Source organism: Corallococcus terminator, from assembly GCF_049194865.1.
GTDB lineage: Bacteria > Myxococcota > Myxococcia > Myxococcales > Myxococcaceae > Myxococcus > Myxococcus terminator_A.
Genome location: NZ_JBLZWL010000082.1, coordinates 56,216 through 113,886, shown reverse-complemented (window position 1 = coordinate 113,886; position 57,671 = coordinate 56,216). Strand labels below are relative to the sequence as shown.

Genomic DNA, 57,671 nt, shown 5'->3' with positions numbered 1-57,671 from the left:
GCAGAGCCGCTATGACACGCCGGAGCGGACGGTAGCCTTCCATCGGGAGCTGACGGCGCGGCTCGCCGCGCGTCCGGAGGTCGCGGGCGTGGGCGTGGGCGGCAGCCTCCCGGCGGGCGGCTCCATCTCGCGCTCGGGCTACTGGAAGGAGGGCTCCGAGGACCCGCCGGTGCGGCCCGACGCGCTCATCAACGCCATCACGCCGGGCTTCCTGGAGACGCTGCGCGTGCCGCTGCTCGCGGGACGCCTGCTGGCGGAGTCGGACGGAGCGAACGCGCCACGGGTCATGGTGGTGAGCGAGCGCTTCGCGCGCGAGGTCTTCGCTGGCGAGGACGCGGTGGGCCGCCGCGTCTCCTTCGGGGGCGACGACGAGCAGGGCAACCCGCTGTGGACGACGGTGGTGGGCGTGGTGGCGGACGTGGCGTACGGGGGCGTGGAGGCGGGGCACGAGCCCACCGCGTACGTCCCCATGGCGCAGGAGCCGTCGACGGACGGGCAGCTCGCGGTGCGGGCGGCGCCGGGCCTGGACCCGAGGAAGCTGGAGTCAGTGGTGCGCGAGGAGCTGCGCGCGGTGGACACCATGGTGGCGCTCGCGCGCGTGGGCACGCTGGAGGACCGGCTGGCGATGGATTTGGGGCAGCCGCGCTTCCGGGCGGTATTGCTGGGGGCCTTCGGCGCGCTGGCGCTGGTGCTGGCCGCGGTGGGCATCTACGGCGTGATGTCCTATTCGGTGACGCAGCGTGCGCAGGAGATGAGCATCCGGATGGCGCTGGGCGCACGCGCGGCGGATGTGCTGCGACTGGTGGTGGGACAGGCGCTGCGGCGGGTGGGCCTGGGGTTGGTGCTGGGCCTGCTCGGGGCGCTGGCGGCCCACCGCATCATGGAGGGCCTGCTCTACGGGATGGGTGCGTTGGATGTTTCGGTCTTGGCTTCTGTCTCGCTGCTGCTATTGGGCACCGCCTGGCTGGCGAGCTGGCTTCCGGCGCGCAAGGCGGCCAGCGCGGACCCTGCTGCCGTCCTGCGTCGCGGCTGAGCCTCTTTGTTTCTGGCACTCTTTCTTCCTGGATGTTCCCCGTGTCCGAACCTCTCCCTGTCTCTGTCATCACCCCTGCTCCTGTCTCTCCGCCAGTCGCCGCCACGCGTCCCTCGCGCATCCTCATCGCGGATGACCAGGCGGACGTGCTGGAGGCCCTGCGCCTGCTGCTGAAGCGGGACGGCCACACGATTGTCACGGCGCAGTCGCCCGCCGGAGCGCTCGCCACGTTGGACGCCGAGGACGTGGACCTGGTGCTGATGGACCTGAACTACGCGCGGGACACCACGTCCGGGCGGGAGGGCATGGACCTGCTCGGCCGCATCCGCGCGCAGGACGCGTCGCTGCCCGTCGTGGTGATGACGGCGTGGGGCAGCGTGGAGGGCGCGGTGGAGGCGATGCGCGGCGGCGCGCGCGACTACGTGCAGAAGCCGTGGGACAACACGCGCCTGCTCGCCACGCTGCGCACGCAGCTGGAGCTGGGCCGCGCGCTCAAGCGCAGCCGCCGACTGGAAGAAGAGAACCAGCACCTGCGGCGCGGCCAGGGCGGCCTGCCCACCATGGTGTCCGAGTCGCGCGCCATGGTGCCGGTGCGTCGGATGATTGAGCGCGTGGCGCCGTCCGGGGCCAACGTGCTGGTGACGGGCGAGCACGGCACGGGCAAGGAGGTGGTGGCCAGGCTGCTGCACGCGTCCTCCACGCGCGCGGACCGGGCCTTCGTGGCCGTCAACTCCGGTGGACTCTCCGAGGGCGTCTTCGAGAGCGAGCTGTTCGGCCACGTGAAGGGCGCCTTCACCGACGCGAAGGCGGACCGCATCGGCTGCTTCGAGCTGGCGGATGGCGGCACGCTGTTCCTGGATGAGATTGGGAACATGCCGCTGTCGCAGCAGGCGAAGCTGTTGCGCGTGCTCCAGACGGGCGAGCTGCACCCGGTGGGCTCGTCCAAGACGCGGCGGGTGGACGTGCGGGTGGTGAGCGCCACCAACGTGGACCTGTCCAAGGCGGTGACCGAGGGCCGCTTCCGTGAAGACCTGCTGTACCGCCTCAACACGGTGGAGGTGCCGCTGCCGCCGCTGCGCGAGCGTCGCGAGGACATCCCGCTGCTCGCGTCGCACTTCCTGGCCGAGCACGGCAAGCGCTATGGGCGCAATGCGGCGCGCCTGACGCCTGGGGCGCTGGAGGCGCTGCTGGCCTATCCGTGGCCGGGCAACGTGCGCGAGCTGGAGCACGCGGTGGAGCGCTCGCTGTTGATGGCGGTGGGGGATGACGTGTCCGCGGAGGACCTGCTCCTGCGCCGAGCGGGGCGTGAGGGCCTGTCGCGGCTGGAGGAGATGACGCTGGAGGAGGTGGAGCGCTACCTCATCGAGCGCGCGTTGGCGCGGCACGAGGGCAACGTGAGCGAGGCGGCGAAGGGGCTGGGCCTGTCGCGCAGCGCGCTGTACCGTCGGCTCCAGTACTACGGAATCAAGGGAGCCCGGTGAGACGCACGCGTGAGCCCTGGCCACATGACCTGCAGGTGCTCGCGCTGACGTGGCTGGCGGGCCTGCCCGGGGGAGTGGCCTCGCTCGCGCTGGTGTGGACGGGAGACTTCTCGTCGAAGGTCCGCTGGACGTTGACGACGCTGGTGGTGGGCGTCTTCCTGGGGGTGGGGCTCCTCGTGCGCGAGCGGGTGATGCGGCCCCTGCACGCGCTGGCGAATCTGTTGGCGGCGCTGCGCGAGGGGGACTACTCGACGCGCGGGCGTGGCGCGCGGGCGGGTGATGCGTTGGGCGAGGTGCTCCTGGAGGTGAACGCCCTGGGCGACACCTTGCGCGAGCAGCGGCTGGGGGCGCTGGAGGCGGGAGCGCTGCTCGAGCAGGTGATGGAGGAAATCGACGTCGCGGTGCTGGCCTTCGATGTCGCGGGCACGCTGCGGCTGGTGAATCGCGCGGGCGAGAAGCTGCTGGGCCAGTCGCGCTCGCAGTTGGTGGGCAAGGGGGCCGGCTCGCTGGGGCTGGCGGACCTGCTGGACGGCCCGGCGCCTCGGCGGCTCTCGCGCTCCTTCGTGGAGGAGGGCGGGCCGTACGAGCTGCGGCGCGGAGGCTTCCGTCAGGGCGGCCTGCCGCATCACCTGGTGGTGCTGGCGGACCTGCGGCTGGCGTTGCGCGAGCAGGAGCGCGAGGCGTGGCGCCGGCTGGTGCGCGTGCTGAGTCATGAAATCAACAACTCGCTGGCGCCCATCCAGTCCATCGCGGAGGCGCTGCGCGACACGCTGTTGATGGAGCCGCGTCCCTCGGACTGGGAGGACGACGCGAAGAGCGGTCTGGGCATCGTCGCGAGGCGCTCGGAGTCGCTGGCGCGCTTCATGTCCGCATATGCGCGGCTGGCGCGGCTGCCGCCCCCGGTGCTGGCGGGGGTGGAGGTGGACGGCTGGGTGCGGCGGGTGGCGGCGCTGGAGAACCGGCGGCCGGTGTTGGTGCGGGCGGGGCCGGCCTTGGCGGTGCGCGGGGACTCGGACCAGCTGGAGCAATTGCTCATCAACCTGGTGCGCAACGCGGTGGACGCGGTGCTGGGCGAGGCCCCGGGCGCGCAGGTCTGGGTGTCGTGGGCGGTGCTGACGCCGGGCGCGGTGGAGGTCTGGGTGGAGGACGAGGGCCCGGGCCTCTCGGACACGGGCAACCTCTTCGTGCCCTTCTTCACCACGAAGCCGCAGGGCAGCGGCATCGGCCTCGCGCTGTGTCGGCAGATTGCCGAGGCGCACGGTGGCACGCTGCGCCTGGAGAACCGTCCCGAGGGACGTGGCTGCCGGGCGCGGCTGAAGCTACCGCTGGAAGCGCGCGGCGCGAGCGCTGGAGTGCAGCAGGCCGTGGGCTGAGACGTCGTGAACCGGGGCCAGGAGACTTCAGGCCACCTGCGCGCCGGTGTCCGGGGGCGCGTCATAGGTGGGCGTGAGGTCGACCACGTTCACGGTGACGAGGTGGTAGACGATGACGTTGCTGACCCAGAAGAAGATGGCGGCGTAGTGGACGTAGACGAGCGGTGAGCCGGGCCACACTTGCAGCGGGTAGTTGAAGATGTTGGCGGCCATGTAGCCGCCGAACCACTCGCCCATCCAGCAGACCATGGCGCCGACGGCGACGCGGGTCCACACCTTGACGCGGCGCGGGTAGAACCAGAAGTAGTGCAGGGTCCACAGCAGGCCGACGCAGCCAGCCCAGAGCATCATGCTGCCGAAGGAGAACCAGTGGTACGGGGACTCGGGGTAGTACCAGCCCCAGTCCTTGTTCATCCAGCGCCAGGCCACGTTCTGGGACAGCTCCATGAACCAGAAGAGCGGTGCGACGTAGAGCACCTGCGTCATGAGGACTCGGAGGAAGCAGCTGAGCGTCTTCCAGAGACTCGTGGACCCGTCGAGCGAAACCATGTGTTCCCCCCCGCGCTTCGGCCTGGGCGACCGAGGGCTGTTCATGTGACAGAACGCGATGAGTCCCATGTCTTGAAACATCGTGGGCGACAACCGCTTGTGTCCTGACGCCAACGCGGTGGCGCCGTGCTGAACGTGGATTCAGCCGTCGGCGTCGGGCCCGGAGCAGAAACCCGAGGAGACTCCAGGGGTTGAAGCGTCTCGAAGGGGCACGACGCCGAGCGTCAGAGCCAGCGGCGGACGGTGCGTTGATATTCGACGTAGGGGGCTCCGAACTTTCGGAGCAGGGCCTGTTCCTCGACGCGGATGTACCAGAAGTGGGTGAGCAGGCCGAAGGCGAGGGGCACGAAGAAGGGGGAGGCGGACCCCAGGGCGATTCCCAGGCCGACGAGGCTGGTGACGAAGCCCAGGTACATGGGGTTGCGGGTGAAGCGGAACAGGCCCTCGCGCGTGAGGGTGCCCGGGTCCGCGAAGGTGTTGATGTTGGTGCCCAGCTTCTTGAAGAGTCGGGCGTGCCACTGAGCGACCGCAATGCCCGCGAGCACCAGGATGCCTCCGAGCCAGCTCCAGGGGCGTCCCCACAGCTCGTGCAGAGGGGCCGTCCTGTGCAGGAGGAACATGAGGCCCATGGATGCCAAGAGGACCACGGGGGGAAGGAAGAGGGCTCGCATCGTGAAGGTCTCCGTTGAGTCGTCGCGAGGAGTCTTCCGGTGCGGGGGCGCGGCGTCGTTAACCCGGGTTTACGTTGGGAGGTGTTGGTGACGACGGCGAGAGAGGTGCTGCGGGGGCTCGCGGGAAGCGCGCTGCCCGGGTGGGACGCGGTGGCGCCGCTGCTGCGCGCGAGGACGCTGCGCAAGGGCGAGTACCTCTTCCACGTGGGCGAGGCGCGGCCGTGCATCTTCATCGTCACGCGAGGGCTGGTGAAGATGGTCTACGAGACGAGCGAGGGAGGCGCCTGGGTGAAGGCGTTCGCGGGGGAGGGGACGTGCTTCGCGAGCATGGTGGCGCTGGCGCCAGGAGGTGTCACGAGCTTCTCCACACAGGCGGTGGTGGAGTCGCGGGTGGAGCAGCTCGACTACGGCGAGGTGAAACGGCTGGCGGCGCGCCACCTGGAGTGGCAGCGGGCGGTGAGCCGGGCCTTTGAAGTCTACGGGCTGCGCAAGGAGAAGCGGGAGATGGAGCTGCTCACGCTGTCCGCGGAGGAGCGCTACCAGCGGTTCCTGGGCGAGCACCCGGACCTGGCACCGCTGCTGTCGCAGCGGGATATCGCGAGCTACATCCGCGTCACGCCCGTGGCGCTGAGTCGCATCCGGTCACGGTTGCGCAGGCGACGGGCGTCGTGAAGCTCCCATTGCCTGTGCCTGCCAGAAGCTAAATCGGGTGACTAAGGGAGCGAGTTCCCGAACCAAAGAAAGCGGGGTCTCTTTGATGGCGACTGGTAGTGTGTAGAGCCAGTTGCTCAGCTCTGGAATCTCGGTCTCCTTGCCTTCGGTAGGTAGGAGGAGAAGTTCGCGAAGCGTCTGCAATTCTGGGTCTCTACGATACCGATCGAGCAGCGCCAAGAACCTCCTGGCATGCGCAGGTTTTGAGGTTACGAGCGCCAGCAGAAACAGACACACCTGAGAGGGAGAGGCACCCTCATGTCCCTCCCCCATGAACTCGGCCTGTCTATCACTCGGAACGCACGCCTTGATGAGTCGGTAGGTGTTCGCGAGCCGCTTGAGTACGCGAGGCGTGGGACTGAGGAGGGGGCCGAGGCAGTCGATGAACTCCAACTCCTTCTCGCTGATAACGAGGCCTGGAGGATTGAGCTCCTCCTGCTCGGTCTGAGGGACGTTGGTGTCATGTGAGGATGTTGAGGACCTAGGCTTGCCATGACTCATCGCGGCTTGTGGGGCCAGGTTTGCGCCCTGGCTCGTTGGCTTTGCGTGGTCGTCTCGTGCTCGCGGAGACGCGATGGTGGTGCCGTGGTCCGCGGCGATGAACCCTGGCTTCAGCTCCAGCACCTTGGCACCCTGCGACTGCTCCTCGATGGAGTGACTGGCAAGCAGCCCGCGCACCATGTTCGTGCGGCGGTCTTCTCCGATGGGCCGTAGCCAGATGGGAATCTGGAAGATCTTCTCCAGGTAGTCGTAAGCCGTTGCTCCTGGAGTCATCGCATCCAGGGGCATCGCCTTCGCATCCTCCTGCTTCAGCAGGTCCTTGAAAGTGTGGTTCAGGCAGCGCGCCACCCAGCGTGAGTCCACGCCCACCACGACGACGAACAATGGGAAGGCGAGGAGCAGATGCACGGCCTGGAGCACCTTCACCACGGTGTCTTCCGAGCATCGGTCCAGGTCGTCGATGTAGAGGACGATGCGGTTGATGACGGGGACATTCGGGTCTGTCGTCTCCTCGCGGTTGACCGCCTCCATCAGTCGGGACAGCTCTTCGAAGTCCCTGCGGATGAGCGCGACGAGTCCCAGGTGCTTGCGGTAGTCGTCGCTGCCGGTGCGGTTCTCGATGAACTTGTCCAACAGTCGCGCGCTGGAGAGCTCGGCGATGGCCTGCTTCAGTTGGAGGACTTCGTCCTGGGCCTTGGCCATGGACGCGCGCTGCTGTTCCTCCGCCGCGCCGATGGAGCGGACCTCCTCTTTGGCGGCCTGCACGGCCTCGTCGAGTGGCTTGAGCTGACGATTGCGTTCGGTCTCGATGGCTTGCGCGACTTCGCGGAGCTGCTCTTCGCCCTCTTCCCGTCGCTTGCGCAGCCACGCCGTCTGCCGATGGAGCCAGGTGGTAGCGGAGACCATGACGCCCGTCAGCGTCGTGAGCCCGGCCGTGAGGCCCGCGAGGTTCTGCTTGCCCATCCAGTCGAGCACGAACGGAAGTCCCAGGCTCAAGAGGAGTGAGGCCAGCAGGATGATGGCGGGAGTCCGCAGTCGCGTGTTCGCGCCGTCCTTGTCCACGAGGGAGGCGATGAATCCGCCGGAGCGGCGCAGCTCGGCCTGGGCGTTGCCGAGCGCATCCCGCAGCTCGAAGGCAGTGCGCCCCAGGGCGCTGAAGCCTGCTTCCTCCAGCCACGCGGTGGCCCGCTTCTGCACGCCCTCTTCGAGCTTCAGTGTGGCGGGCATCAACTCCAGTAGGGAGCGCTTCTCGGCCAGGGCCTGTTCCAGTTCGGCGCGCTTCGATTCCTTCTGCTGCTCGAGTTCACCGACCTTCTGCTGCGCCTGTGCGACTTCAGCCTCCTTCGCGGTGACCTCGGCCTGCTTTTTGAGCAACTCCGCTTCCCGCTGGGCGAGCCGCGTCAGCAGGTCATCCCTTCGCTTGCCGATGTCCGATTCGGGCTCGTCCTGTCGCTTCCGGAGATTGCGGAAGATGTGCTCGACGAGGCTGGCCCACAGGTTGCCCTCCGCGTAGTGCCAGGCGTTGAACTCGATTTGGATGATGTTCTTGTAGAAGGCCACTTCCCGCTGGGGACGCTGGGACTTCACGGCCCGGCCCGAGAGTTCTTCCACACGCTTGCGCAGGTGGTGCATGAAGAACGACTTGCCTGAGCCCCACTCTCCGAACACGCCGATGGACAGCGGCGGCGTCATGGTGCGCGAGGCAATCAGCGCGCTGAGCGCATCGACGTCGCGGTCGATGTTCAGGAGGTCTTTGTTCTCCCGCCCGTCGGCGTCGTAGCGAGGTGAGTAGAGCGTGCGCTGGGTGTTGTTGTTCAGCCAGCTCAGGGGATGGGTTGGTGTGGGTGTCGGCGATACAGGGTGCACGGGCGCTTGCTTGTGCGCCTTCGACTCTTTGTCGCTGAGAAATGCCTTCCAGCCCTCTGATTCCCCCGGATGTTCTGAGGTTATAAACTCGATGAACGGTTCACGTAGGCGGCGGCGCTCTATGTTCACATTGTTGAAGTCGTCGTCATGGTAATCGGGCAGCCAAAGCATCGCCGCTACGAGATGGCGCACCTCAAGTAGGGTGGGAGCAAAACCTCTGAATCGTGCACAGATGCTCTCGGCTTCGTGAAGTGCTCGACGTGCCGAGGCAGTCCACGTTAGCGGCTCATCAAGCCAATCCAACGGTGGAGGTGCCGACCGGATTCGCGCAAGCTGCGCTGGAATGACTCCTTGGGGCCAAAGACGATGGAGTGCATGCGAACCGGAACGTGTTGCCGCATTTACCATCCAGGCGGATACCTGATCCTCCAGGCAATCAAACGCCGAGATGAGCGATGAGAAAGATATGAGGGGTTGGGAATTGCCTTGCGTTGGGTGGTTCGAATCCCCGTCCATCGCTAGCTGTGCAGCACGGATAAGAAGCGAAGCGAATTCAGTAGAGACGGGGCCCATTTCCGTCACCACGCCCGTATCCATGTCCTGGAATCGGACCATGCGCGGCCCGGAGTCCTCGGCTGCTTCGACGCTCTCGTCCTCTGCCGGTCGCTGCATGTCCCCCCCTGCGCGGATTCACAGCGCCACCAATGTTGGCACCGTCCCGCGCACGAAGGAAAGCCGGACCCCCAAGTCCCTCTGAAGCAGCACCGTGGACCCCATCACCCCAGGTCCACGGTGCACGTCACACAGTCCTACCTGCTCGTCGCGTCATCCGGCCGGGTGCCACGGTCCAGCTCGTCACGGTCCAGCGCCCCATCCAAATCCCGGTCGATGCCGATGCGCACCTCCGAGCCCTTGGGCACCACCGTGTACGTCAGCTCGCTCCCAGCAGCCGCCAGCGTCTGGAGCAGTGACGCGGTGACGGTCTCCAGCGCGCGGTCCGTCTGGAACATCCCTCCGCCCATGTACGTGGCCCCGCGCGCGATGCCTCCCTGGTTCCCCTTCGCCACCAGTCCCACCTTGCCGCTGTCCGCCAGCGCCTGGAACGTGGCCAGCATGCTCGCCTGCGCGGGCGTGGGGCTCGCGGTCGTCAACGTCACCTGCTTGCCCACCGCCGCGTGAGTGTCCTTGCTGTCCGGCCCTGGCGGCTCCAATACCGTCGTCGCCGTGCCCTTCGGCAAGTCCGAGCCCGAGAACGCCAGCATGAACGCCACCATGTCCGCGACCTCCTGGTTGCTCTGGAGCGTGAACACCGGCTCGGTGATGAAGCGCGCAATCGTGTCCACGCTGCCGTCGTGCGAGAACCCGAAGCCCGCCAGGTTCGACGTCTGCGTGAAGTCCATGCCCACCTTCTCGTAGAGATTCCTCAGCTGCGAAATCTTCATCGTCACGTTCGTGAACCCATCCACGGACACGAGGCCCGTGTGACGCTCGCCGCTCGGGCCCGCGTTGACGGGGATGAACTGGCTCCCCGTCCACCGCACGTCCGCGCCCAGGCCCGTGGGCAGCGTGTGACACGTCGAGCAGGCGAACGCCCCCGAGTCCAACATCCGCGGCGGTCGATACATGTTCAGCCCGTTCACCGCGTTTCCATTCGGCAGCTGCAGCCCCGCCGTGCCAAATCGCCCCGTCGTGAAGTGCCCCGGCAGCGGCAGGCTCGTGGGCAGCGTGTTGTCGATGTTCCGGAACGGATTCGGGGCGTACGTCAGCGTGGCCAGGAAGTCCTCGAACTGTTGCATCTCGATGACGGTGAGCTGCGTGTCATCTCCCTGGAGGCTGAGGAACGCGCCGTTGAACTCCTCGATGCCCGCGCGGTCTCCACGCCAATGCAGCGGCTCCTTGCCGATGATGTCCTGGAGCGTCTGCGTCGTCATGGGCCCCTTCATCGAGTGCCACGGCTGGAAGTTCGTGGTCAGCCCGGGGATACCCATGCCCAGGTTCTGGCCCGTCACCGCCTTCATGTCCCCGGCCGGGTCTCCCAAATCCCACGCGAGCCGGTCGAGCCGCCCATCGATGTGGCACGACGCGCACGACACGTGCCCCAGGCCCGAGGTCAGGTGCGTGTTGTACAGGTGCCTGCGTCCGACCTTGATGGCGCCAGGAGACGGGTCGAAGAACGGCACCCGAGCCACCTCCGTATTCGAGACCGTATCCACCACGGACACGCTCGCCGCGAACTTGTTGAGCACGTAGAGCCGCGTCCCGGAAATCACCACGCCCGTGGGGCCCTCGCCCACCGCCACCTGGGTAATCCTGCCGCCCGCGTCGTCCATGACGGCGACGTTGTTGGAGCCCATGCCCGTGATGTAGACGCGGCTCCCGTCCGCATTCCACGCCAGCCCCCGAGGGTCTCCGAGCGCGAGCTGCCGCGTCGCCTGCGGCACCGTGCCCGTGGTGTACGTGAGGTGCGGATTGAGGTCGAAGCGGGAGACGACGGACGGAATCGCCGGGTCGAACGACGCGGCCATGACGCGCAGGAAGGTGCCATTGATGTTGGGCTCGAAGCGGACCTCGTTCCTCGCATCCGTGCCCACCACGACGACATGGCCTCCCGGGTGCACCGCCAGCGCCATGTCCAGGTTCATCAACCCGCTCGCATACGTCACGGCCAGCGTGGACGCGTTGATGATGGCCACGTCCCGGTCCGGCAAGTCCCAACCCGGGCGGCGCCCCGAAGCCGTCGCGTTGCTCCCCGAGACGACGCTCGACCAGTCACGGCTGTTGTCGTCCATCCACTGGCCACTGGCGTTCTTCTTCACGATGAGCGCCACCGGAGGCGGCACCGGGTTGCCACTCTTCCTCAGCGGCTTGAACACGCTGCCAGAATTGGGAGGCGGATTGACGCCCCCATAGGGCCCCACGCCGCTGCTCACCACGTTGGGAGGAAAACCTCCGCCCCCCATCGCGTTGCCACCGCCGAGCACCGTGCTGCGATTGCCAGACTCGAAGAACGCCACATAGACCTGAGTGCCCGCGGCGTTGACGGCGAGCGCGCGAGGCTCCTCGCCCAGCAACGCGAGCCGCGTGGGCGTGGCGAGCGGGTTCGCCGCGTCCACCACCAGCACGCGGTTGACCTGCGAGCAGGAGATGAACGCGCGCTGCGGCGAGCCCGCGAAGATGACGTCCGCGGGCTCGTCATCCGTGGGCACGGTGGTCTTCACGTTGAGCGTGGTGAGGTCGACGATGCTGACGCTGTCGGAGACGTGGTTGACGACCCACGCCTCGGTGTTGCTCCGGGCTCGCACGGAGACGGGGTCCAGGCCCACGGGGATGGAGGCGGTGAGCACGGGCGTGCCGCTCGTCAGGGAGAACACCAGGAGCCGGTTGTCCGCCGTGTTCACCGCGAGCAGGCGCGTGCCATCCGGTGTCAGCTCCAACGGGTGGACATGCGGATGCTCCCAGTTCACGAACGCGCCGGGCGACTGCGCCCCAGCAGGGCTCGCCAGCAGCACCAGACACGGCAACAACGAGAGCAGCAACCCTCGGACACGGGACATGCGACCTCCTGTGCGAACCCTCCGGCTCGCCCTGGATGGAGATTTCCGCTAAATCTGTTAAGTCTGTTTATTCTGACAAAGACGACCCTGTAACACGAGCGGCTGACTCAAGTTGCGGCCAGGCGCGACGGGTCCTCGGGCACCCTTGGGCGGCACCGGTGGGAGGTCCCGGGTTGGCCCGGGGCGGGAAGCACTCCAGAATCCGCCGCATGAAGCGTTTCCCCCACCTGTGTCATGGCCCTGGCCGTGCGACCTCGAGCGTCGTGCGTGCCGTGGCCCTCTTCCTGACCTCCCTGCTGTGTGGCCTGACGTCGGACGCGCGCGCGGAGGTCGCCGTCAAGCGCACCTTCCTGAAGCTGCCGTCGTCGAACGGGCACGGCGCGGTGATGCTGGATTTGGAGCAGAAGAAGGTGTCGCACTTCCGAGAGCACCTCTTCGCGACGGAAGAGCCCGTCATCGACGCGCTGGGCAATGACGTCTTCGTGCGAGGCCAGCCGCAGGTGGTGCACGCGCGTGACGTGTTGTTCGACGCGTTCTTCGGCCTGCGCTCGGGCGGGACGCAGCGCTGGCTGAGCACGCAGGACGCGGACCTGGACGCCAGCGGCTATGCGGCGTGGGGGGCGGGGAAGTCGGGCGGCACGGGCCTGGCGACGATGGTGCAACGGGTGGGGACGCTGGAGGTGACGACGTATGTCTTCGCGCCCCAGTCCGTTCCGCACGCGTCGTTCGTGATGGCGGTGCGCGTGCGCAACACGGGCGCGGCGGCGTCCACGGGCGTGAGCGTGTTCTCGCTCCACAACTTCCATGTCGGCTTTGGCCGGCCCGGAGTGATGGCGGACCTGGATGAAAACGGCGAGACGGTGGAGGTCAGCGGCAACGACTTCGTGGAGAAGGGCTTCGCGGGCGTGGTGGTGGGGCGGCCGTTGGGGACGGTGACTCGGAAGGCGGCGTGGCTGTCGAGTGCGACGGGGGCGGCGAACGCCTTCAACGTGGTGCAGGGCGGCGGGCAGCAGGACCTGCAGGAGTTCACGGCGCAGCCGTCGGCGGGGACGGGGTGGGCCAGCGCGTACCAGTTCAACCTGGGAGACATCGCGGCGGGCGCGGAGAAGTGGGCGGGCGTGGCCTTCGTGCACTTCGGCGACCCGGGGGGCACGGCCACGGCGCGGCAGTGGCTGTCGGACTACGTGGGCGCGCTGGATGCGAAGGCGCTGGTGGAGGCGGAAGTCTCACGCTGGGCGGCCTTCCAGACGGACACGGTGAAGGTGCCGGCGGGGGTGACGCAGAGCGAGGAGTCGCTGGTGCGCCACTCCGCGGTGGTGATGCACATGGCGCAGGTCCGCGAGAGCGAGACGTTCATGCGCGAGTTCCTGACCCGGGATGGCGAGACGCGGCTGACGCGCTTCAAGGCGCCCAATGGTGCGCCGGCGACGCTGCCGGGCATGGTGAAGCACTCGGGCAAGGGCGCGGTGCTGGCGAGCCTCCCGCCGGGTCAGTGGACGTATGCGTGGATTCGAGACGGCGCCTACGCGGCGGCGGGGATGGCCACGCTGGGCATGCGGAGCGACGCGCGCGAGGCGCTGGCGTACTACCTGAACGCGGACAGCGGTCGGTTCCAGAACTGGCGCGAGCTGCAGCCCTACTCGATGCCGCCGTACATCATCACGCTCACGCGCTACCACGGCTTCGGGGTGGAGGAGACGGACTTCAACGAGGCGGGGCCGAACCTCGAGTTCGACGGCTTCGGTCTCTTCCTCTGGGCGCTGCGGCACTACGAGCGCACCACGGGAGACCTCACGCTGGTGGACCAGTATTGGCCGACGGTGTCGACGAAGGTGGGGGACGCGCTGGTGGCCATCATCGACCCGGAGACGGGGCTCATCCGTCCGGACTCGTCCATCTGGGAGACGCACTGGAACGGGCGGCAGCGTGCGTGGGCGTACACGAGCCTGACGGCGGCGCGCGGCCTGTGCGACGCGGCGGTGCTGGCCGAGCGGGTGGGTGACGCCGAGCGTGCGACGCGCTACCGCGCCGCGGGCGAGTCCATCCGCCGGGCGATGGCGGAGAAGCTGACGGACAGCAACTTCGCGCTGGCCTCCAACCTGGAGGAGCTGAAGTCGGGCCGGGGGTACTGGGACTCGGCGGTGTTCGACGCGTTCGCGTTCGAGCTGTTCGACCCGGCGGGGAAGATTGCCCGGGAGACGATTCGCGGGCTGGACCTGCGGCTGTCATCGCCGGCGGGCGCGGGCTGGTCCCGCAACGATGACCGCTATGACCACACGGGCGGCGCGGACATGAGCCCGTGGGGCAGCGAGTACGACAGCGCGGAGTGGGTCATCGTCAGCCTGCGTGGCGCGATGGCGAAGCGGATGGCGGGGGACACGGAGCGCGCGGAGCGGGTGCTGAAGTGGGTGACGGACCAGTCGCTGAAGAACTACCTCGCGGTGTCGGAGACGTATGACGAGCTGAACGGCACGTACAAGTTCAACTCGCCGATGGTCGGCTTTGGCGCGGGGGCGTACGCGCTCGCGCTGGCGCACCGCGCGGACGGCACGGCGGACCCGGCGTGCGGCGCGTACCTGGATGAGAGCACGCTGTCGAAGCCGCCGGATGCCGGGCCGGGCACGCCGGACGCGGGGCCGGGTGAGCCGGATGCGGGCCCGGGCGTGCATGATGCGGGGACCTCGGAGACGCCGCTCGTCAGTGGCGGCGGGTGCAGCGCCTCGGGTCCTGGCGCGATGGCGGTGTGGCTGATGCTGGCGCTCGCGGGGCTCACCGCGCTGACGCGGCGTCGCCAGGCCTGACCCGAGGCGCACGGTGCTTCACCCCGGCCCGTGCGCAAGGCACTCCAACGGGGCCCGACGCGCTCCAGGCTCCCGAATGGAGACCTTCCATTCGGGGTGCCGGGTGCACCGGGATGGCGTTGGAGTCCCCTCGGCGCGTCGGCGTGGGAATGCCCCTCACCGTGAGAGGCCTCTCCTCACCAGACGATATGCGCGAAGTGGGCGAGCATCTCCGCCGCCCCTCCCATGCGGATCACGCTTGCTTCAGCGCCGACTGTCGCTCCGGGCCTGGGTGCGACGGTTGCGCGAGGTGGTGTGAGCATTGCGACGGACGGCGCCAAAGCGCTGCTGCTTGCGCGCACCCCCTTTACGGCGCTGGGCCCTCGTCGCGCGCACGGACGTGGTGGCGGTGCGGCCGGCGGTGCGAGCGCGGCGCACGGGCTTACGCCCTCCGGTGGCTCGCGTGGCCCGACGGACCGTCGTCGCCTTGCGAGTCGTCCTCCGCGCGGTGACGGGCTTGCGCGTGGCACGGGCGCGCTTGGCCTCCATCGCCTCACGGCGCTCCATCATGGCCAGGCGCTTCTCGAAGCGCGTCATGGCCTGACGGAAGTATGTGGCCTTGCGCATCGTGTTGGCATTGCCTTCGGCGCGACGGGAGCGGGTCGGCGTCCGACGGCCCAGGGCCTCACGCCGCTGACGGCGCGCCTGGTCCTCGTACTTGGTCATCAGTCGCCGCGCGCGCTGGATGCGACCGCGCAGCTCCCGGGTGGACAGCTCCGTGACGTTGCGAGGCGCGCTGGACAACACGAGCTGGGCTTCGGTCTCCGACAACAGGGACATCTTCTTCGAGGGAATCGTACGCAAGGGCCTGCTCCTTCAAGGCAGTGTGGCTTTCCTCGCGGAACGTCGGCACGTGTCCCCCACGCGGCAACCTGCTCTCCAGGGTGATTGAGGGCCTGTCGCTCCTCGAAAGTGGACAGCTCGGTGAGGGCGTCCACTGTTCTCGACACCCGGTTGCATGAATGACTGTGTGTCTCAGAGACAGGATACGCGGTCGTCTGTGCGAAAGGTACAAGCGAGGCGTAAGCGCCAGGACGTTGGGTCTGTCCGCTCGTTGGCTCGCGTGTGGTGCTTTACACGAAGAGCGTGTGCGGGCGAGCGGCCCGGGTGGAGGTCCCTGGAGGGCACCACTACGGTTGAGTCAGCAGGGGTATCTGGGGAAGGAGTCACGGGGCCATGCGCACGGTGAAGGACGAGCTGCTCTTCCGAGCGGTGGAACACACCCTGTCGGGTCAGCCCATCGAAGCGGCGCGCGAGCTGGCGTCGCTGGAGACGCTGCTGGACGTGGACTCGGTGCCGGAGGACCTGGACTACCTGCTCTTCGCCACGGCGGTGTCGCATCGTCTGGAAAGCTCGGGAGGGGTGGTGCGCAATCCCTATCTGCATCCGCATCCGGAGCAGGGGGCGCGGCAGATTGATTTGTTCCGGCTGTTGATGACACACATGCCGCTGGCCTCCGCCGCCGATGCGCTGGCGAACGGGGTGTTGATGGAGCTGCTGGGGCAGCGGGACGAGGCCACGCTGGTGGACGTGGGAATCGGCCAGGGGCGGCAGGAGGGGCGGTTGTTGAAGTCGCTGTCGGAGCGTGGGGCGCTGCCGCGCAGGTTGACGTTGGTGGGCGTGGACCCGAGCGGCGCGAGCCTCGCGCAGGCGGAGGAGTCCACGGCGCGAGTGGCGCGCGAGGTGGGCGCGGTGGTGCGCTTCGTGGGGGTGGAGGCGACGGTGGAGAGCCTGTCCGAGTCGACGTGGTCGGTGTTGCGAGGGTTGCCGGGGCCCAGGGTGGTGAACGCGGCCTTCGCGCTGCACCATGTGGCGGAGGAGCCAGGGAGCGTGGGCGCGGTGAGAGATGGCGTGTTGCGGAACCTGCGCGCGCTGGACCCCTCGGGGATGGTGTTGTGCGAGCCGAACACGGACCACTTCCGCGCGCCGCCGCTGGAGCGCTTCCTGAATGCGTGGAAGCACTTCACGCAGGTCTTCCACTTGCTGGACACGCTGGAGGTTCCTCGCGAGGAGCGCGCCGCCATCAAGCGCTTCTTCGGCAGGGAGGTGGAGGACGTGGTGGGGACGGTGGACGAATCGGCGCGGTGCGAGCGACACGAGCTGGCGGCGACGTGGATGGCGAGGCTGAGGCGCGCGGGCTTCGTGCCGCTGGAGGTGCTGGAGCAGGTGAGGGCGGAGGGGGTGCACCCGGTGCTGGAGCTGCGGCGCGAGCCGGGGGTGGTGGGGCTGAGCTGGAGGAATGAGGTGTTGGTGGCGGTGCTGGGTGTGCGGCCGGACGGTGCACGCGCGTGAAGTCCCGACCGTGCGAGGATGTTTGCTGGAGGCGCACGGGTGACGGACGAGGGACGCGAGGACGTGGCGAGTCAGGTGCTGGAGCGCTGCCGGAGCGCCGGGGTTCGGCTGGTGCTGGCGGAGGCGTGCACGGGTGGGCTGCTCTGCGCGCGGCTGACGGATGTACCGGGCGCGTCCGCGGTGGTGGAGCGCGGCTTCGTGCCGTACTCGCATGAGTCGAAGGTGGAGCAGCTGGGGGTGTCCCTGGCGTTGCTCCAGGCGCACGGCTCGGTGAGCGCGGAGGCGGCGGAGGCGCTGGCGCGAGGGGCGATGGAGCACTCGCGCGCGGACTGGGCGGTGGCGGAGACGGGAATCGCCGGGCCGACGGGAGGCACGCCGCAGAAGCCGGTGGGGCTCGTGTTCATCGCGGTGCTGCGCCGGGGTGGAGTGGCCACGGTGGAGCGGCACGTGTTCGCGGGGAACCGGCGTGAAGTGCGAAGCGCGGTGGTGGAGCGCGCGCTGGCGTTGTTGCTCGCGCGGTTGAACGTCGAATCTTGAACTGGACGTTCACCCCGCACTCCCGGGTGCCTGGGCACCCGTCGAGGTGCCCCCTACGCTGTGGAATGTCGGAGCGACGTGCCTCCGTGTGTCCATGTGGCGAAGGAGCGCCCGGTGTTCCGAATCGGGGTGGAGGTCGAGCATTCCATCGTGGAGTTCGTCCTGGAGGGCTACATCCGGGTCGAGGAGATGGAGCTCTTCGTGGCGGAGCTGGCGCGGGCGACGGACTCGCTCGCGGGGCGCGACATCAAAATCAAGGCGGACCTGAGGAGCTTCCGTCCCGCGTCACCGGAGGCGACGAACATGATTCGCCGGGTGCAGGAGTACGGCCTGCGCTCGGGAGTGGTGCGCGTGGCGGAGCTGGTGGAGAGCGAGATTGTCGCGCTCCAGCTCAACCGGGTGGCGGAGAACAGTCACACGGACAAGATTCTGCGCCGCTTCTGGGAAGAAGCATCCGCGCGTCGCTGGCTCATCCACGGTGACGCGGAGGATGGAGCGGCGTAGGGCGTGTAACGGTCACTGGTTGACATGAGGACGCTGGCGCTCGCGGGACCTGCTCGCTCGGCGGGCCACACCCTCGCATTCCGGCAAGTGTGTCGGTAGCCTCTGCCTTGTCGTGGGGGGCATCGCCATGTCCGTGAACACCGGCGTCAACAAGATGTCTGTCGTCACGAAAGACTCCGATGGAGTCACCGTGGCCTTTCCGGACGTATGCAAGACGCCGGGCCCTGGCGCGCCCCTTCCCATTCCCTACCCGAACGTGGCGAAGTCGTCCGACACGGCCAAGGGCAGCAAGAAGGTGACGGTGGCTGGAAACCCCGTGTGTGTGAAGGACTCCAACTTCAGCACGAGCACAGGGGATGAGGCGGGCACGGCGGGTGGTGGCGTGGCCTCCAGCAAGACGAAGGGCAAGGCGGAGTTCGTCAACTACTCCTTCGATGTGCAAATCGAGGGAAAGAATGTCGCCCGAGCCCTGGACCTCATGCTCCACAACGACAAGAACACGCCCCCCACGCCCGTCATGCAGGGCCCTGTCGTCGCCAAGGGAGGCTCTCCTCACGACGATTGCGATGTCTGTCACAAGCAACGCTGAGCGCACACGTCGCCCAGGCATGGCGGGAGGCACTCATGGCCCCTATCGACGCGGATGAGACCCCTTCCGGCGGGGAGCCTTTGCCGGAGGAGCGCATCTCCGAGCCCAGGACGGGTTGGCTCCTGGGCTTCGATGCGGGCCGGGTGCTGGTGGATTTCCCCGGCAATCCGCGAGGACCCTTGCCGGCTCGCCTGGCGGTGGCCCTGGACGCGGAGGTATTGAAAGCCGCCGTCGTGCGGCGCCAGGAGGCGGTCTTGCTGTTCGCGGAGGGCCATCCTGGCAGGCCGATGGTGATGGGATTGCTGCAACCTGAAAGCGCGACACCGCTCACGGATGCGCTGCTCGACAGCACGCTGCCCACCGCGCCGAAGCACGTGGAGGTGGATGGGCGGACCGTCGTGATTGAAGGGCGCGACGAGGTGGTCCTGCGCTGCGGGAGGGCCAGCCTCACCCTGCGGCGCAATGGTCAGGTCGTCCTGCGCGGCGTGAGCATTCGCTCCGAGGCAGAGGAGGTTCATCGCATCAAGGGTGGGAAGGTGCAGATCAACTGAAGGCAGGCACCGCGCGCCCGACATCCGGAGCGCGTCGTCCGTGGGAGGACGCCATGGCCAACGAGCAGCACAGTTGGGACGCGGAGAACATGCCGACGATGCACAAGTGCACGTCGGGGGAGGAGGCCAGCATCGTGGAGGGAGCCGGAGCCTGCCTCAGCCGCCACAGCGCGAACCGGAACAAGCGCACGGGCTTTCTCACGAAGAGCTCCTGCAACTACCGCTGGCAGGCCTTTCGTCGCGCATTGGACAGCGACGACACCACGTACAACTGGCCGGCCTACGAGGACATCCAGCATCTGGTCCAGAAGACCCAGCGGGGCCCGCTGCGAAAGACCATCGACCTCTTGAGTCGTACGCGCAAGGGACGCAAGCGACAGCCAGTCCCCACCGAGAGCACCAAGGCCTGGGATATCTCCGGAGGCGGCGAGAACTTTCAGACGCGCTGCAACCGGCCCTACTGGCATGAGTCGCACCACATCATTCCGAATGGTGAGCTCCAGGAGTCCATCGCGGAGGCGGCGGATGGCGAGCCCCTGGCCCCCGTCCATGTCCGACTCATCCGAGGAGGACTGCTACGGGAGAAATACAACCTCAACCATACGCACAACATGATCATCCTTCCCATGGCCAAGGAGGTGGCGTACGCGCTCGGACTCCCCCGGCACCGGGTCTCCGCGAGCACTCGCTCACATTCGGCTTACAGCAACAAGGTGAAGCAGGACCTCGACAAGATATTCAAGCCCATCCAGCAACAGGCCCAGGAACATCGCAAGCGACCCGACTACGGGGGTTGCAAGAGAGCTCTTGTCGCAATGGAAGGAGTCTATCGCGCGGACATCGTCGCTGGCGGCAAGGCCAAGAAGGCGGCCAGGGACGTGGAGAACAACGCCCTGGAAGACATTTTCGCACCACCTCAAGGCGCAGCAGGCTCACTCTAGCCCCTGAAGCAGGGAGACAAATCACCATCATGCTTCGGTTCTTCAAGTTGAGCGTGGGAGGAAGGTTCGATGACCCGGACCTGTGCATGTTGCACTCGCTCGTCCGGGAAATGGGGATGAAGATTAGCTGGGTTGGGTTGGGCAAAAGCGCCAGCGCCGTCTATCCAGCGGATGCGCGCATCTACATGTCCGAGGACTCACCCGGCATCAAGCTGTCGCCGCTTCTAGGCAACACGCGCAATACCTTGCTCGTCTCCAGCGAGCTGCGGGCCGTCTTCGAGAAGCACTGCAAGAACGAAATCGAATACCTGCCCTTCACCCTCTATGACCACCGCAAGCGGGTCTACAGCAAGGACTACTGCATCGTGAATCCCATCGGGACGTTCGACTGTCTTGACTACAAGGCGAGCACCATCATCTGGAGCGATTCGGACCCCACGCGTGCCATCGCCGTCCAGAAGCTGGTGCTGGACCGCGCCAAGATGGAGACCGCCCCGCAGCTCTTCCGTGTGGCGAAGGACCCCATGTCCTATGTGCTCCGCTACGAGCTGGCCAAGGAGATCAGCGACCGGCGGTTCGCCAACATCTGCTGGAACGAGCTGCCGATGAACGGCGCGGCGGCGTAGGTACGGACATGTCGGAACGCTCCAGGGTGTCCGTGGCACGTGGTTCCCGGCGCATCCTCTGGGATGTCCTGGAGGAGCATCTGGAGGAGGCGGCCTTCCTGTGGCGGCAGCGAGAGCGGTCCTTGTTGGCTCCGGACGAGTCGCTGGAAGAATTGGCGAGCGGCGATGAGGCCCGGCTCCATGCGCACCTGCGAGCGCTGAGCGTGGGAGGCGAACGTGTCGCCGAGAGGCTCCTGCGTCCTGCGCTGCGAGGGGAGGAGCCCACGATTGTTGGCCCCGCTTGTTGGGCCCTGCTCGCGTCGGAAGGCCCCGGGGTGGCGGAGGTGTTCGAGGCGCTTGCCTCGTTGGAGGATGGCTCACGCGCGGGACTGCTGCGCGCACTGGAACTGAGCGGGCATCCGGGGTTGGACGAGGCTCTGCGAGCAATCATTCCGACGCAGGAAGCGAGGGCTCGAGCGGAGGTGCTGACCGTGTTGACTCGACGCCGGGCGGACGTGAGTGGGCTGCTGGCCCGGGACACCTGGGAGGCCGAGCCTGGCTGGCGGAGCGCGGCTCTCTGGGGCGCGCGACTCGTCCCGACCTCGCTGGCGGCTCCTCGTGTTCGACGGGCGCTCGATGACGCCTCGCCCACCCTGCGCGAGGTCGCGATGCTGACGGGCTTGATTCATCACCTGCGCGAGCCCTGGACCCGCTGTCGAAGAGCCCTGGGCCAAAGTGGCGGTGTTCCAGGGCGGGTGGCGCTGCTCGCCCATGCCATCAGCGGGGGAGCGCGGGAGGCGGAGGCCTTGGTGGGTGCGCTGGCGCTTCCAGGGCCGCGCGACGAGGCCCTGTGGGCCCTGGGGTTCTGTGGCCGAAACGTCGCGGCGGAAGCGCTATTGAAGGTCGTCGAGGAGGAAGGCAGTTGGCTCGCCGCGGACTCCTTCGCGACCATCACCGGCTTGCCGCTCGATGAGGACCGCTTCATGGAGCCGTGGGACGACGATGCGCAGGAGGCGGGTGCGGCGGCGGACCTTCTCGAGCAGCAGCTTCCGGGGCCCCCGTCCACGAAGCGCGGGGTGCGTGGGGCACAGGTCGCTGCCTGGTGGCGGGAGGTGCGAGGCCGGTTCGATTCACGGAAGCGCTATCTGCTGGGGGCGCCCTGGACGACGGAGGGGTTGTTCGCGGCGATGGAGCGGGTCTCGCTCCGGCGGCGGAGTGTGCTGGCCTGGGAGGTGGCGGTGCGCAGTCGTGGCGCCTGTCAGGTGGACCCGTGGACCTGGTCCTGGGGGCAGCGCGCCCAGCTCGCGCAGGCCCGGAGTCTGAAGCTGGTGGAGCTTTCGCTGGAGTCCGTCATGACGAGGGAGACATGAACGCGACGCGAGCGGTGCTGTCCGCGACGGGAGCCATCACCTCGGTGGGGAGGACTGCTTCGGCGGCCTGCGCGGCCATCCGCGCGGGGGTTGCACGGCCCCGGAGGCTCTCGGGCTTCCAGTTGGTGGATGAGGAGGCGCAGGAGAGCCTGCTGCTCACGGGGCATCCTCTCCAAGGCTATGCGGATGGCTTTCATCTGGTGGGGCGCTGGCTGCGGCTGGCGCGGGGATGTGTGAATGATTTGCGAGAGCAGTCCTCGGTGCCAGACTCCAGGGAGCGGCGCTTCTGGGAGCGCACGGGATTGCTCGCGGTCCTTCCCTCGGTGGACGCGGAGGTGTTGCTGTCGGAGCCCGAGGACGTGCCCGAGATTCTCCGCGAGGACTACCTGCTGCCACTCCATCGGGCGCTGGGCCTGCCCATCCCCTTGGAGCAGTTGCACTTGTTCGCCTCGGGTCATGTGGGGACCGCCGAGGCCCTGAGTCGGGGGCTTCGCGGACTGGCCGCGGGTGAGGTGGAGCAGTGGTTGGTGGTCGCGGTCGACTCGTTGTTGGACCCGCTGCTACTGGGCCAGTTGCTGGAGGCACGTCGTCTCAAGCACGACGACCAGCCCACGGGGCTGATGCCAGGGGAGGCGGGAGTGTGCCTGCTCGTGGAGCGGGAGTCGGGAGCCCGGGGCCGGGGAGTGGCGGCGCCGTCGCTCATCGCGGCGGTGGCGACGAATCAGGTGGCTGCTCCGGATGCTCATGCACGAGACACCGGACAGGCGCTGGCCACCTGTATCCGGCAGGTGGTGGAGCCCTTGGTTTCGTCCGAAGGGCCATTCGAGGGAGAGCTCTACTCGGACCTGACGGGAGAGGAATGGCGGGCGCGTGAGTGGGGTGGGGCGCTGGTCCGGCTGGGGAATCGGCTGGACACGTCCCGGTTGCGGCTGCCGTGCAACTCGGTGGGCGACGTGGGCGCCGCGTCCGGTGCGCTGGGCATGTGCCTGGTCGCCGAGTCCTTCGCCGCGCGGCAGTCCTGGAAGGGACGCGCGCTGGTGCTCTCCAGCTCCATCCAGGGTGGAGTCGGGGCCATCCATCTCCAGCAGGTGAGTCCATGAGCCTGTCGTCCGAGTTCCTTCCCGTCTACGTGCACAACGCGCTCGGGGATGCCAGCGAACTGCTGCCAGACCTGCGAGGAGGCAAGGCCTCGTGGCGTCAGGCATTGGATTTCTGCGGGAGCTTGCGCCTGGCGGGAATCGGCTCGCTCTTCCTGGACGGTGACTCCGAAGGACTGCTCACCCGGCTGGCGCAGAGCGGTCGTGCGTTCGCATTCGCCCTGTCGAAGCTGGACGACGGCTCCAAGCGGACCAGTCAGTGTCTGCCCTTCTTCGACGCCGTGGCCGCGGGGGATTTCGAGGGCGCCACGCGGGTGGCGCGCCAGGCGCGGCGACACTGGGCGCAAGGAGAAGAGTACGAGGAGGACTTCCTCTTCGTCGAGCTGCTCATGCAGCGCTTCTTCCTGGAGGCGGAGCGGTCCTCCTGCGAGGCGTTGCTGGTGCGTTACGAGCAGGCGCTCCAGGGGACGGAGGATGTCCGGTGGGGGCTCGTCAAGGCGCTGCTGGAGGAGGATGGCGCGGCTTTTGGCGCGGCCCTGTCCCTCTACCTGTCGGAGCGCAGAGACAGGATTCAGCGACAGGTGAAGAAGGAGCGGATGCCGCCCGAACTCGCTGTGACCGAGGGGTACTTCTCGGTCGAGGGACTCGCGCTGGTCCGGCTCGCGGAGCGAGTGGGGTTGGAGACGGACGAGGACTATCTGCACATCCCCTCGACGGCTCGGGAGCCGCTGCCCGCATCCTTCCGCGAGGACTCGTGGCTGAAGTTGGATGAGGGGGACTGACGCGGAGGGCCCGAGGAGCTGGCTAGGCTCCAGAGGGGTCGGGAGGCCGTGTCCACGCGTCGGCGGGAGGCGGAGCAATCCCCGAGGGAAGCCGAGCGAGACGAGGGATGAGCGGGTATTGGGGCAGGGTGGGAAGGCCTCGCAGCTCGGCGAGTCGGAGCACGGCGAGCCCTTCGATGAAGACCTTGCCCTCGGTGGCCACCAGCTCCTTGTTGCTCGTGAAGCTCCGCGCATAGTCGCGCAGGGCGCGCGCTCTCTCTCGCACGAAGGCGTCGAAGGCGCTCGCGAACGCCGGGCCATCGCCGGAGACAAGCTCCCGACAGACATCGCGATAGGCCGAAGCTCCACCCTCCAACACCACGCCCCAGCGCTTCACCAACCCCAGGAGCGCCTCGGTGTCCTGGGGGGCGACGAGGACTCGGTGGAGGAAGTGGTAGAAGAGGAAGTCGTCCTCGTACTCGATGCCCTCGAAGTGCTTCGCGGGCGCGAGCGCGGCGATGTTCCTGGCTGTTCCCAGGTCGCCCGCCGCGACAGACGCCGCGAAGAAGATGTCCTTGCTCGTGCAGATGGTCTTCGGTGGACACGCCAGCCCCTGCTCCCGCTGCCGCAACAACGCCAGCCTCGCCTGCCCGGACTTCGCCAGACATGCGGCGAACCGTCGCGTGTCTGCCTCCTCGAGCAGGTCGCAGAGGCCCAGGATGCGCCAGGCGAAGCCGATGGCGAAGAAGGCCTCGGGAGTGAGCTGCCCCGCGGCGATCTCCCGCTGGGCCTCCGTCAGCGTGTCCTGGTGGTTGATGCGGGCATACTCGAGATAGTTGTGCTCGCTCATCCGACGGTGCCTTCGCGTGAGGGTGTCGCCAGCGGGCTCACGTGTCCCTCAAGCGCATCAGCCAGAGGCGCTTCTCCGGCTGTGTATAGCAATGCTCCGCGAAGTCCCGGAGGCGCTCGTCGTCCTGGAAGTGCAGTCGGAGCTGCCCACGCGTGAGGTCTTCGAGCTCCTTCCGGGAGGTTTCGGAACTGTTGTTGCCGGCTTCTTCAAACGTATGGGCCACCACCTGGAACCGTGATGTCACCGCGATTCCCCGGGCCAACAGCCCCGCGCTGATGGCCTCGGCCGCGTCATGCCAGGCCAGCCGCCACAGGAGTCCCGGGAGCTGGTTCCGCTCCGACAAGGAGAGCGCCTTCTTCAGCGAGGGATGTCGCTTCACCAGCGCCGCTCGCACCGAATCCCGTTCGTCGACGTTCGGCGGAATCGAAGAGCCGTCGCGGGCAGGGTCGAACTCGAGCTGAACCTCGCGGCCCTCCACCACTGCGATGGCCTGCTCCGGCCAAAAGGCCAGGAAGTCGTGTAGCAGTCTCAGGGACTCCACCTGCTCGCCCTCGGCGAGCACGGAGGCCAGACGCTCGATGGCCTCCGTGGCGACGGACTGGGCGAAACCGTCGAAGGAGTAACCCGGGGCCGTTGGTTTTTTCGCTGCCCGGGTGGACCGCGCCGGCTTTGCCGTCTGTGTCGCCGGTGCCTCGGGAGTCGACGCGGGCGAGGACATGGGGGCCGTCGCCACCCTCGCCACCCCCCAGAGCTCGGCGGTGTCACGCAGTTCGAATGGACTCGCGGCGTAGCCACCCGCGAGGAAAACCCGGCCATCCTCCAGCAGTGTCGCGGTGTGCTCGCAGCGACCTGCTTCGAGGTCCGTCCCTGGGAGCCAGCTCTCGTCTTCGGAAGACCACAAGAAGGTCTGCGCGAAGCACGACGTCGGCTCACCCTGTCCCCCCGCGAGCAGCACGCGCCCATCCGGCAGCAACGTGGCGGAGTGGTTTCGTCGTCCCTCCGGAAGAGGGGCGAGGAGTCTCGTGCCCTGAAGCGCCGCGTCCAGCAGCTCCACCTGCGCCAGGAAGCCGTCACACGTCCCGCCCACGAGGAGGATGCGGCCGTCTGGAAGCAGCGTGGCGGTGTGGCCCTCTCGGGCCTGGGCCAGCGACACGACAGGTCGCCACTGCTGCGTGGCGGGCTCCCAGACCTCGCTCGCTGCCAACGTGGTCGCGGAGCGGTTGCTTCCGCCCAGCATCAGCACGCGCCCGTCTGGAAGAAGCGTGAGGGTGTGAAGGCTCCGCGACTCCAGCGGGGCTGGACACAGGTCCCAGCGACCCGTGGTCGGGTCCCAGACTTCCGTGGGAGCGCTCCTCGAGCCACCGCCCACCACCATCACGCGACCATCGAGGAGGAGCGCGGCGGTGTGTTGGTTGCGTTCTTCCGACAGGGCTCCGGTGGCGGTCCACTTCCCTGTTTTCGGGTCCCAGAGCTCCGCGCTCGCCAGCGTTCCTTTCGCGGGATTGCTACCGCCGGTGACCAAGACGCGGCCATCCCCCAGCCGTGTCGCCGTGTGATTCGCGCGAGCCATGCCCAGGGGCTTCACCGGCGTCCAGGTGCCTGTCGTGGGAGACCAGACAGTGGCTTCCTTGAGATGTGACTTCGATGGAGTGGGGGAGGGCGTCTTGCCGCCCAGCAACAGGACCTGGCCGTCGGAAAGAAGCGTGGCCGTGTGGCCGACCCTCGCCGCGCCAAGAGGTTGCAGGGTCTTCTGGAGAGGGGGCACGTGAGGGCCTCGGTGCTTCGAGCGATGAATGAAGGAGCCTATGCTCAGCGCAGGTCGACGGACTCCCCCAGCTCCAGGTACTGCGCTCCGGTGACACCTGCCTGCTCCAGCACCGACCGCAGGTCATCGCGGATGATGAGCGTTGTGGGCTGGCTGGCGATGCGGAACAGCTTTCGCGCCGGGTCGATGCGCTGCGTGTCCAGCTCCAGCTTCGTGATGCGTGCGTACGTGCCAGGTTTCGTGGCCGAGCGCCGGCCTTCGGTCCGCGCTTCATCCACGCAGGGCACCGTGCCCACCACGTTCGCGATGTAGCACTCCTTCGAGGCCACACGTCCCTTGTGGTTGAGGAGCGTGAAGGGGAGGAACTCGATGTCCACGCCAGAGTGCTCTTCCAGCAAGGCCTTCAGCCGTGCCGTCACCATCAAGTAGTTCAGTGCGTTCTGCAGCACGTCCGTCACCTGCATTCCCCGCACATCCGCCGTCATCTGGAATCGGATGCCCGAAGGATAGGCCCCTCCCATGCGGGTGCCCCGCGCCGGCATGTCGATGCGTTCAAACGCATCGAGAAAGTCATGGATGGCGCACTGCTCGGGCTCGGCCGTATCGCTAAGGATGAAGTACGAAGTCATGGGGGGGTTATACCCAAGGACGTCTCAGGTGCCCGACAGCAGATTGCGCATGGAAGCGATAGGAGTATCGTCGATGACGGCAGAGAGCTTGGCCTTCGCTTTCTTGGCACCGAATTTGACGATTTCGTCGTACTCCGCTACCTCCCAGTCTACCAGCCGGGTCTTCAGATTGCCCGCCGTTTCAGTGGTGAGTTTGTGGTCCTGGGCTTGCTCGAGGATGTCCTGCTTGAGCCCGGTGATCTCCTTCTTCACGTCTGTGATGTACTTGGGATGGTTGTCGGGATGGGCCGGGAGCATCAGCGCATCGGCGTGCGTGTCCAGGCAGGGGAGTATGATGAGGTTCTCCCCACTGTTGAGATTGTACGTCGCCTCTTGGAGCAGCTTGAGGTCGTCGTAGCCAAGTTGCTGGAGCGCATCGAACGGCATGATGTGGTGATAGTTGTGATTGAACGGGATGTAGCCGACCTTGTAGTTCCTTCCGATGAACTTCCAGGCATCCTTGTTGGTTCGAGGGTCCTCCGGGGTGCGGTAGTTGCTGATCAGGTTTTCGAAGCCTATCTTGAGCTCGCTGCTTGGGCCCATGCGAAGGCGCGCGGCGTTCTCGGGCAGCGTGAAGTCCAGTTCGTATCGCGCCTGCTTCGCGCCGCCATCGGCGTTGGCTAGATAGCCCTGATATCGGTAGGCGCAGGTGTTCTTCCTGAACTTGCCCTGGTGCTTCGTCACACAGCCCTTCTTGTGGGACTCGTCGGCAGGAAGGTCCTTGATGTGTTTGGCTGCGTCGTCACTCTGGGGCATGGGCTTCCCTCGAGGTCAGGGTTGGTCAGGGGCTCGGATGCTCAGGGCCGCGCGGGTGCCGGTTTCGGCCCAGAGCCAGACAAGAATGGCGGGAGAGGGAGCATAGCCTCGCGCGAAGGCGCGTGCCGCCATGCACAGGCTGAGCACACCCGTCGCCGCCCCGGTCTCTCCAAAGTGGAGCGCGGGATGCCAGTCCGGGGCTCGACGCACCGCGGGGACATCCAGCCGCACCAGCGCTGAACCCCAATCGCGGGCCCGGGCCGCCGCGCCCGTGAGGTGTCCGATGACGAGCCCTACCTCGCCTTGCTCCCCGCCCCGCTGCGCCAACACCTGGGAGAGCGCCCGGGACAGGGCCTCGCCCGTGGCCACCGCCGAGGTGGGCTCCCGCGCCTGGGCCATGGCGTCGATGTGCGCATGGACTTGTGCTCCACGCCGCCGCGCCGCCAGCGTGGTCTCCACCTGGAGGAAGGCCGCGCCCTCGCCGGGGACCAATCCCACGGCCCGGTCCGGCGTCTTCACCATTCGCAGCATCTCCAGTGCCCCCACCGACTCCGGCTCCACCCACGAGTCGATTCCTCCCACCAGACACCGGTCCACCTTGCCTGACAGCAGGGCCTGTCGCGCCCACTGGAGCGCACCGTGCAATCCCGGCGCGTCCTCGAAGAACAACTCCACATGCTGGACTCCACCGGGCACGGGTGTCGCCTCCAGCAGCCGTCGCGCGAGCGAGGTCTCCATCGCGTGCCGGACCCCATCCGCGCGAGTGGGCTGGTCCGCTGGTGGCCTGGCGCCAGAGGCCTGCTCAAGCTCGGCGCGCTCTGCCTCCGCCAGAACCGCTCCGCTCGACAGGACGAGCAGCAGCGCCGTGCGAGGCGCGGGGCCTGGAGTCACGGGTTGCTGGCGCAGCAGGTCCGCGAGCGCCGCCGAGCCCAACACCACCCGGCGCGCCGTCCCTCGAAACCCGCGCGCCAGCCAGTCCACCGCGTGCCCGGACACAGGCAACAGCTCGCACGCGTCTTCGTCCCAGACCGTGACGTCTTCCAGCGAGCAAGGGCGAACCAGGCTCGCACGCGCCGCCGCACAGCCGTCCACGACGCCGTCACCCAGCGTGGACACCATCCCGAGTCCGGTGATGGCCAGCGACTCCGGTGATACGCGACGCGGGTGATACCGGGGAGACACCCAGGGCTCCAACGCGGGCGAGGTCCGCGCGGGACGGGGGATGCCCTCGCCCAGCATCGACTCCAGCGAGCGCGTGGCGTGCTCCTCGTTCATCCCCACGAGCCCCGCCAGCTCGCGGCGCTGACGGAAGGCCCACCCCTCCAGCGTCACCTGCCGCGCGCCCCTCGTGCGGATGGCCAGCTCCAGGCTCAGCGCCGCGCGCCCTCGCGTGGGTCCCTCGGCCAGCGCATACGTCAGCCGCTCCCAGCCGAAGGGACGTCCCCACAGGTAGCGCCCGCGCCGCTCGAAGCCTCCTCGTGCCTCCGCCCACCAACGTGCCACCTGACCCGCGTTGGGAACAGGCAGGCCCGCGTCGGGTGACGTGTCGTCCTCCGCGCCCTCCTCCGGCTCGGGCGGGGTGAGGACGAAGGGCTCGGCCCACATCAGTCCGGTGATGCCGCTGAACGCCTCGCCCGCCAGCGGGGCCAGGGCCTCGTCGGACATCAGTCCGAGCAGCGCGTCGGCCGCGGCCACCCTGCCGGTGATGCCCAGCGCCCGCACCGCGGCGGGCCGAAGTCCCGGCACCTTCAGCGCGGCGAGCAGCGGCTCGAGCTTCTCATCCGTGTCGCACGCCATGGCCCAGAGGCGCGCCGCGGCGGCCCAGCCCGCGTCGGCGGTGGACTTCACCCGCTCGCCACACGCCACCCACGCCCCCCGGAGGTTGCGGACCATCCCCACTTCCAGCGCCGTGTCCCGCACCTCGGCGTTCGAGGACGCGAGCAACACCTCCAGCGCGCTCGGCTCCACGGGCACGGCCAGCCGCCGCGCGGCCTGGAGCGCGGCGAGCACGACAGCGGGCGCCTCGTGGCCGAGAAACGGCTCCAGCCTCACGTCCTTCGACCGGCCTCGGAGGGCCAGCACCCGCAGCAGGCAGCTCGCCACGGGTGGTGCCACGCGGGACAGGCGGGGCGGAAGCAACGCCTCCAGGTCCACGCCCGGGGCCAGGGCCAGCGCGTGCGTCGCCCCCTCGCGAGCGACGGCCTCTTCCGACTCCAGCCAGGACAACACCTGCTCACGCGCGGCCTCGGCGCCGGAGGCGAGCAGCGCGTACGCGGCGCTGAAGACCCGTCCCTCCTCCTCGGCGGCGCTCGCGGGCTCGAGGAGCGCCTGGGCCACCCGAGGGCCTCCGAGCACCAGCGCATCCAGGTGCGCGAGCAGCCGCGCCTCCACGGTGTCCGCCACCCAGGGGAACAGCACCTGGGGCGAGGTCGCCGCCGCGCGACGCTGGTCCCAGAGGAAGGTCGCCTCCTCCAGGTGCGTCTCGAAGAGCTCCATGGGCGTGAAGGGGCCGCTCGGCGTCGAATCACTCATGGAGCCCCCGGTGCGTCGTCAGTTGATCTCCACCGCGCCACCCTTGATGCGATTGATGCCCGAGGCGCGAGTCTCCACGGACTTGCCCTTCACCAGAATCTTTCCATTGTGGCGCAGGGTGATGCTCGCCTCGCCGCACTGGAGGACGATTTCATCCTTCCCCTCGATGATGACGCGCTTGCCGTCGACACGCGCCTCGAACGGCGGACGCTCGGCGGGCGCCTGCTCTTCCAGGACCGCGTCAATCAATGGCGTCAGGGGCATGTCGTGGATGAGGCCCATGATGAAGGGCTTGCCCGGGTCTCCGTTCTCGAAGAGGAGCACCGCCTTCTGCCGCGTGGACACGGCGACCCGCACGGCGTCCGCGTCGAGCGCGACGGCCAGCCGGGCCGCGACGGGCCCCGTGGGGTTGCCCTCGAAGTCCACCAGCAGGGTGCCCGAGCCATCACGGCCCGCGACCCAGCCTGAGCGGCTGCCGAGGATGGGCTCGGTCGTGGAGGGCCCGGTCGTGCTGGGGCGCGGCGCCTTGCCGCGAGCGTGGGAACTCATGAGCGACGTGTCTCCAAGAGGGCTAGAGCTTCTTCCTGCACACCAGGCAGTTGCAGTCCTCCTTCGAGCCACCCATGGCGACGACGGGACCCTGCATGACGGGAAAGGGCGGCGTGTTCTTGTCGTTGTGGAGCATCAGGTCGAAGGCACGCGCCACGTTCTTCCCCTCGAACTTCACGTCGAAGGAGTAGTTGATGAACTCCGCCTTGCCCTTCGTCTTGCTGGAGGCCACACCGCCGCCCGCCGTGCCCGCCTCGTCCCCGCTGCTTGTCTTGAAGTTGGAGTCCTTCACACACACCGGATTGCCGGCGACGGACACCTTCTGTGTGCCTTTGTCGGTGTCGGAGGACTGGGCGATGTTGGGGTAGGGGATGGGGACGGGGCCCGCGGGACTCGGCGTCTTGCAGACGTCCGGAAAGGCCGTGGTGATGCCCCCGCTGTCCTTGGTGACGACAGACATCTTGTTCACACCAGTGTTGACGGGCATGGCGTCCACCTCCCCAGAAGTCGCAGGATACCGCGCGGAGGGCGCCCGGCGCGAGGCCACCCCCAGTCAGGCCTCTCAAGGCGTGACGCGCACCCCCCGCACGTCATGCAGTCCATCCCCCAACAGGACATGCCCGCGCCACAGCAGCGTCACCTGTCCCGCGTCCGCATCCAGGATGACGGTGTCCAGGCGCATGGGTGGGTTCGCGTCCTCCGCGCCCGCCAGCTCCACGGTGACGACGGGCGGGGCCTGTCCTGGCAGCGAGAAGGCCAGCCGCCCCTTCGGCGACGCCCCGGCGATGATGACCGCTTCGTCTCCCTTCAAGTACCCCGGCGCCACGAGCCCTGGCGCCGCCGCGTTGAAGAAGCGCCGGTCGAAGTCCTTGGGCAACAGCGGCTTGCGCGTCTTGCTCCACGACTCGTCATACGTCCCCGCGTACTTCGCCCGAGGCTGCCAGTCCGGTGACGTGAAGCCGAACCCCATCGGCGTCACCCGCTGCCCCAGCTCCCGCAGAGGCTCCGCCGGGTCCTCCAGGTTGGGTAACCTCAACCCCTCCTCGAAGTGCCTCGCGCTGGCGCGAAAGCCCAGGCCCACCGGGTTGCGCGGCTCGAAGGCGGGCTTCGCCGGGTCCGTCTTGTCCCAGCCACCGAAGGCCCGCTCCCACAGCAACGGAATCCGTTCAAAAGGCAGCGGCTTCGTCGCCGACACCCGCCCCAGGCTCCGGAACCACGTGCGCTCTCCCAGCACCCGCACCGCCTTCTTCAGCGGCCCCACCTGGAGCGCCACCAGCACCTCCGTGTCGCCCTTTCGCTGCGCGCACGCATGGCCCAGCAGCACCACGTCCGTCGCTGGCTTGATGAACGCGCCCTCCACCTCGTAGCGGTAGCTGGACTCCCCCGGCTCGCCCCAGGGCTCCCCCTGCCAGCTCACCTTCGGCTGCTCCTTCACCAAGGAGAGCCCCGCCTCGCCCAGCCCGTAGGTCGCCTTCGCCACCAGCAGGAGCAGCGGACGCCCCTCCTCGTCGCAGAGCCCCATCCAATCCATGGCGAACGGCGTCTGGTTCTCGAAGGTGGGATGCCCCATGGCGCGCGCCCCCAGGCACAGGGCAAGCCGCCGCGCGCCGGACAGGTGCGTCACTGTAGCAGGCGCACCCGCTTCGAGAAGGCTCCCCGTCCCGGTGAGGCCTCGCGCGGGCCGTCACAGGGCTTATTCCCGCGACATCAATTCCTCTCAAGTGACGTTTGAATTCCTGACAACTCCCACCGTGTTTCAGGCAGGGTCGACTTCTACCGCCCACTTCTCCCTGTGAGTTTTCACCCCGCATGGAGGTTGGCCATTTCTTGCTCACCAAGGAAAATACACGTAAATATGATTTACAAAATGTGCATTGAAATATATCGAAACACGAATTCGTCATTTTGAATTTGAAATCCTGATTCCAGGTGTGTCACGAATATCCGGTCTTTTCACCGGAGGTAGTGCGTTTGGCTCATCGAGTCCTGAAGACGATTGGCGCGGCTTGGCTGGGAGTAGCGCTCACGGCGTGCGGCACCGTGGAGTCCACGGGAGAAGAGACGAAGGCTCCCGACTCGAAGTCCGAAGGAGACATCCAGGGCTCGCTCGGGAAGCTGCCGAACGCGGGCGTGGTGGACGCGTACGCTGATGGCATCCCCTCCACGGTGGTGGGTGAGCTGGGCAAGGTGGAGCGCACGCTGTCCGCGCTGTCCGTGGGCCACGCGGCCTTCGCGGCGGCTCCCGCCCTGGCGAACATCGCCCCGGTGTTCCGCCTCAGCGCGGACGACATGTTCCTGAGCAGGGCCCGCACCGACGCCCAGGGCAACCAGCACCTGCGCTACAAGCAGACGATGAACGGCCTGGAAGTGGTGAACGGCGAGCTGCTCCTGCACGTCCGCCCCGACGGCCAGGTGTACGCGGCCAACAGCTCCGCGCGCGGCGGCAAGAGCCTGTCCGCGGTTCCCCGCGTGGACGGCGCCCTGGCGGCCCGTGCGGCGGCGAACGCGACGGCCGGCAGCGGCATCACCACCGAGGGCGAGCCCAAGCTCGTCTACGTGCGTGACAACAACGAGCAGCTCTTCCTCGCCTGGCAGGTGCGCGTCGTCGGCACCCAGGTGGAGGGCATCCCCCTGGTGGACGACGTGTTCGTCGACGCCCGCGGCCAGGCCGGCGTGGTCGCGCGTCACCCGCGCATCCACTCGGCGCTCAACCGCCGCGTGTACTCGGCCAACAACGGCAGCACCACGCCGGGCACCCTGAAGCGCAGCGAGGGCCAGGCCGCCATCGGCGACGCCCACGTGGACCAGAACTACGACCAGCTCGGGTACACGTACACCTGCTACCAGGCGCTGTTCGGCCGCGACTCCATCAACAACGCGGGCGCCACGCTCATCAGCACCGTTCACTACGGCAACAACTACGTGAACGCGTACTGGGACGGCACCCAGATGGTGTACGGCGACGGCGACGGCGTGAACTCCATCGAGCTGGGCAAGGACGCGGACGTCACCGTCCACGAGCTGACCCACGCCGTGACGGAGAACGAGTCCAACCTCACGTACTCCGGCCAGTCCGGCGGTCTGAACGAGGCGATGTCGGACACCTTCTCCGCCATCTGCGAGAGCCGGATCTCCGGCACCTGGAGCACCGCGGCCGCCATCTGGATGATTGGCGAGGACGTGTGGACGCCGGGCACGGCGAACGACGCCCTGCGCTACATGGATGACCCGAAGAAGGACGGCGCCTCGCTGGACTTCGCCTCCGACTTCACCTCCAGCACGGACGTGCACTACAGCTCGGGCATCCCCAACCTGGCGTTCGCGCTGCTCTCCAAGGGTGGCCTCCACCCGCGCAACCGCTCCACCATCAACGTGCCGGCCATCGGCGTCGAGAAGGCCGCCCGCATCTGGTACAAGGCCAACACCGACCTCTACACGGCCTCCACCACCTTCGTGCAGGCCAAGGCGTGGACCATCCAGGCCGCCGCTGACCTGGGCTACGACCAGGCCACGCAGGACGCCGTGAAGGCCGCGTGGGAAGCGGTGGGCGTGGGCGTCACGGTTCCGCCCCAGCCGTCCACCCCGCTGACCAACAACACGCCTGTCACGGGCCTGTCCGGCAGCACCGGCAACCAGAAGTTCTACAGCCTGGTCGTCCCGGCCGGCGCCACGAACCTCAAGTTCACCCTCGCCGGTGGCACGGGTGATGCGGACCTGTTCGTCAAGTTCGGCTCGCAGCCGAGCAGCAGCACCTACGACTGCAAGTCGGAGAGCAGCAGCAACGCGGAGACGTGCACCATCACCACCGCCCAGGCGGGCACCTACCACGTGCTCATCAGCGCGTACGCCACCTACTCCGGCGCGACGCTGACGGGCTCGTTCAACACGGGCACGCCTCCCACGGGCAACGTGCTGCAGAACAACGTGCCGGTGACGGGCCTGTCGGGCGCCGCCAGCTCCGCGGCGAACTACACGATGGCGGTGCCGGCCGGCCGCGCGGTGACGTTCTCCACCAGCGGTGGCACGGGCGACGCGGACCTGTACGTCCGGTTCGGCGCGGCCCCCACCACCACCACCTACGACTGCCGTCCGTACCTGTCGGGCAACGCTGAGTCCTGCACCCGGACCAGCACGACGGCGGGCACGTACTACGTGATGGTGCGTGGCTACTCGGCCTACTCCGGCCTCACGCTGAAGGGCGTGTACTAGTCCTTCACGTCACATCGCTGGACTGAAGCAAGCACCCGGGGGCCTCGTGGCGGCCACCCGGGTGCTGTCTTTTTGGGGCCCTGTCTCACGCGGGCGTGTCGGCGGGCCCCGAGGTGAGCAGCTCCACGGTGAAGGTGCTGCCCTCCCCGGGCGTGCTCTCCACGTGGAGGGTGCCCCCGAGCGCGGTGACCACCTCCCGCACCAGGTGGAGCCCCAGCCCCAGTCCGCCATAGGCGCGCACGGAGACGGCCCGCTCGAAGCGCTCGAAGATGTGGGGGAGCCGGTCGGCCGCGATGCCGATGCCCTCGTCCTTGACGCTCACGTGGACGACGTCCGCGGCGGCCCAGGCGCGCAGGGTGATGGGCTTGCCCGGGCCGAACTTCAGGGCGTTGGAGATGAGGTGGACGAGCACCTGCCGCAGTCGCGCCGCGTCCCAGCGGCCGACGAGCGGCCCTGGCTCGATATCGAGCCGCAGCTCGCAGCCGGCGCGCTCCAGGGGTTCTTGAAGGCGACGGGTGACGGCGTCGATGACCTCGCGCAGGTCGACGCGCGACAGGTGCAAATCCAGCCGCCCCGCCTGGAGCCGGGAGATGTCGAGCATCTCCTCCACGAGCGTGGCCAGCTTCAGGCTCTGGCTGTCGAGCGTCCGCAGGCCCCGGATTGCGACGGGCGGCAGCCCCTGGGGCGTGTGCCGCAGCAGCGTCTGCACCATCAGGCGCAGGGAGGTCAGCGGCGTGTTCAGCTCGTGTGAGGCGACGCTGAGGAACTCGTCGCGCAGGCGGATGGCATCCTGGGACTCGCGGTAGAGGCGGGCGTTGTCGATGCAGACGGCGACGCGGCGGGACAGCTCCTGCGCCAATCCCAGGTCCACCTCGTTGTAGCGGCGGCCGGGGGTGTCGGAGATGAACGTCGCGACGCCCAGCGTCTTTCCTCCGGCGATGAGCGGCACGTGCATGGCGGCCCGGGTGCCCAGCTCGCGCATGCGCTCGACATAGCCCGGGCCGCGGCCGTGCTCGTGCAACATGAAGTCGGTGACGTCCGCGCGCAGGAAGGGCTGGCCCGTGCGCAGCGCGTGGATGAGGGCGGGCGGAGACGTCCAGTCGATGGGGTACTGCTCCAGCAGCTCGCGCAGGAGGGCCTCCTTCGCCGGGTCCACGTGGGCCACCGCCAGCGTGCGCAGCGTGTCGCCCCGCTCGACGACGGTGAGCATGCACCAGTCCGCGAGGAAGGGGACCACCAGCCGCATCGCCTTCCCGAGCGTCTCCTCCAAGTCCAGCGACTCGGCGAGCGCGAGCCCGGAGTCCGCCAGGAAGCGCAGGGCCCGCTCCGCGCGGCGACGCTCCTGCACCTCCACGCGGAGCTGCTCGAACAGGCGGCTGTTCTCCAGGGAGATGGCGATTTGCGACGACAGCGTGCGCAGCACTCCCACGCGCTCCGGGGTGAAGGCCCGGGTGGCCAGGTCGTTCTCCAGGTAGAGCACGCCCACCGCCTTGCCATGGCGCTGGATGGGGATGGCCAGCGCGGACTTCACGGCGCGCCGGATGACGTAGGCGTCCCGGGTGAAGCGGCCCTGGTGCGCGGCGTCCGCCAGCACCAGCGTCTCCCCGGTGCGAAAGGCGTGCTCCAGCAGGGTGATGGGCACCTGACTGGCGTGGGCCAGGGGCGTGCGCTCCAGGCTGACGGGCTCGGAGATGGCGCCGACAGCGCGCACCCACAAGGCGCCCGTTTCGTCCAGGACGAGCGCGCCCCGGGTGGCGCCCGCCGCCTCGAAGCACACCGCCATCAGCTTCTCCAACAGCCGGTCCAGCACCACCTCGCCCACCAGCGTCTCCGACGCCTTGAGCAGCGTGAGCAAGTCCAGCGACGCGCCGGGCGCATCGGGGCTCGTCGGCGTGACGCCTGGCTCGCTCCACGCGCGGTCCACCAGGGACTTCAGCTCCGGGAACTCCTCCTCCAGCAGCGCCACCTTGGCCTGCGCGCCCCAGCGCGTGTAGCAGTCCAGGGCCGCGCGCAGGTGCAGCGTGGCGAAGCGCTTGTGGTGGAGGTGCTGGTGGAACCTGCCCGCCAGCTCGTTCGCCAGGGCCTCGTCCTGCAGGAAGCCCTGGGTGTGGGCGCCGTCGATGGCGCTGTCGTACAGGTGCATGGCCTCCAGGGGTCGCCCCTCCAGGCGGGCCACCTCGGCCGCGACGAGCTGGTGCTTGTGGCGGAAGTTCTCCGGACACGTCCGGGCCCAGGCGCCGAGCCGGCGCTGGTTGTCGTCCATCATTCCCAGCATCGCGTCCTTCTCCGCGGGCAGCCGGGTGGCGCGCGCCGCCAGCGTCAGCGACGTCAGCAGGTTGAAGTCGACGTTGCGGAAGAAGCCCTGCGCGAAGTGCTCGTAGGGCAGGGCCTCGCGCGACATCCGCAGCGCCTCGTCGAAGTCACCCAGCACGTACGCCACCAGCAGCCTCAGGAGCGCGTGCAGGTAGATGCTGGTCTGCGCCGCCTGTCCGGAGGCGAGGAAGTCCCGCTCGTTGAAGTCGTCGTCCTCCAGCCGGGCCAGCTGGTGGGTGCGGCCCTGGAGCGCGCGGATGGCCTGACGGGTGAGGGTGGACACGTCCACCATCACCTGGACGCCCGCGCGACGGGCGAAGGACAGGCTGGTGTCGATGGAGCCCAGCACGCGCACCAGCTCCGTGCCCATGGCCAGCTCGGTGGAGACGACGGTGGATAGCGCGTAGCTGGTGAACTGGAGGTCGCCGCTGGCCAGCCCCGTGGTGACGGCGCGGCGCAGGAGCGACAGGCTGGTGCGCAGGGGCGCGCGCCAGTGATTGATGTTGAGCGTCAGCGTGATGAGGGCCCGGCACTCCTGGCGCGAATCCCCCAGCCGCCGCGCCAGCGCCACGCCCAGGTGACACCAGGAATAGGCGCTGGTGGGGTTGCCCTCGCTGGCGAGCATCATCCCCTGACACGCGTACACCGAGGGGGCCCAGCGCGAGTTGCCGTGCTCCAGCGTGAGCGCGAGGGCGAGGGTGTTGAGATAGGAGAAGAGGTTCGGGTCCACGAAGAAGGCGGGCGTGACGAGCTCCGACAAGAGCTGCACGCACGCCAGGTGGCGCGGGTCCTCCATCAGCGGCGCGTCCAGCAGCTCCTCCACCGCGCGCCCGCGCAGCAGGTGCTCCACGCGCGCCCGCTCGGCGGCGAGCGCCTGGGCATGGCCATACTCGGGCAGCTCCAGCCCGAACAGGAGCAGGCCCTCCCGGCCCGCGCGCAGGGCCTCCGCGTAGTGGCCGTTCATCAGGAGGGCCAGCACCTGGAGGACATACAGGTCCACCTTGCGCGGCGCGGAGGCGGCGTGCTCGTGCGCGGTGCGGAGCAGCTCCTCGGCCAGCTTGCCGTTGCCGGACAGGTAGGCGCACTCCGCGGCCTCCTTGTGGACCTGGAATATCTGCTCGTGTCGCCGGGGCCAGTCCTCGGGAGGAAGCAGGGACAGGCCGCGCGTGAGATACACCAGCGCCGCGCCGAAGGCCGACGCCTCCTTGGCCTTGAGCCCCGCGCGGAAGAGCAGCTCCGCCAGCGACTGGCGCTCCTGGGCGCAGCTCAGCTTGCGCACGCCGAGCGAGAGCTGGTCCACCACCGCGAAGAGGCGCTCCTCCAGCACGTCGCCTCGCGCCCCGCGCAGCAGCTCGCGCCCCGCCGCCAGGTGCAGCGACTCGCGCTGGTCCTCGGTGAGCAGCGAGTACGCGGCCTGCCGGACGCGGTCATGCGCGAAGCGGTACGCGGCCTCCGGCGTGGTGGCGTCCTCCGTGCGGCCCCGCGAGCTCGGGGGCTCGTTCTCCGGGATGAGCAGCCCTTCGCGCAAGAGGCTCCACAATGCGGACGCGGTGTCCTCCGCGCGCTCCTGGACGAGCGCGGACAACAGGCTCAGCTCCACCCGGTCTCCCAGGCAGGCGGCGACCTCCAGCACGTACTGCGCATGCTCCGGCAGCCGACGGATGGCGGCGAGCATCAGCTCCACCACGTTCTCCGTCACCTCCACGCCCCGCAGCCGCTCCAGCTCCCACGTCCACGTGCCCTGCTCCAGGTCGAAGCTCAGGAGCCCGGACGAGTGGAGCATGCGCAGCAGGCGCGTGAGGAAGAGCGGGTTGCCCGCTGTCTTGTTCAGGAGCAGCTCGGCCAGGGGCGCCACCTCCAGCGGCTCGCGGCGGAAGGTGTCGGCGCACAGCGCGGTGATGGCGTCGACGTCCAGCGGTGCCAGCTCGAACGGGTGCGCGGGAATCGCGCCTTGCTCCTCGAGCGTGCGCAGCAGGCGCGACAGCGGGTGCTCGGGGCCGACCTCCTGGGCGCGCCAGGCGCCGATGAAGAGGACGTGCAGCGAGCCGGGGTCTCCACACAGGCTCTTGAGGAGCTGGAGCGAGCCGGGGTCCGCCCACTGGAGGTCATCCAGGAAGAGGATGAGGACGTGTCGGGGCGTCGCCAGCGCCTGCACGAAGGACTGGAAGAGGAGGTGGAAGCGCGCGGAGGCCTCCACCGGCCCCAGCTTCGGTGGCAGGGGCTGCGGGCCGAGCAGCTCCTCCAGCGCGGGGATGACGTCGCTGATGACGCGCGCGTGGGGCCCCAGGGCGCCGAGCAGGCGCTGACGCCAGATGTCGCGCGCGTCGGGGGCCTCCTCCAGCAGCTCGCGCAGCAGCCCCTGGAACGCCTGGACGAAGGCGGAGTAGGGCACGGTGCCCTGGAGCTGGTTGAACTTGCCGGTCAGCAGGTGGTCACCGCGAGCGGCGTCGCGGGCCAACTCGTGCACCAGCGCGGACTTGCCGATGCCCGCGGCGCCCGACAGGAGCAAGAGCTCGCTGGTGCCCTGTCGCGCCCGCTCTCGCGCCGCGCGCAGCTCCACCTGCTGGGGCGCGCGGCCATAGAGCCGCTCGGGGAATGAGAGCTGGCGGGCCAGGTCCAGCCGTCCCAGCTCGAAGTCGCCCGGCAGGTCGGTGCCCTGGCGGCGGCGGACCTCCTGGAGGTCCGCGAGGAGGGAGTCGGCGCTCTGGTAGCGCTCCTCGGGCATCTTCGCGAGCAGCTTGAGGACGATGTGGGAGACGACGGGCGGGACGGAGGGGTTGGCGAACGCGGGAGGCACGGGGGGCCGGGCCAGGTGCGCGTGGACCAGCTCCACGGGGTCCGCGGACGTGAAGGGCGGCAGGCCGGTGAGCAACTCGTAGAACGTCGCGCCCAGCGAGTAGAGGTCGGCGCGGTGGTCGATGAGGCGGTTCATCCGCCCCGTCTGCTCCGGGGCGATGTAGGGCAGGGCCCACTGCAGCTCCCCTGGCATGTCCCCCGAGGGCGTGAGCCCGGAGACGCGCGTGGCGAGGTCGAAGTCGATGAGCGTGAGGTGATGGCCGGTGGCGCTCATCACCATGTTGGTGGGGTTGAGGTCGCGGTGGATGACGTGTTGCTGGTGCAGGCGGGAGAGGATGCCTCCGAGCTGGAGGGCCAGCTCCATGAAGACCTCCAGCTCCACCGGCTTGCGCCGCAGCCACTCCTGCAGGTTGTGCGGCCCCGCGTCCTCCAGCACCAGGGCGAGCGGCTGCGAGGGCTCCTCGGCGAGCGAGACGACGCGGGCGATGTCGGGCACCACGTCCCGCAGCTCGCGCAGGAGCGCCTCTTCATGGCGCAGCATGGGCCCACTGCCGGCGGCGAGCGGCCCCCTGCGAATCTGCTTGATGACCAGGGGCTTGCCGTCCTGCCCCCACGTCCGCATCACGACGTAGCGACGCCCGCGATGGATTTCCTGAAGCCCTTCGGTGCCCGGCGCCTGCCACATCTCGCCCTCGCCGTGAAAGCCCTCCGTCCGGCGCCACGCGTCCGGGCCCAGCGGCCCCGCCACGCGCGGCTTGCCGCTGCCCTCACGATTTGGACGGAGGGGCCTGGAGGCACGCGCGGCGACATGCGGCCCGCCGGGGCCTCGCACGGCTCGCCGGGTGTGCTCAGCTCACGCGGCGCAGCTCCGGCAGGTCCTCGGGCCGCAGCGCCCAGACAGGCGCGGGCGGCAGCGCGGAGAGGAAGCCCGTCTGTACCGCGGGAAAGCCATCCACCTGGGCCGCGTCCGGGAAGAGCGTCCCCGCGCGCACCAGGCTGCCCGCGCCCACCATGCAGCCCCGGCCCAGGCGGCTGCGGTCGCAGAGGATGGCGCCCGGCTCCACCACCGTCCCCGCGCCCACGAAGCAGGCGTGCACCAGGCAGCCCGGTCCGATGAAGACCCCGTCCTCGATGACGAGCGTGCCACCCGGCTGCAGGTGCACCACCGCGTTGGCGTGGATGCGCACGCCCGCGCCGATGCGCAGCGGGACGTGGGACTCGCCCACGATTCTCACGCCGGGGCCGATGATGGCGCCGGGGCCGATGAGCACGTCGCCCGTCACCTCGCAGGAGGAGAACAGCGTGGCGCTGGGGTGGACGAGCGGGTGCTTGTCGCGGAAGGAATAGAGCTGACCCATGGGGGCGTCCTCGGCGCGATCTCTCGCGAAGAAAGGTGTGAGGGGTTGTTCGGGCAGGGAGAGCGTGCCGCCGCGCGCCGTGCGCAGGCGCTCCAGGTCTCCGGTGTCGACGCGGCGCACGACGCGCGCGGGCCGCCCCACGACGACGGAATCGGAGGGCACCCACATGCCGGAGGGCACGAGCGTGCCATCCGCCACCAGGCAGCGGTCTCCCAGCTGTGCGCCGGGCATGAGGATGGCGCCCGCGCCCACGTCGCACAGGTGGCCCGCGGACGCGCCGAGCACGAGACTTCGAGGACCCAGCGCCGTCTTCTCTCCCACCGCGACGGGGAGTCGGGCCGAGCCGATGACCACGGCGTTCTCGCGGACCGAGGAGCCCGCGCCCAGTTGAACCGCACCATCCGGAGAGCACACCACCGCGCCTTGTGCGACGTGGACTCCCGGTCCCAGGTGCACGCGTCCCAGTACGCGAGCACTGCTGGCCAGACGGAAATGCGCGGCACCTTGACTGGGCTCGAGGGGGGCCGCCACACGAGAAGAGCTAGTCACCATGAGTGCGCACAAGCTACACCTCGGCTCGCGACGGAAGGACGGCCCGGCGGCGCTGGATGGGTGTTGAAGGCATGACGGCAAGCCCCTCGGTGCTCCGTCTCCGGTACAGGGTTGACGACGTCCAGGCACGACCGCCCGGGCATGAAGTACAGGGCGCCGCCTGCTCGGCTGCTCAACGGACCACCGCGCCCCTCCCGTGCCCGGGGTCAGCCGCTGGCGCGGGCGCGCGTCCTGGACGGAGCGGCTCCTTCCTGACAGAAGGGCGCGGGTTTCGGGCGGCTTCGGAGGCTGGAAATGTCGGAGGTGGAAGTGCCGTCGTCGTCGGGGCCCGTCGTGGGGCTCTGGGCGTCGCTGAAGGAAGCCATGCACGGCACGGAGCGGGACCTCACGGGCCTGCCGGTGAAGCGAGCCATCTTCCTGCTCGCGGTCCCCATGGTGCTGGAGATGGTGATGGAGTCCATCTTCGCCGTGGTGGACGTCTTCTTCGTCGGGCGGCTGGGCGCGGATGCCGTCGCGACGGTGGGCCTGACGGAGTCGCTGCTCACCATCATCTACGCCGCGGCGGCGGGGCTGAGCATCGGCGCCACCGCGATGGTGTCGCGCCGCATCGGTGAGAAGGACCCGGAGCGCGCCGCGCGCACGGCGGTGCAGGCGATTGGCCTGGGGGCGCTGTTGGCCATTCCCATCTCGGTGGCGGGCGTCGTCTTCGCCCGGCCGCTGATGGGGCTGATGGGCGGCTCGCCGTGGGTGTTGGAGCAGGGCGTGCGCTACACGCAAGTGATGCTCGGCGGCATGGGCAGCGTGCTGCTCCTGTTCCTCATCAACGCCATCTTCCGGGGCGCGGGCGACGCGGCCATCGCCATGCGCGTGCTGTGGCTGGCCAACGCCATCAACATCGTCCTGGCACCCATGCTCATCTTCGGCGTGGGGCCCTTCCCCGAACTGGGCGTCATGGGCGCCGCGGTCGCCACGACGTTCGGCCGGAGCTGCGGCGTGGTGTATCAGCTCTACCGGCTGGCGCGTGGCAGCGGGCGGCTCCAGGTGCGCCGCGAGCACCTGCGATTGGAGCCAGGGACGATGCTGGCCATGCTGCGGCTGTCCGGCGCGGGCACGGCGCAGTCACTGGTGAACACCACCAGCTGGGTGGTGCTGGCGCGCATCGTCGCGACGTTCGGCAGCGCGGCGGTGGCGGGCTACACCATCGCCATGCGCATCGTCCTCTTCGCGCTGTTGCCCTCGTGGGGCCTGGCCAACGCGGCGGCCACGCTGGTGGGACAGAGCCTGGGCGCGAAGCAGCCGGAGCGCGGTGAGCGCGCGGTGTGGACAGCGGGCGCCATCAACGCGGTGTTCCTGGGCTCGCTGGGGCTGTTGTTCTTCGTGTTCGCCCGGCCCCTGGTGGGCAGCTTCTCGCCCGACGCGGAGGTGGTGGACCATGCGTCCCACGCGCTGCGCATCATCAGCACGGGCTTCCTCTTCTACGCCTTCGGCATGGTGCTGACGCAGTCCTTCAACGGCGCGGGTGACACCGCCACGCCCACCCTCATCAACATCTTCTGCTTCTGGATGTTGGAGCTGCCGCTGGCGTGGGTGCTGTCGGGGCCCGCTGGCATGGGGCCCTCGGGCGTCTTCCTGGCCCTCACGGTGGCCTTCTCCGTGCTCGCCATCGTCTCCGCCGTCCTCTTCCGGCGAGGCACCTGGAAGCTCCGCCAGGTGTAGCGGAGCCTCCCCCGGTGTGGCGCGGGGCTCAGGCTCCGTGCGCGCCGCCCAGCGAGGCATCCCAGAAGGACGCCTCCACCTTGTGGCCGTCCGGGTCCCTCACGAAGCAGCCGTAGTAGGGCTCGCCGTAGAGGGGACGCGCGCCGGGGGCACCCTCGTCGAGGCCTCCCGCCGCGAGCGCGGCCTCGTGGAAGGCGTGCACCATCTGCTTCGACGCGGCGATGAAGCCGAAGTGTGTGCCATTGCCGACGTTGGCGCGCTGCCCGTCGAGGGGCGTCTGCACCCAGAACTCGGGGAACTGCTTGCCGTAGGCCACGGCGTTGGGGAAGTCGAGCACCCGCTTGCAGCCGAGCGTGGCGAGCACCTTGTCGTAGAAGGTCACCGCGCGGGCGAAGTCATTCGTTCCGACGGAGACGTGGGAGAGGATGCTCGGGTTTTCATCGCTCATGGGGTTCCTCGAGTCCTTGCTTCAGGGGCAGTAGGGGCAGGACGGCATGCCCGGATTATCAGCCTGGAGCTGTGCGTACACGCGGCAGTTGTCATCGCGCTTCGACGTGTTGCCCTGGCAGCCGTAGTGGTACGCGGCCTGACAGAAGGTGGACGACTGCGCGTCCGCCGACGGGCCCGAGTACGGGCTGGTGCACGCGTTCGAGGTGCCACCGCACTCGTCCGGGTCATCCCTGAGCTCCGAGTACGCGCACGAGCTGCCATCCCCGTACGCGGCGCAGGTGCTGTCGGACGGGCACCACTTGCAGGCGTTGGCGACGTAGTCGCTCGCGCAGGCGCCGCAGGTGGAAAGCTCGGCACAGACATCCTCCTCGGTGCAGGCGGACAGACCGAAGGACAACGCGAGGAGCGCGAGCAGGATGGCGAGACGTGACACGGTGACTCCGAGTACCGGGGGAACCCGGGATTTTTGTCGGAGCCTCTTCTTCTCGCAATGTGCCCGGAAGACTCTCGAACTCTCAGCCAACGGAGAACAGGCGCGCCTTGCGCAGGTGGACTTTGAGTGTCTGACCCGGGCGCACTTCGAGTGGCGGCCCCACCACGCGCAGCAGGGCGCCGTCGACGGGGAAGCGGTACTCGGCGGCGTGTCCGAGGAACAAGCGAGCGGAGAGGGGCAGCGAGGTTCCCTGCTCGCCCAGCTCCAGGTCCTCGGGGCGGACGACGAGGGTGGCGGGCCCAGGGCGAGCGAGCGTGTCGGCCGGGAGCTGGAACACGGTGCCGCCGCGCGCGGTGTGGAAGGCGCCCTCGCGCACCTCTCCGGTGAGGACATTCGCGCCGCCGACGAAGCCCGCGACGAAGGGCGTGGCGGGCTCGCGATACAGCGTCTCGGGCGCGTCCACCTGCTCCAGCACGCCCTGGTTCATCACCGCGATGCGGTCCGACAGCGCGAGCGCCTCGCCCTGGTCATGCGTGACGAACACGAGCGTGGTGCCCAGCCGCGCGCGCAGGGCGGCCAGCTCCGCGCGCAGCTCCTCGCGCAGCGCCGCGTCCAGATTGGAGAGCGGCTCGTCCAGCAGCAGCACGCGGGGACTGGCGACCAGGGCGCGCGCCAGGGCCACGCGCTGGAGCTGCCCGCCCGACAGCTCGTGCGGCCTGCGCGTCGCCAGTGCTTCCAGGCGGACCCAGCGCAGGGCCTCGCGCACCTTCTCGGCCACCTCCGACTTCGGCATGCGCCGCAGCGTCAGCGGATAGGCCACGTTCTCCTCCACCGAGCGGTGGGGCCAGACGGCATAGCCCTGGAACACCATGCCCAGGCCGCGTCGCTCGGGCGGCACGCGCACGCCCGGCCCTGCCACCGTCTCGCCGCCGATGCGGATGACGCCCGTGTCGGGATGCTCCAGGCCCGCGAGCATCCGCAGCGTCGTCGTCTTGCCGCAGCCGGACGGGCCCAGCAGCGAGACGAGCTCGCCCTCGCGGACCTCCAGGCTCAGGCCGCGCACCACCGGCGTGGCGCCGTAGGACTTGAACAACCCCTCCAACGAAATCGCCGCCATCACCGAGCCTCCGCCGCGCGCCGGGCCACCAGCGCGAGCACCGCCTGCCCCAGCACCACCAGCGCGACGAACGCACACGCGAGCACCGCCGCCGCCGCCGGGTCCGCGTAGCTCTGCAAGTCGAACAGCAGCTTGCCCAGCACCTCCGAGCCCGCGGGCACCAGCAAGACGGACATGGTGATCTCCGTCGCGCACGACAGGAAGGCCAGGATGAAGGCCACCGTGAGCGCGGGCCGCAAGAGCGGCAGGGGCACGTCGAGGAAGGCCCGCAGCGGCCCCGCGCCGCTGATGCGCGCCGCCTCCGTCAACGACGGGTCCAACTGCGCCAGGGCCTCCGAGCTGTTGCGCGTCCCCAGCGCCAGGTACTTCGCCGCGTAGGCGATGAGCAGCAGCCACGGCGTATGCGCCAGCGCCAGCACGAAGGCCACCTTGTCCAACAAGATGAAGCGCCAGTCGCGCGAGAAGGCGAGCAGCAGCGCCAGGGCCAGCACCGTGCCCGGCACCGCGTAGGGCCATACGGCGACGGCCTCCACGCCGGCACCGATTCGACGGAAGGCCCGCTGGAGCAGCGCCGCCGCCAGTCCCAGGCCACAGACGAGCGCGCCGGCACCGGCCGCGAGCAGGAGGCTCAGCCCCGTGGCGCGCAGGGTGCGCGGCTCCAGCAACACGCCGGACCAGTGCGAGAGCGTCAACTCCTCCCATGCCAGCCGGGCGCCGAAGCTGCGCTGGAGCGACGTGAGCAGGATGGCGGCGAGGGGCAGCAGCACCAGCACCCCGCACGCGCCCGTCACGCCTCCGGTGGCCCAGGCGCGCGCGCGGCCCAGGGCGAGCGGGCGCGAGGCCAGCCCCTTGCCGCTGCTCAGTCGCACGCGGCCGGAGCGGCCCAGGGCCCACGTCGCCAGCAGGGACAGCGGCGTGAGCAAGAGCAGCGCGAGCGCGAGCGCGGAGGCCCGGCCCAGGCCCTCGTCACCGAGCAGGACGAGCTCATAGATGCGCGTGGTGAGCACGCGCGTGGGCGGGGATGCCGACACGCCCAGCAGGTACGGCACGCCGAAGGAGGACGCCGCCATCAGGAACACCATCACCGCGCCGGACAGGAGTGACGGGAGCACCAGCGGCACCGTCGTCGTCAGCAGGGCTCGCGCGGGCGAGGCGCCACACACGCGCGCGGCCTCCTCCAGCGCCGGGTCCACGCGTCGCAGCGCCGCGGCGCCCGCCAGCAGAACCAGCGGCAGGCCGGACAGTCCCTCCACGAAGGCGATGCCCACCGGGCCATGGATGTCGAGCGTGCCTTCACCGAGCAGCCGGTTGAGATAGCCCGCGCGGGGACTGGCCAATGACAGCCATCCCATCCCCCAGATGAACGCGGGAATCGCGGAGGGCAGGGTGAAGAGCACGGTGAAGGCGCCGCGCAGCGGCAGGTCCGTGCGAAACAGCAAGAGCGACAGCGGCGTGCCCAGCGCGAGCGCGAGCATCGCCGCGCCTCCGGAGATGGCCAGCGTGTTGCCCAGCGCGCCCGCCTCCGACGCCAGCCAGGCCCAGCCTGGCTCTCCCGGGGCTCCCGCGCCGCGCGCGAGCAGCAGCACCACTGGCCCCACCGCGAAGAGGACCAGGGGCACCAGCCACGCGAACAGCCCGAGCCACCGCGCTGACGTGCTCATCGCGAGAAGGCCCGGCTGAAGGCTTCCTTGATGACGCCGCCCCGCGCGAGGCCCTCTTCCATCAGCGCGGGCGTCCACGGCTGCGTGCGCGTCAGCAGGGTGTCCACGCCGGGCTCTCCACCCGGGCCCGGGAGTCGGGGGTCCACCGCGTGCATGTCACCCTTCTCGACGATGAGGCGCTGGCCCTCCGGGGACAGCAGCACGTCCACCACCGCCTTCGCGGCCACGGGGTTGGGCGTCGTCGCGAAGAGGGCCACCGGCCCGGGGATGGTGACGGCGCCGTCGGTGGGCCAGACCACGCGAATCCGGCTGCCGCGCGAGCGGGCCGTCAGCGCGTTCTCCAGCAGCAGCACGCCCGCGTCCGCCTCGCCGCTCTCCACCTTCTGGAGCACCGCCGCGTTGCCGCCCGCGACGATGGCGCCGCGCTCGCGCAGGCCGGTGAAGTACCCATCGCCATACTTCGCCTGACAGAACACCGCCCACGTGAAGGCCGTGCCGGAGGTGAGCGGGTCGCCGATGGCCACGCGTCCCGTCCACGTCCCATCCACCAGCGCCGCGAAGGACGTGGGCGGAGGAGGGGAGTCCTCGCGGTGCACCAGCACCATGGTGGACACGCGGATGGAGGCATGGCGGGCGTCCAGGTCCAGCAGCGAGCGCGGGACGCGCAGCACGTGCGGCGAGGCATAGGGCAGGAACGCACCCTCGCGCGCGAGTCGCTCGACGAAGAACGGGTCCGACGCGGAGAGGATGTCCGCGCGCACGGCGCCCGCGGCGCGCTCGGCCTCCAGCCGGCTGGCCACCTTCTCGCTGCCGGCCTGGTACCAGCGCACCGTGACGCCCGGGAGCCTCTTCTTCAGCAGCGGCTCCAGCGCGTCCAGCACGTGCTGGTACATGGACGTGTAGACCCAGACCTCGCCGGACGGCGTGCCCTCGTGCGAGAGGGTGGCGCCGGACGAGGGCGCGGCGGACTCGATGCGGCACGCGCAGAGCACGGCCAGCGTGAAGACGAGGCCAGCCAGTCGAGCCAGGGCGGGAAGGGACATTCGCCCGGGATTATGCGTGGACGGAGGCGTCCCCAAAAGGAAAGCCCCCTCCGCGCCGGCTGGCACGGAAGGGGCTGTCCGTCGACCTGCGTGCCCTCGCTACTTGCAGGAGCGAGGCGGCATGGCGTCAATCCAGTCGGCGATGAGCTGCGAGCCCGCGTCATGGCGCAGGGCGCGGCCAATCTCCGGCATCATCTTTCCCGACTCCTCGGTGTGCATGCGGTACCAGAGGATGGACGTGGAGTGGTCTCCGGGGACGATGTCGAACTCACCGCCCACGCCGCTGCCCGCGGAGCCCGGCCGCTTGCAGGCGCCCAGGCTGAACTCGTCCGTCGTCTTGATGTCCAGGAACAGCCGGCTGGTGATGCCGGGCTGCGCCTTCGGGTTGTGGCAATGCGCGCAGTTGATGTCCAGGTACGTGCGCGCGCGGGCCTCCAGGTTCCCCTCGTCCGGATTGAAGGCATCCGGCGCGCGAGGAATCTGGATGGCGGGAGGCAGTCCCGTCAGCTTCCCGAGGTCCGCCAGGTGCTGGAGCTGGTTCAGCGTCTGCCCGCCATAGACGTGGTCCCGGTTGAGGTACCGGGCCTTCACGCCGATGGGCAGCAGAATCTGGTTGTCCTGCTCGTCCACCACGTGGTGGCACTTCTGGCACTGGTTGCGCTGGGGCACCAGGTAGTCGAACTTCTTCGCCACGCCCTCGGCGTCGATGAACTCGAAGTTCTTGAACACCTTGCCGCCCACGGCCTTGTCCGCCTCCGTCAGCGCGTCATTCCAGACGTAGGGATACGCCTCCCAGCCGCCGGGCTGCCGCACCAGGATGCGCGTCTCCAGGGGGCGCACGTTCTTGTCCGGCTCCCGGAAGTCGGCGGGGAACGCGAACGTCTTGGTGATGATGGTCCCCACCGGCAAATCCAACACGTCGGACGCCGCGTACACCGCCGCCTTGCCCGCGGGCACGTACAGCGTGCGGGACTTCAGCGAGTAGTCGGAGAACAGCGGCGTGGTCAGCTCGTACGGGATGTTGCCCGCCACGGGCTGGAAGTCGCTGGTCGCCGGGCTCCCCGTGAAGAGGCCCAGCTCCGACAGCTTGTTGGGGATGGTGACGGTGCCCTCGGGCTGCCCGGCATCGGGAGTGCCCGCGTCCGTCCCCGCATCCACTCCGGCGTCGGGTTCACCCGCATCCGGTCCGGCATCCGGCCCCGCATCGGCGGTGCCAGCGTCACCCGCGTCGGGGGTGCCACTGTCCACCGGGGTGGGGTTTCCCGAGTCCGGAGGGCCATCGGCTCCAGGCGGGTCGTCCCCACCGGAGCAGGCGGCCACCGCCGCGGCGAGCAGCACCGCGGCGAGGCCCAGGCGAGTCATGTACGGCGCGCGCATGGCGAGTCAGTCCTTGAACCGCCGCTCAGGGAAGCGCCAGCGCCGGGCTGAAGCCCGCGCAGTTGAACGGCACCGCGCCCTGGTCGTAGCGGCGCGTCTCCGCCCAGGCACCCGCTACGTCGGGCGTCGTCGCCGTGAGCTTGGCCGTCACGGCCTGCAGGTCCAGGTCCACGATGGACGCCTTCGTGCTCGCCGGCAGCGTGTTGTTGACGAAGCACAGGCGCACGCCGTTGACCACCGCCTCGTTGCGCGGCGCCGGGTCGATGCCATCCCACAGCACGTGCTCCACCCGGTCCACGCCGTGCGCCGCCTTGCCGTAGGCGTACACGCCCGTCACGAGCGCGCCCAGCGGACGACGCGCCAGGTCCGGCGTGCCGTTGTCCACGCTGTCGCCGCTGCCACCCGTGAAGGTGTTGCCGTGGACGTACACGTCCGCGCTGGCGAAGTTGTAGAAGCCCGCCGCCCACAGGATGGGGTTGGGCTCGATGGCGAAGCCGCTGAGCACCGCGATGTCCACCGTGTTGTTGTCACCCCACGTGTTGCCCACGAACTCCACCCGGCGCGACGCCAGGATGAACGTGCCCGTGCCCGCCGGCACCTGCGACACCGTGCTGCTGCTCGCCGTCACCGACGCGAAGTTGTTGCGGTTGTTGCCGGTGATGATGTTGTTGATGATGAGGATGTCCGTGCCCTTGATGGGGTTGCCCGGCAGGTCGAACACCACCAGGCCCGTGGTGTTGTCGATGGCCGTGTTGCCCTCCACGTAGGCGAACTTCGTGTTCTCGATTTCGATGCCCGCCACGTTCTTCTTCGCGATGTTGCGGCGGACGATGGTGTAGCGCGTCTGGCCCACGTAGATGCCGGCGTCGGCCGCGTTGTACGCCTCGCTGTCCTCGATGAGCACGTAGCGCGACTTCACCGGGTAGATGCCGTACTTGCCGTTGTTCTCGTTGTTCTCCTGCGCCCACTCGGTGCGGATGCGCTGGATGAACACGTTGGAGGAGTTCTCCACGCGCAGCGCGTCCTTCTTCGCGTTCCACAGCGCCAGGTCGCGCACGGTGAACAGCTTGCCAATCACGTCCATGCCGTTGGTGTTGGAGGCGGCGTTGGAGAAGTCCAGCACGGTGCTGGCGGTGCCACCGGTGCCCTCGCCCTGCGCGCCACGACCCGCGCCGACGACGGTGATGCCGTCCTGACGGATGGTCACCGCGTTGTCGAAGCGGAACGTGCCCGCGCCCAGCTGAATCGTGGTGCAGGGCGCCAGCTCGTTGACGGCGTTCTGCAGCGCCTGCTCCTGACCCGGATTGAAGGTCACCGTCTTCCGCTGTGCCTCGGTACACGAGAACTCGACGGGGTAACGGGTAACTGCGTCTGGCGTGCCCGAATCCGGCGTGCCCGAATCCGGCGGGCCCGAGTCCGGCGTGCCGGGACCCTCACCCGTATCCGGGGTTGCGTCCGCGAACGTCCGGTCATCGTCGTCGTCAGAGCATGCGGGGATGACAAGCAGACTCAGCGCGGCGACGAGCACGGCACGTGACAAGCGCGAAAGCGGCAGACGGTTCATCAAGGCTTCCTCCTGCGGTAATGCGCGCCCCGTTCGACTCTGACGAGTGCGAAGCTGAGAGGCGCGGCGAGGGATGCGCGAATCCTCGTCTCCGCGAGGCCCGACCTCAAGGGTTCGGTGAGGAATTCCTCCACGCCTGGGTTTCGTGACGCGGTGCGATGTGAGAAGGAATGAAGACTGTATTTTTCGCGGGTGAGGAGACGCGTTCCACGTGCTGCCCTACTTCCCCTTCGAGCAGGACGCCTATGCGATGGCACTTGGAGTACGCGCCCTGCGGGCGGGTGAAACACTCATCGAGATAGACGCACCGCATTATGCGGCTGAGCTGGCGTTGAAGGACTCGCTGCTGCGCGAAAATCCTGCCGCGCGCTTCCAGGCATTGCCAGGCACGGAGCCGCTCCAGTGGGAGGTTTTGCGGCTTTTGCTGACGCGGATGGCGGAGCAGTCGCCCGGACACTTCACGCGGCGGGAGCGCGAGGACGGGCGCTGGCACTGGCGCAACGAGGTGCTCGGCACGGAGGCGACCTTCCTCCCGGGAGACGCGGACAGTCTTCCCCTGGCGCCGCTGGACTGGGTGGGCCGACAGGTTCAGGAGGACCTGCTCGTGCTGGACGGCACGCGCGAGGGCTTTCCACTGGTGGCCGGGCAGCTGTGTTTTCCCTCCGGCTGGTGCCTCGACGAGAAGCTCGGCCGGACATTGTTGGAGGTGCACGCACCGGTGCCGCGCTTCGCCGAGCAGGTGGGGGCCGCCACGCTGCGGTTGATGGACGGCCTCAAGCCGGGGCGCACCGTCACGCGCTGCAACTGGGCCGTCACCGTCACGGAGCGGCTGTGCATGGAGCCGCGCGCGCGGGCGGAGTGGCAGCACCTCTTCGAGGGGCTCACTCCCCAGAACGCCGGCGGGCGCTGCTTCCTGCGCCTGGAGCGCCAGACGCTCAGCCGTCTGCCCCAGTCCGGCGCCATCCTCTTCACCATCCACACGTACCTGGCGCCCGTGGCCGGCGAGGTGCCCACGCCCGAGCGGCGCCACCGCCTGGCCCAGGTGCTGCGCACCGTCCCGGAGGACATGAGCGGCTACAAGCGCCTGGGTCCCCTGCGCGAGCCGTTGCTCGCCTGGCTGGAGACTCCTTTCGCCTCGAAGGACTCTTCCGAATCACCCTGAGTCCAGGCCCTGAAGGACGTCGGGTGGAGAAATATCCCACCTGATTGAAACGGGCGCCAAAGTCAGGCGTCGTCGTGCGCGGAGTGAGTGTCGCGGAGCAGATGGAAGCGCGTTTCTGTAGTAAGTCGCCCCTCCGGGAAGTGTGACTGGCAGCGGGTTCGCTGCCGCTGCAAGCCAAGGAAGGGCAAACACATGCGGAAGATGTGTCTGGTTGCGATGATGCTGAGCCTGGGGGCGTGCCAGCCTCAGGGCGCGAAGGATGGCAGTGCCACGGCGACGGCGACCGCGGGCGCGGCGGCCAACCCGCAGAGCGAGGACCAGAAGACGCTGTACGCGCTCGGCCTGTCCATCGGCAAGAGCATCAGCGTGTTCGACATGACTCCCGAGGAGCTGGAGTACGTGAAGGCGGGCCTCACCGCGCAGGTCAAGGGCGACAAGCCCGCGGTGGAGCTGGAGACGTACGGGCCGAAGCTGCAGGAGCTGGCGCGCGCGCGCAGCACGCAGAAGGCGGAGAAGGAGAAGGAGACCTCCAAGAAGTTCCTGGAGGACGCCGCCAAGGAGTCCGGCGCGTCGAAGACGGAGTCCGGCCTGGTCTACAAGGAGCTGACCCCGGGAACGGGTGACTCTCCGAAGGCCACGGATATCGTGAAGGTGCACTACAAGGGCACGCTGCCCAACGGCACGGAGTTCGACAGCTCCTACAAGCGTGGCGAGCCCACGCAGTTCCCGCTCCAGGGCGTCATCAAGTGCTGGACGGAGGGCGTGCAGAAGATGAAGGTCGGCGGCAAGGCCAAGCTGGTGTGCCCGTCCGACATCGCCTACGGCGACCGTGGCGCGCCCCCGAACATCCCGGGCGGTTCGGCCCTGGTGTTCGAGGTGGAGCTCATCGAGGTCGTCAAGCCGCCCGAGGCGGCTCCCGCTGGTGCGCCGGGTGCTCCGGGCGCTCCCGCGACGCCTCCGTCGGCCGCGCAGAAGAAGTAGTCATCCCCGGCTCCTCTTGAAGGAGCGGGAGACACGAGGGCTGGCTGGGGGAATCCCTTGCCAGCCCTCTTTATTGAAAGGCGCGTCCGTGCACCGTCACCTGCTGCTGTTGGGCGCGTTGTTGCTGGTGGGAGGCTGCACGCGGGGCAAGCCCCGGGAGGTGCTGCGCGAGCCGTCGCCCACGGGCGCCGTCTCCGAGGCCGAGTTCAAGGCGATGCACACCCTGCGCGAGGACGCGCCGCCGGAGCTCAAGGGCCAGGAGGTGGAGGTGGCCGGGACGAAGGCGTACCTGAGCCTGCCCCCTGGCGCGAAGGCGCCGCTGCCCGCCGTGCTGCTCATCCACGAGTGGTGGGGTTTGAATCCGCACATCAAGCACTGGGCGGACAGGCTCGCGGCCAACGGCTACGCGGCGCTGGCGGTGGACCTGTACGAGGGCAAGGTGGCCACCAACTCGGACGAGGCGATGGCGCTGCGCAAGGCGGTGGACCCGGCGCGCGCGACGCAGGTGCTGAAGGCGGCGTACGTGTTCCTCCAGGACGACGCGAGGGTGCGCGCGACGCGCACGGGGAGCCTGGGCTGGTGCTTCGGTGGCACCTGGTCGCTTCAGGCGGCCATGGAGCTGCCGGAGCTGGACGCGGCGGTCATGTACTACGGCCACCCGGTGACGGACCCGAAGGAGCTGGCCTCCATCCGGGCGCCGCTGTTGGGCATCTTCGGGACGAAGGACGCGTCGATTCCGCCGGAGACGGTGCAGGAGTTCCGGGAGGCGCTGAACGTGGCGGGGGTGCGCCACCGCATCATCGAGCTGGAAGGCGAGCATGCGTTCGCCAACCCCTCCGGCAAGCGCTACGACGAGCGCGCGGCGGCGATGGCCTGGGCGGAGACGTCGATGTTCCTGGAGCACCACCTGAAGCGCTGAGCGTGGGCTCGGATGTCGGGCGGTCCACATGTGCGCGCGCGGGCGTGACGCGGTGTTGCTCCCGGGCTTCAGGTCGGCTTGAACGGAGGCACGGCTTCGGGAGGTGCGGTTGTCGAGGATTGGCGTGAGTGTCGCGGTGGTGGGCCTGGGTCTGCTGCTCACCGGAAGCGTGGCCCTGGCGCGGTCGCCCGTCGTGGACGACGCGCCGCCGCCCTTCGCGGGCGTGTGGCGCAGGCCCGACGGGGGCCTGGTGCGGGTGGCGCGGGATGCGTCGTCCTCCTTCCTGATGGACTTCAGCTCGCGGCGGCGCTGGCGGCTGGAGCCTCGGGGTGAAGGGCTGTGGTCGCTGGAGGGCAGTCGGCCCGCGGCGCTGGCGCAGTGGCGGGCGCCCACGTTGACGCTGAGTGGGGTGGGGCCGGGAGCGCTCGTGCTGGAGCCGGTGCCGATGCGCACGGAGGAAGTCACGCTGCGCGCGGCGGGCGACGTCACCCTGTCCGCGACGCTGTGGCTGCCGGCGGGAGGTCCGCCTCGTCATGCGGTGGTGCTGTTGCATGAGGCGGGGCAGGGCACGCGCGAATCGCTGGAGCCCTATCCGACGTTCCTCGTCGGGCAGGGGCTCGCGGTGCTCACGTTCGATGCGCGAGGCACGGGGCGCTCCACGGGGGACAGTCAGCCGTGGGTGTCCGGAGTGCGGGAGCTGGCGGACGACGGGGTGGTGGCGGCGCGGGCGCTGCGCGAGCGGGTGGCGCCAGGAGGCGCGGTGGGGTTGATGGGTTTTGGCCAGGGCGCGTGGACGGCGGTGAGCGCGGCGGCGCACGCGCCGGAGGACGTGGGCTTCCTGGTGTTGGTGTCCGGAGGAGGCGGGGTGGTGTGGAAGCAGGAGCAGCACCGCATGCGCAACGACGGCCGGCGCCGAGGGCTCACCGGGCCGGAGTTGGTGGACCTGACGGAGTTCCTCGACGTGTTCTACGACGCGCGCCTGTACACGGATGAAGGGCAGGCGCGTGCGCTGAAGACGCTCGACTTCCAGCTCCAGCGGGCCAAGCGCAAGCGCTGGTACGCGGTGACGGCGCTGCCGCCCTTCAAGGGCCTGCCGGTGGAGCGCTTCCTGGAGGTGCAGCGCAAGGTGTGGCGCAACGTGCTGTCGTACGACTCGGCGGAGGACCTGGGCCGCGTGCGAGGGCCGGTGCTCGCGCTCCTGGGTGAGCGCGACGAGACGACGCCCGCGGCGCTCACGGCGAGGGCGCTGAATCGTGGACTGAAGCTGCGGCCCGGAGCGCCGGGGCGGGCGCTGGTGAAGGTGATTCCGCGCGCGGACCACTGGCTCGCGGAGCCGGCGCGGGAGGACCAGCCCGGGGTGGAGGTGGTGACGAGCGATGCGCTCGACACCCTCTCCGCGTGGCTGCGCGCGCTGGAGCGCTGAGCGCTCGGGCTCGCTTCAGTAGGGCCGCTGACCCGAGTAGTTGCCCGGGGGCGCGTAGTTGCAGACCCAGAGCTGCCACGTGGGGAACTGGCTGCCCCACGGTGAGTTGACGGTGCACACCTGCGTGGCGCAGCCGACGCGCTGCGTGTTGCGCCACACCACCTGCGTGTAGTGGCCGCACTGCTTGCCGCTCGCGCACGTGTTGTTGGCGTAGTTGTAGTCCTTGACCTCGCTGCTCCATCCGTCCACCACGGCCCGGGTGGTCAGCGAGTTCGGCGTGGCGGCGGTGAGGTTCTCGCCGTAGTTGCCACGGCTGCCGTTGTGCTCGAACTTGCACTTGGCCGCGTAGTTCTTCGCGATGGTTTCGGCCGAGGTGTCCCAGGTGAGCGGGGACAGCGCGGGGCTCGGCGTGGGCTGCGCGGCGGCGCGGGCGGCGTTGTGTCCCGCGAGCATGTCCTGGGCGAACTGCGACAGCGTCCCGGAGCCGGAGTCCGGAGTACCGGAACCCGAGTCAGGCGTGCCCGAGCCGGAGTCCGGAGTGCCGGAACCCGAGTCAGGTGTGCCCGAGTCCGGAGTACCGGAGCCCGAGTCGGGCGTACCGGAGTCTCCGGTGTCAGGACCGTCATCGGTGGGCTCATCCGAGCCGCAGCCGGCACCGGTGGCGAGCCAGGCCGCGAGGAGACCGCAGGTCAGCAGGGGTCGGACGAAGGAGCGGTTCATGGCGCGGATTATCCGCCGCGCACGGCGCGTCCGAAAGGGTGCGCGGACAGCACACCCGCGACAGCGCGACTCAGTAGGGCCGCTGGCCGACGAAGTTTCCAGGTGGCGCGTAGTTGCACACCCAGAGCTGCCACGTGGGGAACGCATCGCCGAAGGGTGAGTTCTTCTTGCAGATCACCGTGGCGCAGCCGACGGCGGCCGTCTTGCGCCACACCACCTGCGTGTAGTGGCCGCACACCTTGCCCTTCTTGCAGGTGTTGCGCGCGTGGTCGTAGTCGGTGACTTCGTCCGCCCAGCTCTTCACCACCTGTCGCGTCCCCCACGCATCCGGAGTGGCGGCGGCCAGGTTCTCGCCGAACTCACCCCGGTCCGGGTTGTGCTCGAACTTGCACGCCTTCGCCCAGGAGGCGGCCTTTCGCGCGGCATCGTCGGACCAGACGAGCGGCGGGAGTGCGGGCTTCGGAGTGGGCCGGGCCTCGGCGCGCGCCTCGTTGTGCGCCTCCACCATGTCCCTCGCGAAGTCCTTCGCCGGAGCTGGCGGCGAGGGACGAGGCTCCTGCGGCGGTGTTCCACGCGCGGGGGCCGGCTGTCCCCGGGACGCGGTGGTGGCGGCGCGCTGGGCCGTCGAGGACTTGCGCTGACTCGGCTTCGAGGCCGGGACGCAGCTGAGCGGAAGGACGAGCAGGACGAGCAGAGGCCAGCGGAGCGCGACGGAAGACGGACGCAGCATGACGAGGATGATGCGTCAGGACGTCTCCGCGTGCATGGAGACGTTGTGCTCTTGTTATCACGAGGTGTCGGTGACTACCCCCCGAGCCCCGCGAGCTCCCCCGTGCCGTCCGCGCCGAAGCTCGTGACGTTGGGGACACCCATGGCCCGCATCATGGAGATGTAGAGGTTCGCGATGGGCATGCCCGGCGCGCGCAGGTGA

Annotated in this window: 46 protein-coding genes (2 of these 46 running past the window's edge); 21 read left to right on the top strand and 25 right to left on the bottom strand. The window is 69.0% G+C overall.

The genetic code is table 11. The features are described from left to right. The 3 genes in view from ACN469_RS26065 to ACN469_RS26055 are tightly spaced (at most 41 nt apart) and all read left to right on the top strand, a layout consistent with a single transcriptional unit that may run on beyond the window. Positions 1-1,033, top strand: the 3' portion of a protein-coding gene (locus ACN469_RS26065) for an ABC transporter permease (protein WP_498771869.1). The gene continues 1,373 nt to the left of window position 1, outside the view; only the last 1,033 of its 2,406 coding nucleotides appear in the window; the start codon falls outside the window, past its left edge; its stop codon occupies positions 1,031-1,033. Positions 1,034-1,074: 41 nt separating this feature from the next. Next, positions 1,075-2,514, top strand: a complete 1,440-nt coding sequence (locus ACN469_RS26060) for a sigma-54-dependent transcriptional regulator (protein WP_498771867.1) — start codon at positions 1,075-1,077, stop codon at positions 2,512-2,514. Next, a complete protein-coding gene (locus ACN469_RS26055) occupies positions 2,511-3,887 on the top strand; it encodes a sensor histidine kinase (RefSeq protein WP_498771865.1) in 1,377 nt (458 codons plus the stop codon). The genes ACN469_RS26060 and ACN469_RS26055 overlap by 4 nt, the downstream gene beginning before the upstream one ends. 27 nt (positions 3,888-3,914) lie before the next feature. Here ACN469_RS26055 and ACN469_RS26050 read toward each other — a convergent pair whose 3' ends face one another. Together ACN469_RS26050 and ACN469_RS26045 are read right to left on the bottom strand one after the other, a co-directional pair. Next, positions 3,915-4,436: a hypothetical protein gene (locus ACN469_RS26050; protein ID WP_498771863.1), complete on the bottom strand. Its 522-nt coding sequence runs from the start codon at positions 4,434-4,436 to the stop codon at positions 3,915-3,917. Positions 4,437-4,660: 224 nt separating this feature from the next. Next, positions 4,661-5,107 carry a methyltransferase family protein gene (locus tag ACN469_RS26045; protein ID WP_498771861.1) on the bottom strand — a complete coding sequence of 149 codons (447 nt, stop codon included), beginning with the start codon at positions 5,105-5,107 and terminating at the stop codon, positions 4,661-4,663. A gap of 87 nt (positions 5,108-5,194) precedes the next feature. Between ACN469_RS26045 and ACN469_RS26040 the strand changes: the two genes are divergently transcribed. Next, positions 5,195-5,779, top strand: coding sequence for a Crp/Fnr family transcriptional regulator (locus ACN469_RS26040; protein ID WP_498771859.1), 585 nt, complete (start codon positions 5,195-5,197; stop codon positions 5,777-5,779). Here the strand turns inward: ACN469_RS26040 and ACN469_RS26035 are convergent. Together ACN469_RS26035 and ACN469_RS26030 are read right to left on the bottom strand one after the other, a co-directional pair. After that, the gene (locus ACN469_RS26035) at positions 5,750-8,356 is read right to left on the bottom strand and encodes a P-loop NTPase fold protein (protein WP_498771857.1); all 2,607 of its coding nucleotides are present in this window, start codon (positions 8,354-8,356) and stop codon (positions 5,750-5,752) included. The genes ACN469_RS26040 and ACN469_RS26035 overlap by 30 nt on opposite strands. Before the next feature lie 638 nt (positions 8,357-8,994). After that, positions 8,995-11,739 carry a YncE family protein gene (locus ACN469_RS26030; protein ID WP_498771855.1) on the bottom strand — a complete coding sequence of 915 codons (2,745 nt, stop codon included), beginning with the start codon at positions 11,737-11,739 and terminating at the stop codon, positions 8,995-8,997. 209 nt (positions 11,740-11,948) lie between these two features. Between ACN469_RS26030 and ACN469_RS26025 the strand changes: the two genes are divergently transcribed. After that, positions 11,949-14,540 (top strand): glycoside hydrolase family 15 protein, encoded by a 2,592-nt coding sequence (locus tag ACN469_RS26025; RefSeq protein ID WP_498771853.1) that lies wholly within the window; start codon positions 11,949-11,951, stop codon positions 14,538-14,540. Between the two features lie 243 nt (positions 14,541-14,783). Here ACN469_RS26025 and ACN469_RS26020 read toward each other — a convergent pair whose 3' ends face one another. Further along, complete coding sequence (locus ACN469_RS26020) at positions 14,784-15,383, bottom strand: hypothetical protein (RefSeq protein ID WP_498771851.1); 600 nt, start codon at positions 15,381-15,383, stop codon at positions 14,784-14,786. A gap of 372 nt (positions 15,384-15,755) precedes the next feature. Here ACN469_RS26020 and ACN469_RS26015 point away from each other — a divergent pair, with 372 nt between their 5' ends. The 10 genes from ACN469_RS26015 to ACN469_RS25970 all read left to right on the top strand — a co-directional run bounded on the left by ACN469_RS26015 (position 15,756) and on the right by ACN469_RS25970 (position 23,847). Continuing rightward, positions 15,756-16,871 (top strand): GRAS family protein, encoded by a 1,116-nt coding sequence (locus tag ACN469_RS26015; RefSeq protein ID WP_498771849.1) that lies wholly within the window; start codon positions 15,756-15,758, stop codon positions 16,869-16,871. A gap of 18 nt (positions 16,872-16,889) precedes the next feature. Beyond that, complete coding sequence (locus ACN469_RS26010) at positions 16,890-17,408, top strand: CinA family protein (protein WP_498771847.1); 519 nt, start codon at positions 16,890-16,892, stop codon at positions 17,406-17,408. Between the two features lie 114 nt (positions 17,409-17,522). Beyond that, on the top strand, positions 17,523-17,912 hold the full coding sequence (locus tag ACN469_RS26005) for a hypothetical protein (protein WP_498771845.1): 390 nt from the start codon (positions 17,523-17,525) through the stop codon (positions 17,910-17,912). A gap of 127 nt (positions 17,913-18,039) precedes the next feature. Further along, on the top strand, positions 18,040-18,501 hold the full coding sequence (locus ACN469_RS26000; RefSeq protein WP_498771843.1) for a DUF4150 domain-containing protein: 462 nt from the start codon (positions 18,040-18,042) through the stop codon (positions 18,499-18,501). Between the two features lie 35 nt (positions 18,502-18,536). After that, on the top strand, positions 18,537-19,052 hold the full coding sequence (locus tag ACN469_RS25995) for a DUF6484 domain-containing protein (protein WP_498771841.1): 516 nt from the start codon (positions 18,537-18,539) through the stop codon (positions 19,050-19,052). A 53-nt stretch (positions 19,053-19,105) separates the two neighbouring features. Then, a complete protein-coding gene (locus tag ACN469_RS25990; RefSeq protein WP_498771839.1) occupies positions 19,106-19,993 on the top strand; it encodes an AHH domain-containing protein in 888 nt (295 codons plus the stop codon). Positions 19,994-20,022: 29 nt separating this feature from the next. Beyond that, complete coding sequence (locus tag ACN469_RS25985; RefSeq protein ID WP_498771837.1) at positions 20,023-20,619, top strand: imm11 family protein; 597 nt, start codon at positions 20,023-20,025, stop codon at positions 20,617-20,619. Between the two features lie 32 nt (positions 20,620-20,651). Further along, entirely contained in the window at positions 20,652-21,968 is a 1,317-nt protein-coding gene (locus ACN469_RS25980; RefSeq protein WP_498771835.1) for a TIGR02270 family protein, read from the top strand. After that, positions 21,965-23,068, top strand: a complete 1,104-nt coding sequence (locus tag ACN469_RS25975; protein ID WP_498771833.1) for a hypothetical protein — start codon at positions 21,965-21,967, stop codon at positions 23,066-23,068. Before ACN469_RS25980 ends, ACN469_RS25975 begins: the two co-directional genes overlap by 4 nt. Next, a complete protein-coding gene (locus ACN469_RS25970; RefSeq protein WP_498771831.1) occupies positions 23,065-23,847 on the top strand; it encodes an Imm49 family immunity protein in 783 nt (260 codons plus the stop codon). Before ACN469_RS25975 ends, ACN469_RS25970 begins: the two co-directional genes overlap by 4 nt. Positions 23,848-23,869: 22 nt before the next feature. Here the strand turns inward: ACN469_RS25970 and ACN469_RS25965 are convergent, their stop codons facing one another. The 8 genes from ACN469_RS25965 to ACN469_RS25930 form a co-directional block, all read right to left on the bottom strand. Continuing rightward, on the bottom strand, positions 23,870-24,676 hold the full coding sequence (locus tag ACN469_RS25965) for a hypothetical protein (RefSeq protein ID WP_498771829.1): 807 nt from the start codon (positions 24,674-24,676) through the stop codon (positions 23,870-23,872). 37 nt (positions 24,677-24,713) lie between these two features. After that, positions 24,714-26,441 (bottom strand): Kelch repeat-containing protein, encoded by a 1,728-nt coding sequence (locus ACN469_RS25960; RefSeq protein ID WP_498771827.1) that lies wholly within the window; start codon positions 26,439-26,441, stop codon positions 24,714-24,716. Between the two features lie 44 nt (positions 26,442-26,485). Further along, the gene (locus tag ACN469_RS25955; protein ID WP_498771826.1) at positions 26,486-27,070 is read right to left on the bottom strand and encodes an imm11 family protein; all 585 of its coding nucleotides are present in this window, start codon (positions 27,068-27,070) and stop codon (positions 26,486-26,488) included. Positions 27,071-27,094: 24 nt separating this feature from the next. Further along, entirely contained in the window at positions 27,095-27,865 is a 771-nt protein-coding gene (locus tag ACN469_RS25950) for an AHH domain-containing protein (RefSeq protein WP_498771824.1), read from the bottom strand. Between the two features lie 15 nt (positions 27,866-27,880). Continuing rightward, on the bottom strand, positions 27,881-30,397 hold the full coding sequence (locus tag ACN469_RS25945) for a TIGR02270 family protein (RefSeq protein ID WP_498771822.1): 2,517 nt from the start codon (positions 30,395-30,397) through the stop codon (positions 27,881-27,883). A gap of 18 nt (positions 30,398-30,415) precedes the next feature. Then, complete coding sequence (locus ACN469_RS25940; protein ID WP_498771820.1) at positions 30,416-30,946, bottom strand: DUF6484 domain-containing protein; 531 nt, start codon at positions 30,944-30,946, stop codon at positions 30,416-30,418. A gap of 22 nt (positions 30,947-30,968) precedes the next feature. Then, the gene (locus ACN469_RS25935; protein ID WP_498771818.1) at positions 30,969-31,433 is read right to left on the bottom strand and encodes a DUF4150 domain-containing protein; all 465 of its coding nucleotides are present in this window, start codon (positions 31,431-31,433) and stop codon (positions 30,969-30,971) included. A 75-nt stretch (positions 31,434-31,508) separates the two neighbouring features. Continuing rightward, entirely contained in the window at positions 31,509-32,570 is a 1,062-nt protein-coding gene (locus ACN469_RS25930; RefSeq protein WP_498771816.1) for a DUF2169 family type VI secretion system accessory protein, read from the bottom strand. A gap of 341 nt (positions 32,571-32,911) precedes the next feature. Here ACN469_RS25930 and ACN469_RS25925 point away from each other — a divergent pair, with 341 nt between their 5' ends. Beyond that, on the top strand, positions 32,912-35,155 hold the full coding sequence (locus tag ACN469_RS25925) for a M4 family metallopeptidase (RefSeq protein ID WP_498771815.1): 2,244 nt from the start codon (positions 32,912-32,914) through the stop codon (positions 35,153-35,155). Positions 35,156-35,240: 85 nt separating this feature from the next. Here ACN469_RS25925 and ACN469_RS25920 read toward each other — a convergent pair whose 3' ends face one another. Together ACN469_RS25920 and ACN469_RS25915 are read right to left on the bottom strand one after the other, a co-directional pair. Further along, a complete protein-coding gene (locus ACN469_RS25920) occupies positions 35,241-41,012 on the bottom strand; it encodes an AAA family ATPase (protein WP_498771813.1) in 5,772 nt (1,923 codons plus the stop codon). Positions 41,013-41,112: 100 nt separating this feature from the next. Further along, positions 41,113-42,078 (bottom strand): gamma carbonic anhydrase family protein, encoded by a 966-nt coding sequence (locus ACN469_RS25915; protein WP_498771811.1) that lies wholly within the window; start codon positions 42,076-42,078, stop codon positions 41,113-41,115. Positions 42,079-42,468: 390 nt separating this feature from the next. On the opposite strand from ACN469_RS25915, the gene ACN469_RS25910 reads away from it, so the two are divergent. Beyond that, complete coding sequence (locus tag ACN469_RS25910; RefSeq protein WP_498771809.1) at positions 42,469-43,890, top strand: MATE family efflux transporter; 1,422 nt, start codon at positions 42,469-42,471, stop codon at positions 43,888-43,890. 28 nt (positions 43,891-43,918) lie between these two features. Here the strand turns inward: ACN469_RS25910 and ACN469_RS25905 are convergent, their stop codons facing one another. From ACN469_RS25905 to ACN469_RS25875, 7 genes are all read right to left on the bottom strand, one after another. Beyond that, positions 43,919-44,338, bottom strand: a complete 420-nt coding sequence (locus ACN469_RS25905; RefSeq protein ID WP_498771807.1) for a VOC family protein — start codon at positions 44,336-44,338, stop codon at positions 43,919-43,921. A 21-nt stretch (positions 44,339-44,359) separates the two neighbouring features. Continuing rightward, positions 44,360-44,773 (bottom strand): hypothetical protein, encoded by a 414-nt coding sequence (locus ACN469_RS25900; protein WP_498771805.1) that lies wholly within the window; start codon positions 44,771-44,773, stop codon positions 44,360-44,362. Between the two features lie 82 nt (positions 44,774-44,855). Beyond that, positions 44,856-45,890 carry an ABC transporter ATP-binding protein gene (locus ACN469_RS25895; protein ID WP_498771803.1) on the bottom strand — a complete coding sequence of 345 codons (1,035 nt, stop codon included), beginning with the start codon at positions 45,888-45,890 and terminating at the stop codon, positions 44,856-44,858. Next, positions 45,890-47,551 (bottom strand): ABC transporter permease, encoded by a 1,662-nt coding sequence (locus ACN469_RS25890; RefSeq protein WP_498771801.1) that lies wholly within the window; start codon positions 47,549-47,551, stop codon positions 45,890-45,892. Before ACN469_RS25890 ends, ACN469_RS25895 begins: the two co-directional genes overlap by 1 nt. Then, the gene (locus ACN469_RS25885) at positions 47,548-48,594 is read right to left on the bottom strand and encodes an ABC transporter substrate-binding protein (RefSeq protein WP_498771799.1); all 1,047 of its coding nucleotides are present in this window, start codon (positions 48,592-48,594) and stop codon (positions 47,548-47,550) included. The genes ACN469_RS25890 and ACN469_RS25885 overlap by 4 nt, the downstream gene beginning before the upstream one ends. Before the next feature lie 99 nt (positions 48,595-48,693). Beyond that, the gene (locus ACN469_RS25880; protein ID WP_498771797.1) at positions 48,694-49,971 is read right to left on the bottom strand and encodes an SO2930 family diheme c-type cytochrome; all 1,278 of its coding nucleotides are present in this window, start codon (positions 49,969-49,971) and stop codon (positions 48,694-48,696) included. Positions 49,972-49,996: 25 nt separating this feature from the next. Then, positions 49,997-51,535: a parallel beta-helix domain-containing protein gene (locus tag ACN469_RS25875; RefSeq protein WP_498771795.1), complete on the bottom strand. Its 1,539-nt coding sequence runs from the start codon at positions 51,533-51,535 to the stop codon at positions 49,997-49,999. 211 nt (positions 51,536-51,746) lie between these two features. Here ACN469_RS25875 and ACN469_RS25870 point away from each other — a divergent pair, with 211 nt between their 5' ends. The 4 genes from ACN469_RS25870 (at position 51,747) to ACN469_RS25855 (ending at position 56,020) form a co-directional block, all read left to right on the top strand. After that, positions 51,747-52,697, top strand: coding sequence for a heme-dependent oxidative N-demethylase family protein (locus ACN469_RS25870; protein WP_498771793.1), 951 nt, complete (start codon positions 51,747-51,749; stop codon positions 52,695-52,697). 192 nt (positions 52,698-52,889) lie between these two features. Continuing rightward, positions 52,890-53,678: an FKBP-type peptidyl-prolyl cis-trans isomerase gene (locus tag ACN469_RS25865; protein ID WP_498771791.1), complete on the top strand. Its 789-nt coding sequence runs from the start codon at positions 52,890-52,892 to the stop codon at positions 53,676-53,678. A gap of 88 nt (positions 53,679-53,766) precedes the next feature. Then, entirely contained in the window at positions 53,767-54,597 is an 831-nt protein-coding gene (locus tag ACN469_RS25860; RefSeq protein ID WP_498771789.1) for a dienelactone hydrolase family protein, read from the top strand. A 124-nt stretch (positions 54,598-54,721) separates the two neighbouring features. Continuing rightward, on the top strand, positions 54,722-56,020 hold the full coding sequence (locus tag ACN469_RS25855) for an alpha/beta hydrolase (protein WP_498771787.1): 1,299 nt from the start codon (positions 54,722-54,724) through the stop codon (positions 56,018-56,020). 15 nt (positions 56,021-56,035) lie between these two features. Here ACN469_RS25855 and ACN469_RS25850 read toward each other — a convergent pair whose 3' ends face one another. The 3 genes from ACN469_RS25850 to ACN469_RS25840 all read right to left on the bottom strand — a co-directional run. After that, positions 56,036-56,740 (bottom strand): CAP domain-containing protein, encoded by a 705-nt coding sequence (locus ACN469_RS25850; protein ID WP_498771785.1) that lies wholly within the window; start codon positions 56,738-56,740, stop codon positions 56,036-56,038. A 70-nt stretch (positions 56,741-56,810) separates the two neighbouring features. Further along, entirely contained in the window at positions 56,811-57,470 is a 660-nt protein-coding gene (locus tag ACN469_RS25845) for a CAP domain-containing protein (RefSeq protein WP_498771783.1), read from the bottom strand. A gap of 74 nt (positions 57,471-57,544) precedes the next feature. Further along, positions 57,545-57,671, bottom strand: the final stretch of a protein-coding gene (locus ACN469_RS25840) for a DUF1552 domain-containing protein (RefSeq protein WP_498771781.1). The gene runs 1,220 nt beyond the window's last position; the window shows 127 of its 1,347 coding nt (coding positions 1,221-1,347); the start codon falls outside the window, past its right edge; it ends in the stop codon at positions 57,545-57,547.

What these genes read in the sequence shown, in the direction of transcription:
- ACN469_RS26050 (WP_498771863.1), bottom strand. Translation starts at nt 4,436, where the DNA reads ATGGTTTCGCTCGACGGGTCCACGAGTCTCTGGAAGACGCTCAGCTGC.
- ACN469_RS26045 (WP_498771861.1), bottom strand. Translation starts at nt 5,107, where the DNA reads ATGCGAGCCCTCTTCCTTCCCCCCGTGGTCCTCTTGGCATCCATGGGC.
- ACN469_RS26035 (WP_498771857.1), bottom strand. Translation starts at nt 8,356, where the DNA reads ATGCTTTGGCTGCCCGATTACCATGACGACGACTTCAACAATGTGAAC.
- ACN469_RS26030 (WP_498771855.1), bottom strand. Translation starts at nt 11,739, where the DNA reads ATGTCCCGTGTCCGAGGGTTGCTGCTCTCGTTGTTGCCGTGTCTGGTG.
- ACN469_RS26025 (WP_498771853.1), top strand. Translation starts at nt 11,949, where the DNA reads ATGAAGCGTTTCCCCCACCTGTGTCATGGCCCTGGCCGTGCGACCTCG.
- ACN469_RS26015 (WP_498771849.1), top strand. Translation starts at nt 15,756, where the DNA reads ATGCGCACGGTGAAGGACGAGCTGCTCTTCCGAGCGGTGGAACACACC.
- ACN469_RS26010 (WP_498771847.1), top strand. Translation starts at nt 16,890, where the DNA reads ATGTTTGCTGGAGGCGCACGGGTGACGGACGAGGGACGCGAGGACGTG.
- ACN469_RS26000 (WP_498771843.1), top strand. Translation starts at nt 18,040, where the DNA reads ATGTCCGTGAACACCGGCGTCAACAAGATGTCTGTCGTCACGAAAGAC.
- ACN469_RS25995 (WP_498771841.1), top strand. Translation starts at nt 18,537, where the DNA reads ATGGCCCCTATCGACGCGGATGAGACCCCTTCCGGCGGGGAGCCTTTG.
- ACN469_RS25990 (WP_498771839.1), top strand. Translation starts at nt 19,106, where the DNA reads ATGGCCAACGAGCAGCACAGTTGGGACGCGGAGAACATGCCGACGATG.
- ACN469_RS25985 (WP_498771837.1), top strand. Translation starts at nt 20,023, where the DNA reads ATGCTTCGGTTCTTCAAGTTGAGCGTGGGAGGAAGGTTCGATGACCCG.
- ACN469_RS25975 (WP_498771833.1), top strand. Translation starts at nt 21,965, where the DNA reads ATGAACGCGACGCGAGCGGTGCTGTCCGCGACGGGAGCCATCACCTCG.
- ACN469_RS25970 (WP_498771831.1), top strand. Translation starts at nt 23,065, where the DNA reads ATGAGCCTGTCGTCCGAGTTCCTTCCCGTCTACGTGCACAACGCGCTC.
- ACN469_RS25965 (WP_498771829.1), bottom strand. Translation starts at nt 24,676, where the DNA reads ATGAGCGAGCACAACTATCTCGAGTATGCCCGCATCAACCACCAGGAC.
- ACN469_RS25955 (WP_498771826.1), bottom strand. Translation starts at nt 27,070, where the DNA reads ATGACTTCGTACTTCATCCTTAGCGATACGGCCGAGCCCGAGCAGTGC.
- ACN469_RS25950 (WP_498771824.1), bottom strand. Translation starts at nt 27,865, where the DNA reads ATGCCCCAGAGTGACGACGCAGCCAAACACATCAAGGACCTTCCTGCC.
- ACN469_RS25945 (WP_498771822.1), bottom strand. Translation starts at nt 30,397, where the DNA reads ATGAGTGATTCGACGCCGAGCGGCCCCTTCACGCCCATGGAGCTCTTC.
- ACN469_RS25940 (WP_498771820.1), bottom strand. Translation starts at nt 30,946, where the DNA reads ATGAGTTCCCACGCTCGCGGCAAGGCGCCGCGCCCCAGCACGACCGGG.
- ACN469_RS25935 (WP_498771818.1), bottom strand. Translation starts at nt 31,433, where the DNA reads ATGCCCGTCAACACTGGTGTGAACAAGATGTCTGTCGTCACCAAGGAC.
- ACN469_RS25910 (WP_498771809.1), top strand. Translation starts at nt 42,469, where the DNA reads ATGTCGGAGGTGGAAGTGCCGTCGTCGTCGGGGCCCGTCGTGGGGCTC.
- ACN469_RS25905 (WP_498771807.1), bottom strand. Translation starts at nt 44,338, where the DNA reads ATGAGCGATGAAAACCCGAGCATCCTCTCCCACGTCTCCGTCGGAACG.
- ACN469_RS25895 (WP_498771803.1), bottom strand. Translation starts at nt 45,890, where the DNA reads ATGGCGGCGATTTCGTTGGAGGGGTTGTTCAAGTCCTACGGCGCCACG.
- ACN469_RS25890 (WP_498771801.1), bottom strand. Translation starts at nt 47,551, where the DNA reads ATGAGCACGTCAGCGCGGTGGCTCGGGCTGTTCGCGTGGCTGGTGCCC.
- ACN469_RS25885 (WP_498771799.1), bottom strand. Translation starts at nt 48,594, where the DNA reads ATGTCCCTTCCCGCCCTGGCTCGACTGGCTGGCCTCGTCTTCACGCTG.
- ACN469_RS25880 (WP_498771797.1), bottom strand. Translation starts at nt 49,971, where the DNA reads ATGCGCGCGCCGTACATGACTCGCCTGGGCCTCGCCGCGGTGCTGCTC.
- ACN469_RS25875 (WP_498771795.1), bottom strand. Translation starts at nt 51,535, where the DNA reads ATGAACCGTCTGCCGCTTTCGCGCTTGTCACGTGCCGTGCTCGTCGCC.
- ACN469_RS25865 (WP_498771791.1), top strand. Translation starts at nt 52,890, where the DNA reads ATGCGGAAGATGTGTCTGGTTGCGATGATGCTGAGCCTGGGGGCGTGC.
- ACN469_RS25850 (WP_498771785.1), bottom strand. Translation starts at nt 56,740, where the DNA reads ATGAACCGCTCCTTCGTCCGACCCCTGCTGACCTGCGGTCTCCTCGCG.
- ACN469_RS25845 (WP_498771783.1), bottom strand. Translation starts at nt 57,470, where the DNA reads ATGCTGCGTCCGTCTTCCGTCGCGCTCCGCTGGCCTCTGCTCGTCCTG.